This is a genomic window from Blautia faecis (assembly GCF_027662325.1).
GTDB classification, from domain to species: Bacteria; Bacillota; Clostridia; order Lachnospirales; family Lachnospiraceae; genus Blautia_A; species Blautia_A faecis.
The window spans coordinates 9,936-64,502 of record NZ_JAQDKY010000023.1 but is presented as its reverse complement, the minus strand read 5'-3'; the positions used below and the strand labels follow the sequence as shown (position 1 = coordinate 64,502).

At 43.5% G+C, this 54,567-nt stretch carries 51 protein-coding genes, 1 tRNA gene and 1 pseudogene; 42 read left to right on the top strand and 11 right to left on the bottom strand.

The features are described 5' to 3' along the window. The 5 genes and pseudogenes from PGQ38_RS11715 to PGQ38_RS11695 all read left to right on the top strand — a co-directional run. A pseudogene (locus tag PGQ38_RS11715) lies at window positions 1–729 on the top strand (hypothetical protein); the annotation flags it as partial. Then, on the top strand, window positions 680–2,836 hold the full coding sequence (locus PGQ38_RS11710) for a PcfJ domain-containing protein (protein ID WP_195700448.1): 2,157 nt from the start codon (window positions 680–682) through the stop codon (window positions 2,834–2,836). The pseudogene PGQ38_RS11715 and the gene PGQ38_RS11710, both read left to right, overlap by 50 nt. Window positions 2,837–2,871: 35 nt before the next feature. Continuing rightward, complete coding sequence (locus PGQ38_RS11705) at window positions 2,872–3,498, top strand: single-stranded DNA-binding protein (RefSeq protein WP_195992199.1); 627 nt, start codon at window positions 2,872–2,874, stop codon at window positions 3,496–3,498. Window positions 3,499–3,756: 258 nt separating this feature from the next. Then, window positions 3,757–3,936 (top strand): excisionase, encoded by a 180-nt coding sequence (locus tag PGQ38_RS11700; RefSeq protein ID WP_118581334.1) that lies wholly within the window; start codon window positions 3,757–3,759, stop codon window positions 3,934–3,936. An 82-nt stretch (window positions 3,937–4,018) separates the two neighbouring features. Continuing rightward, complete coding sequence (locus PGQ38_RS11695) at window positions 4,019–5,254, top strand: tyrosine-type recombinase/integrase (RefSeq protein ID WP_118581337.1); 1,236 nt, start codon at window positions 4,019–4,021, stop codon at window positions 5,252–5,254. 221 nt (window positions 5,255–5,475) lie between these two features. On the opposite strand, the gene PGQ38_RS20025 is transcribed toward PGQ38_RS11695, so the two are convergent. Continuing rightward, the gene (locus PGQ38_RS20025; protein WP_308768411.1) at window positions 5,476–5,577 is read right to left on the bottom strand and encodes a DUF6783 domain-containing protein; all 102 of its coding nucleotides are present in this window, start codon (window positions 5,575–5,577) and stop codon (window positions 5,476–5,478) included. Between PGQ38_RS20025 and PGQ38_RS20710 the strand changes: the two genes are divergently transcribed. From PGQ38_RS20710 to PGQ38_RS11685, 3 genes are all read left to right on the top strand, one after another. Further along, window positions 5,542–5,628: a DUF6783 domain-containing protein gene (locus PGQ38_RS20710; RefSeq protein WP_408611523.1), complete on the top strand. Its 87-nt coding sequence runs from the start codon at window positions 5,542–5,544 to the stop codon at window positions 5,626–5,628. The genes PGQ38_RS20025 and PGQ38_RS20710 overlap by 36 nt on opposite strands. A gap of 132 nt (window positions 5,629–5,760) precedes the next feature. Next, window positions 5,761–5,832: transfer RNA gene (locus PGQ38_RS11690), tRNA-Arg, on the top strand. Window positions 5,833–5,884: 52 nt separating this feature from the next. Continuing rightward, entirely contained in the window at window positions 5,885–6,811 is a 927-nt protein-coding gene (locus PGQ38_RS11685) for an SH3 domain-containing protein (RefSeq protein WP_243284085.1), read from the top strand. 203 nt (window positions 6,812–7,014) lie between these two features. On the opposite strand, the gene PGQ38_RS11680 is transcribed toward PGQ38_RS11685, so the two are convergent. After that, the gene (locus PGQ38_RS11680; RefSeq protein WP_195992196.1) at window positions 7,015–8,448 is read right to left on the bottom strand and encodes a polysaccharide deacetylase family protein; all 1,434 of its coding nucleotides are present in this window, start codon (window positions 8,446–8,448) and stop codon (window positions 7,015–7,017) included. 411 nt (window positions 8,449–8,859) lie between these two features. Between PGQ38_RS11680 and PGQ38_RS11675 the strand changes: the two genes are divergently transcribed. Further along, window positions 8,860–9,456, top strand: coding sequence for a zinc dependent phospholipase C family protein (locus PGQ38_RS11675; protein WP_118581340.1), 597 nt, complete (start codon window positions 8,860–8,862; stop codon window positions 9,454–9,456). Window positions 9,457–9,799: 343 nt separating this feature from the next. Next, a complete protein-coding gene (locus PGQ38_RS11670; RefSeq protein ID WP_270431846.1) occupies window positions 9,800–12,004 on the top strand; it encodes a C40 family peptidase in 2,205 nt (734 codons plus the stop codon). A gap of 226 nt (window positions 12,005–12,230) precedes the next feature. Here the strand turns inward: PGQ38_RS11670 and PGQ38_RS11665 are convergent, their stop codons facing one another. Beyond that, complete coding sequence (locus tag PGQ38_RS11665; RefSeq protein WP_118581346.1) at window positions 12,231–12,869, bottom strand: PduL/EutD family phosphate acyltransferase; 639 nt, start codon at window positions 12,867–12,869, stop codon at window positions 12,231–12,233. Between the two features lie 129 nt (window positions 12,870–12,998). Between PGQ38_RS11665 and PGQ38_RS11660 the strand changes: the two genes are divergently transcribed. From PGQ38_RS11660 to PGQ38_RS11640, 5 genes are all read left to right on the top strand, one after another. Beyond that, window positions 12,999–13,886 (top strand): leucine-rich repeat protein, encoded by an 888-nt coding sequence (locus PGQ38_RS11660; protein WP_173718603.1) that lies wholly within the window; start codon window positions 12,999–13,001, stop codon window positions 13,884–13,886. Further along, window positions 13,883–15,343 carry a vWA domain-containing protein gene (locus tag PGQ38_RS11655; RefSeq protein WP_173718602.1) on the top strand — a complete coding sequence of 487 codons (1,461 nt, stop codon included), beginning with the start codon at window positions 13,883–13,885 and terminating at the stop codon, window positions 15,341–15,343. Before PGQ38_RS11660 ends, PGQ38_RS11655 begins: the two co-directional genes overlap by 4 nt. Window positions 15,344–15,425: 82 nt before the next feature. Then, window positions 15,426–16,937, top strand: a complete 1,512-nt coding sequence (locus tag PGQ38_RS11650) for an AAA family ATPase (RefSeq protein WP_270431840.1) — start codon at window positions 15,426–15,428, stop codon at window positions 16,935–16,937. A 9-nt stretch (window positions 16,938–16,946) separates the two neighbouring features. Next, a complete protein-coding gene (locus PGQ38_RS11645) occupies window positions 16,947–18,191 on the top strand; it encodes a transglutaminase domain-containing protein (protein WP_270431838.1) in 1,245 nt (414 codons plus the stop codon). A gap of 21 nt (window positions 18,192–18,212) precedes the next feature. Beyond that, window positions 18,213–19,190: a TMEM198/TM7SF3 family protein gene (locus PGQ38_RS11640; RefSeq protein ID WP_270431836.1), complete on the top strand. Its 978-nt coding sequence runs from the start codon at window positions 18,213–18,215 to the stop codon at window positions 19,188–19,190. A 151-nt stretch (window positions 19,191–19,341) separates the two neighbouring features. Here PGQ38_RS11640 and rfbD read toward each other — a convergent pair whose 3' ends face one another. The 4 genes from rfbD to PGQ38_RS11620 form a co-directional block, all read right to left on the bottom strand. Then, window positions 19,342–20,283 carry a dTDP-4-dehydrorhamnose reductase gene (gene rfbD, locus PGQ38_RS11635; RefSeq protein WP_270431834.1) on the bottom strand — a complete coding sequence of 314 codons (942 nt, stop codon included), beginning with the start codon at window positions 20,281–20,283 and terminating at the stop codon, window positions 19,342–19,344. Between the two features lie 14 nt (window positions 20,284–20,297). Then, window positions 20,298–21,317, bottom strand: a complete 1,020-nt coding sequence (rfbB, locus tag PGQ38_RS11630; protein ID WP_021926781.1) for a dTDP-glucose 4,6-dehydratase — start codon at window positions 21,315–21,317, stop codon at window positions 20,298–20,300. Between the two features lie 27 nt (window positions 21,318–21,344). After that, the gene (gene rfbA / locus PGQ38_RS11625) at window positions 21,345–22,241 is read right to left on the bottom strand and encodes a glucose-1-phosphate thymidylyltransferase RfbA (RefSeq protein WP_118581363.1); all 897 of its coding nucleotides are present in this window, start codon (window positions 22,239–22,241) and stop codon (window positions 21,345–21,347) included. 195 nt (window positions 22,242–22,436) lie between these two features. Beyond that, window positions 22,437–23,633 (bottom strand): MerR family transcriptional regulator, encoded by a 1,197-nt coding sequence (locus tag PGQ38_RS11620; RefSeq protein WP_270431831.1) that lies wholly within the window; start codon window positions 23,631–23,633, stop codon window positions 22,437–22,439. A 300-nt stretch (window positions 23,634–23,933) separates the two neighbouring features. On the opposite strand from PGQ38_RS11620, the gene PGQ38_RS11615 reads away from it, so the two are divergent. From PGQ38_RS11615 to PGQ38_RS11545, 16 genes are all read left to right on the top strand, one after another. After that, complete coding sequence (locus PGQ38_RS11615) at window positions 23,934–24,674, top strand: DUF3825 domain-containing protein (protein ID WP_118581369.1); 741 nt, start codon at window positions 23,934–23,936, stop codon at window positions 24,672–24,674. 295 nt (window positions 24,675–24,969) lie between these two features. Continuing rightward, window positions 24,970–25,695 carry a hypothetical protein gene (locus tag PGQ38_RS11610; protein WP_187565593.1) on the top strand — a complete coding sequence of 242 codons (726 nt, stop codon included), beginning with the start codon at window positions 24,970–24,972 and terminating at the stop codon, window positions 25,693–25,695. Between the two features lie 330 nt (window positions 25,696–26,025). Further along, window positions 26,026–28,131 carry an NAD-dependent epimerase/dehydratase family protein gene (locus PGQ38_RS11605; RefSeq protein WP_270431829.1) on the top strand — a complete coding sequence of 702 codons (2,106 nt, stop codon included), beginning with the start codon at window positions 26,026–26,028 and terminating at the stop codon, window positions 28,129–28,131. Further along, window positions 28,128–29,033 carry a hypothetical protein gene (locus tag PGQ38_RS11600; RefSeq protein ID WP_118581381.1) on the top strand — a complete coding sequence of 302 codons (906 nt, stop codon included), beginning with the start codon at window positions 28,128–28,130 and terminating at the stop codon, window positions 29,031–29,033. Before PGQ38_RS11605 ends, PGQ38_RS11600 begins: the two co-directional genes overlap by 4 nt. Next, complete coding sequence (locus tag PGQ38_RS11595) at window positions 29,009–30,850, top strand: DUF2194 domain-containing protein (RefSeq protein ID WP_270431827.1); 1,842 nt, start codon at window positions 29,009–29,011, stop codon at window positions 30,848–30,850. The genes PGQ38_RS11600 and PGQ38_RS11595 overlap by 25 nt, the downstream gene beginning before the upstream one ends. Window positions 30,851–30,934: 84 nt before the next feature. Next, a complete protein-coding gene (pelF, locus tag PGQ38_RS11590) occupies window positions 30,935–32,359 on the top strand; it encodes a GT4 family glycosyltransferase PelF (RefSeq protein ID WP_187565590.1) in 1,425 nt (474 codons plus the stop codon). Next, on the top strand, window positions 32,340–33,809 hold the full coding sequence (gene pelG / locus PGQ38_RS11585) for an exopolysaccharide Pel transporter PelG (RefSeq protein ID WP_270431825.1): 1,470 nt from the start codon (window positions 32,340–32,342) through the stop codon (window positions 33,807–33,809). The genes pelF and pelG overlap by 20 nt, the downstream gene beginning before the upstream one ends. Next, window positions 33,796–35,601: a CotH kinase family protein gene (locus PGQ38_RS11580; RefSeq protein WP_270431823.1), complete on the top strand. Its 1,806-nt coding sequence runs from the start codon at window positions 33,796–33,798 to the stop codon at window positions 35,599–35,601. The genes pelG and PGQ38_RS11580 overlap by 14 nt, the downstream gene beginning before the upstream one ends. Further along, window positions 35,591–36,319 (top strand): polyphosphate polymerase domain-containing protein, encoded by a 729-nt coding sequence (locus PGQ38_RS11575; RefSeq protein ID WP_270431820.1) that lies wholly within the window; start codon window positions 35,591–35,593, stop codon window positions 36,317–36,319. The genes PGQ38_RS11580 and PGQ38_RS11575 overlap by 11 nt, the downstream gene beginning before the upstream one ends. A gap of 106 nt (window positions 36,320–36,425) precedes the next feature. Further along, window positions 36,426–37,097 carry a DUF4956 domain-containing protein gene (locus tag PGQ38_RS11570; protein WP_226855138.1) on the top strand — a complete coding sequence of 224 codons (672 nt, stop codon included), beginning with the start codon at window positions 36,426–36,428 and terminating at the stop codon, window positions 37,095–37,097. Further along, window positions 37,094–38,464 carry a DUF4832 domain-containing protein gene (locus tag PGQ38_RS11565; RefSeq protein WP_148462252.1) on the top strand — a complete coding sequence of 457 codons (1,371 nt, stop codon included), beginning with the start codon at window positions 37,094–37,096 and terminating at the stop codon, window positions 38,462–38,464. The genes PGQ38_RS11570 and PGQ38_RS11565 overlap by 4 nt, the downstream gene beginning before the upstream one ends. A gap of 63 nt (window positions 38,465–38,527) precedes the next feature. Further along, window positions 38,528–38,764 carry a hypothetical protein gene (locus PGQ38_RS11560; protein ID WP_118581393.1) on the top strand — a complete coding sequence of 79 codons (237 nt, stop codon included), beginning with the start codon at window positions 38,528–38,530 and terminating at the stop codon, window positions 38,762–38,764. Between the two features lie 168 nt (window positions 38,765–38,932). Next, on the top strand, window positions 38,933–39,055 hold the full coding sequence (locus PGQ38_RS11555; RefSeq protein ID WP_255610631.1) for a hypothetical protein: 123 nt from the start codon (window positions 38,933–38,935) through the stop codon (window positions 39,053–39,055). Continuing rightward, window positions 39,052–40,620 carry a recombinase family protein gene (locus PGQ38_RS11550; RefSeq protein ID WP_270431814.1) on the top strand — a complete coding sequence of 523 codons (1,569 nt, stop codon included), beginning with the start codon at window positions 39,052–39,054 and terminating at the stop codon, window positions 40,618–40,620. Before PGQ38_RS11555 ends, PGQ38_RS11550 begins: the two co-directional genes overlap by 4 nt. A gap of 54 nt (window positions 40,621–40,674) precedes the next feature. Next, entirely contained in the window at window positions 40,675–40,737 is a 63-nt protein-coding gene (locus PGQ38_RS20705; protein ID WP_368072623.1) for a DUF6783 domain-containing protein, read from the top strand. 14 nt (window positions 40,738–40,751) lie between these two features. After that, window positions 40,752–41,249: a GNAT family N-acetyltransferase gene (locus tag PGQ38_RS11545; protein ID WP_270431812.1), complete on the top strand. Its 498-nt coding sequence runs from the start codon at window positions 40,752–40,754 to the stop codon at window positions 41,247–41,249. Window positions 41,250–41,356: 107 nt separating this feature from the next. Here the strand turns inward: PGQ38_RS11545 and PGQ38_RS11540 are convergent, their stop codons facing one another. Continuing rightward, a complete protein-coding gene (locus PGQ38_RS11540) occupies window positions 41,357–42,055 on the bottom strand; it encodes an ABC transporter permease (protein WP_270431809.1) in 699 nt (232 codons plus the stop codon). Then, a complete protein-coding gene (locus PGQ38_RS11535) occupies window positions 42,048–42,815 on the bottom strand; it encodes an ABC transporter ATP-binding protein (protein ID WP_270431806.1) in 768 nt (255 codons plus the stop codon). Before PGQ38_RS11535 ends, PGQ38_RS11540 begins: the two co-directional genes overlap by 8 nt. Before the next feature lie 146 nt (window positions 42,816–42,961). On the opposite strand from PGQ38_RS11535, the gene PGQ38_RS11530 reads away from it, so the two are divergent. The 6 genes from PGQ38_RS11530 (at window position 42,962) to asd (ending at window position 49,325) form a co-directional block, all read left to right on the top strand. Next, the gene (locus PGQ38_RS11530; protein ID WP_179962534.1) at window positions 42,962–43,996 is read left to right on the top strand and encodes a lysylphosphatidylglycerol synthase transmembrane domain-containing protein; all 1,035 of its coding nucleotides are present in this window, start codon (window positions 42,962–42,964) and stop codon (window positions 43,994–43,996) included. Window positions 43,997–44,041: 45 nt separating this feature from the next. Further along, window positions 44,042–44,659 carry a CDP-alcohol phosphatidyltransferase family protein gene (locus tag PGQ38_RS11525; RefSeq protein ID WP_118581519.1) on the top strand — a complete coding sequence of 206 codons (618 nt, stop codon included), beginning with the start codon at window positions 44,042–44,044 and terminating at the stop codon, window positions 44,657–44,659. A 177-nt stretch (window positions 44,660–44,836) separates the two neighbouring features. Continuing rightward, the gene (locus tag PGQ38_RS11520; protein WP_118581411.1) at window positions 44,837–45,718 is read left to right on the top strand and encodes a phosphatidylserine decarboxylase; all 882 of its coding nucleotides are present in this window, start codon (window positions 44,837–44,839) and stop codon (window positions 45,716–45,718) included. Then, window positions 45,687–46,346, top strand: coding sequence for an epoxyqueuosine reductase QueH (locus tag PGQ38_RS11515; protein ID WP_173716235.1), 660 nt, complete (start codon window positions 45,687–45,689; stop codon window positions 46,344–46,346). The genes PGQ38_RS11520 and PGQ38_RS11515 overlap by 32 nt, the downstream gene beginning before the upstream one ends. A gap of 290 nt (window positions 46,347–46,636) precedes the next feature. Then, entirely contained in the window at window positions 46,637–48,016 is a 1,380-nt protein-coding gene (gene argH / locus PGQ38_RS11510; RefSeq protein WP_270431805.1) for an argininosuccinate lyase, read from the top strand. Between the two features lie 223 nt (window positions 48,017–48,239). Beyond that, the gene (asd, locus tag PGQ38_RS11505) at window positions 48,240–49,325 is read left to right on the top strand and encodes an aspartate-semialdehyde dehydrogenase (RefSeq protein ID WP_118581417.1); all 1,086 of its coding nucleotides are present in this window, start codon (window positions 48,240–48,242) and stop codon (window positions 49,323–49,325) included. Here asd and PGQ38_RS20020 read toward each other — a convergent pair. After that, on the bottom strand, window positions 49,228–49,503 hold the full coding sequence (locus PGQ38_RS20020) for a DUF6783 domain-containing protein (RefSeq protein WP_416386754.1): 276 nt from the start codon (window positions 49,501–49,503) through the stop codon (window positions 49,228–49,230). The two genes, asd and PGQ38_RS20020, sit on opposite strands and share 98 nt — an antisense overlap. A gap of 73 nt (window positions 49,504–49,576) precedes the next feature. Further along, complete coding sequence (locus tag PGQ38_RS20010; RefSeq protein ID WP_308768480.1) at window positions 49,577–49,720, bottom strand: DUF6783 domain-containing protein; 144 nt, start codon at window positions 49,718–49,720, stop codon at window positions 49,577–49,579. Between PGQ38_RS20010 and PGQ38_RS20005 the strand changes: the two genes are divergently transcribed. The 5 genes from PGQ38_RS20005 to PGQ38_RS11485 form a co-directional block, all read left to right on the top strand. Continuing rightward, window positions 49,670–49,780, top strand: coding sequence for a DUF6783 domain-containing protein (locus tag PGQ38_RS20005; protein ID WP_308768479.1), 111 nt, complete (start codon window positions 49,670–49,672; stop codon window positions 49,778–49,780). The genes PGQ38_RS20010 and PGQ38_RS20005 overlap by 51 nt on opposite strands. 4 nt (window positions 49,781–49,784) lie before the next feature. Continuing rightward, window positions 49,785–50,933, top strand: coding sequence for a selenide, water dikinase SelD (selD, locus tag PGQ38_RS11500; protein ID WP_243243638.1), 1,149 nt, complete (start codon window positions 49,785–49,787; stop codon window positions 50,931–50,933). A gap of 88 nt (window positions 50,934–51,021) precedes the next feature. After that, on the top strand, window positions 51,022–51,777 hold the full coding sequence (locus PGQ38_RS11495; protein ID WP_118581426.1) for a formate/nitrite transporter family protein: 756 nt from the start codon (window positions 51,022–51,024) through the stop codon (window positions 51,775–51,777). A gap of 1 nt (window position 51,778) precedes the next feature. Further along, window positions 51,779–53,839: a DNA topoisomerase gene (locus PGQ38_RS11490; protein ID WP_270431804.1), complete on the top strand. Its 2,061-nt coding sequence runs from the start codon at window positions 51,779–51,781 to the stop codon at window positions 53,837–53,839. 61 nt (window positions 53,840–53,900) lie between these two features. After that, window positions 53,901–54,567: acyltransferase (locus PGQ38_RS11485; RefSeq protein ID WP_270431802.1), on the top strand; the 667-nt coding region annotated here is incomplete at its 3' end.

The following is a 54,567-nucleotide window of genomic DNA, read 5'->3' as shown; positions in this document are numbered from 1 at the left end:
TACGAGAAGCAGGAATGGAGCCTAAACTATGATCCAATGAGGTGTAGATGTGAACCTGGCGATTACTGCACGTTGAAAGGCAGAACTCTTTCTGAAAAAAGCGGGAATATCTACTACGATATAAAGGTATCTACCATTCGAAAAGACGATACCTTTTTTGCTGGTGAACCTGTAGTGACGATCACAAGGGGAAAAAAATTTCTGCAGAGCAAGGTTTCGGTCGATATCTGTGAGGAAATTGCAAAAAGAAACCGGGAGGATATTTTTAGAAAAGAATGGTTCAATGGCTATTCTATGCAGGCGTTGTATGATCCAGATTTGAAGGTGGAAATTCTGAATGTTAGGGTCGCAGCACGCTTGATTTGCGATAAAGTACAGGATCTTCAAGATGAGAAAGCAGGAATAAATGTTAGCTATGAAGCAGACTTTGCGAAAGCGAATAAGAAGTGGAAACAGAAACGAAAAGAGAAACGCCTGGAGCAGACAAAAAGAAAGATTGTGAAAAAGGGCTGGGAGTCTCTGAATGATACAGAACAAAGATTTATGAAGAAGAGACTTTCTGTCGAACAGATTGAAGCTTTGCAACAGGAGTGGGTTACGGCAAATGCGCATAAGGATGAGGCTGAGCAGCTAACCCTAAATTTATATAATAACTTCAGAAAGGACGAATTCGAATTAAATGGAAAAACAAAAGTTAAAAAAAATGAAAATATTGGAAGCAACAGATGAAATGGTACAAGTGGCAGAAAACGATGTCCCGATTATTGGAAATATGCCCTATGAAAAAATGACATACCCGGTTGGCATGCTTATACGCGCGGAAGAGGAAGAAAACATTGTAAAGATTGGATTTTTCTTTACAGAAATTTTAGCAGCAGGTGGAAGACGCCCTTTGTATACGTTGTTCATTGATAAGAAAAAAGATTGTTTCATAGGGTACGATTATCGGCTAAAGAGCTGGACAAATAAAATGCTGGATAAAATCGAATACCCAAATGGGGTAAAGAAACATCATGCATGGTGCGACTTAAAAAGCCTGGAAATAATCCGGAAAACAGTAGAAGAAAACTGTAAGGAAAATGAAATATATGATAGTATTTGGGAATTTGAAGAGCAGGTGCGGAGAAGAACAAGAATACAAAAAAATCGGAAGATTACGCGGGAATGGGACAAGGTGATGAACTGTGTAAAAGAAACACCAAAAGACTGGGATAAATGGATGAAAAAGGTAGGGATCACAGAAAACTATATTTTTTATCAATACTCCAAAAAGAAAAAGGCAGATACTGGTTACTGTACGTGGTGTGAAAGAAATGTCCCTATAAAAGATCCGAAATATAATAAGAAGGGCATATGCCCTAACTGCAGTCATAAAATTCAATACAAACCAATTGGAAGACAGAGAACGGTGATGACGGAAACGGAAAGCGCATACCTGTTACAAACCTGTGGTGATGGCTTGATTGTGCGTGAATTCAGAGCATATGTGAAGTATGATATGATTGCTTACACAAAGCCAATATATATCTGGTGGGAGCAACGCAGATTTGTTTATGACGAGGACCTTAATGAAAAGGAGTTTTATTGGGGATACTGTCACAAGACGGAAGAGCGAAGATGGATTCAGGGAGAATTACGTACAGGCAATCTATATTATCGACAATATGAGCCACGCTATTGGGGACGTATTTATAAAAAGTCTCTTTATGGAATTCATAATGAACAATTTAAGAGAAGCGGATTTTATGAATTGGCTAAGAAAAGTGAAAAAGTAGAGCCGGTAACTTATTTTAAAAAACTAAAAGAATATCCCTATTGGGAACAGCTGGCTAAGGCAGGCCTGAATCATTTGGTAAATGAAATGATAATAACAGATCAATCTGTTTATTTTAAAGAATCCAATTCTTTAAGCCATGCGCTGGGTATTGATAAGTTTCGGTTAAATCGACTTCGAGATAATAAGGGGGGAATTGTATTCCTTCAATGGCTGGTTTTTGAAAAGGGATTGGGAAAGATGATCAGAGATGATGTGATTGCCTGGTTCTCAAAATACAAGATTGATCCAACAGAGTTATTGTTCATACTGGATCGAATGAATCCGGAGCAGATTAGAAATTATTTGAAAAAGCAGGCGAGCCAAAGTGAAAAAACGCCAAGAGATCTTCTGGGTACATGGAAGGATTATCTTGATATGGCTGAAGAACTTGACCTGAATATAAAGGATTCCATTGTATATCGGGTACGAAAGCTGGAACTGCGGCATAATGAAGTGATCCAAATGCTGAGAGATAAAGAAATGGATTTGAAAGCAGATGAGGTCGTGGAAAAGTTTCCTACAATAGAAGCGGTTTGCGAAAGTCTGAAAAAATATGAATATAAAGATCAAAAGTATCAGATTGTAGCACCGCGAAATGTAAAAGATATTTTGGCAGAGGGAAATGAACTAAAGCATTGCATTACTGGAAAGGAAACTTATTTTGACCGTATGGCAAAACAGGAATCCTATCTTTTGTTTCTACGAAAAACAGATACTCCAGAGAAACCCTATTATACATTGGAAGTGGAACCTGATGGAACAGTACGCCAGAAGCGTACTTATTTTGACCGTCAAAATCCTGACATTGAGGAAGCAAAAAAATTTTTGGTGAAGTGGCAGAAGCAGCTTACACGTAAGCTCAATAAAGAAGATAAGATTCTTTCGCTAAAGAGCCGGGATCTTCGGAAAAAAGAAATCGAAGATTTGCGGAAAAAGAAAGTAAAAGTGAATGGATTTGGATTCACTGGAAAGTTGCTTGCGGATATCCTGGAAGAGGATTTGATGGAGAACGCCGCATAAAATGGTAAACAAAAGAGAGAAAGGATAAAGATACTATGGCCTATATAATGTTTGACGACAACCAGGTTGTTATCACTGGTAAGATTGCAATGGATTTTACATTTAGTCATAAGATTTGTGGAGAATGCTTTTATAAGGCGGAGCTTCAGGTTAAGCGCCTCAGCGATTCTGTAGATACAATTCCGGTGTTGATATCGGAACAAATTGCAGATATTACGAAGAGCCGCGTTGGTGAATTTGCGGAAATTTATGGGGAATTTCATTCACATAATCTACGTGAAGAAAACCATACTCGATTAGAGCTTTATGTATTTGCCAGGGAAGTGAAATTTGTAGAGGTAAATGACTCTAAGACGGATTACACAAATCGAATTCTTCTGGAAGGTACAATCTGTAAACCTACAGTTTACCGAAAAACCCCTCTGAAAAAAGAAATTACGGATCTGCTTCTGGCTGTGAACCGGTCTTTTGGAAAATCAGATTACATACCCTGCATTTGTTGGGGGAGTACCGCCCGCTATGCGGCTGATCTTAAGGTGGGAACCCGTGTGATGGTCTGGGGCAGAATCCAAAGCCGGGAGTACAAAAAACGGATCGAGGAAAATGAAACTCAGAAGCGAATTGCATATGAGGTTTCAATAAATACGCTGGAGGTAGCGTAAATGTTGAGTTTATAACTTTTTATGATAATTAAGCGATAATAATAAAACTTTAATGCTACATATTTGAAACTGTGATGAAATTGACACATAGTTTCATGGATGATATTATAAAAATGGTATTTGGCAGCAGACGCTGCATAAACTCTTATTCCGATTTGGTTCGGGATGGATGGAAATAACGGTAGTGTGTGCAATTGCACCCAAAAATCACGAAAACGTTGATTTTTGGGTGCTTTTTTGATTTGGGAGGTGATTATTATGTCTGAGAAATATTTGTTGACGATTGATGAGGCTGCTGAATATTTCAACATTGGTAAAAACAAACTGCGCGATATGATAAAAGAACCTTGCTGCAATTTTGTGCTTTTCAATGGTAAGAAAGCGCTTATCAAAAAAAACAGACTGGAATCATATTTAGATGAAACTGTTTATTTATGATTGCAGGAAACGGAGGTGTGTGATAAGATTAGTGCTATAAAAAATAACATTTACGCACCTCTAGTTAATAAGAGGTGAAAGAATGGGAAAAAATTTAAAAGGAAAGGAATTGGGAAAAGGCATTACACAAAGAAAAAACGGGGTGTATCATGGAAGGTATGTAGACCGTTTCGGCGACAGAAGATCCGTCTATGGTACAACGGTGAAAGAAGTAAAAGCTAAGCTGGCAGAGGCGGAACTAAACGAACAAAAGCTGTCAAATATTGTTGATGAAAAAATAACATTGGATGAGTGGTACGAAAAATGGATGCGGGTTTATAAAGAACCTGTTGTCCGTCTCAGCACAAAAACTACATACAATTCAATGTATAAAAGGTTGATTTCACCAGTTCTTGGAAAAACTCGTTTAGTAAATATCACCAAATTGATGATTACAGATTTGGTGAATAATATGTCAAAAAAAGGATATCAGTATGAGTCTTTGAACAAAGTAAAGGTTCTTCTTATTGATATGCTTAATAGAGCAATGGAAGATCAGTTCCTTATCCGTAATCCAGCAAAAGGTGTAAGATTGCCAAAGAATAAGCCACAGAATGAGATTAAGGCGCTCAGCAAAGAGGATCAGACAGACTTTTTTGAATGTGCCGCCGGTACATTCTATAATAATATGTTTGTAGTTGCTGTAAATACTGGTTTACGTCCAGGAGAATTGTATGCGCTTACGGAAGATGATATTGATTGGAAAAATAATGTTATTCATGTGAAGCGTACGTTGTTGTATCAGAAACTGGAGGGTGATGAGTGTAAGACGTTCCATCTGGGACCACCAAAGACAGAAACAAGTATAAGGACAGTTCCAATTAATTCATATTGCCGTAAAGCATTAGAAAAACAGATTATTCAGCATAAAATTGTAATGGCGAAAACTTGTAGGAAGAATTTGGAATTTCCTGATTTCCTGTTTACTACGAAGCTCGGGACTCCATTAAATGCACAATTATATTGCGATGCAATTGAAAGAATCGTGCAGGAAGTGAATCTGATGAGGGATCCGTTGGATTTGATGGAAACTTTTTCAGGACACTGCTTCAGACATACATTTGCTACTAGATGTTTTGAAGCTGGAATTGTACCAAAAACAGTGCAAGCCTATCTTGGCCATGCTTCTCTTCAGATGACAATGGATTTATATACTGCGGTTATGGAGCATAAAAAAGTGAATGATATGCAACTTCTTGAAGATTCAATTGATCTCCCGGATCCGGCAGCTGAGATAAATTTAGCTAGTAATGAAAAAGTTATTAAATTTTGTGGGTGATACCGTGGGGTAAAAATGGGGTAGTACAGAAAAATGATATGGCGTAGAGCCTTGGAATCCCTTGATTTTACTGGATTTATTGTAACCAGATGGGTGCAAATAAATGTAATTATTACGTATATCAGAGCACCCCATACGACCTCTACGGAACACCTGATTTTTCCAGTATTTCCAAGGGTTGAGAGAGTGGTGTATTTCACGTAAATTATTATAATTTCAAGCTATTTATTACGAAAATGGAGTAAAAATGGAGTACTAGAGCGTGTTTGAAAAAGGCTTTCTGCAAGATGTGCGTCACAATTTGTGGGAGATTTTGCCCGGATGAGGGCGGGGCTGTCTATTTCCCGACAGCCCCTTTTTCAAAACTGACATAACTATTCCGTCAAAAGAAAAAACTTTACATCCAGTCGATATTGTGCTATAATTTTTTAGTCGAAGTGGTTGTATATGAGGTTGCTGTTTAAATGTTAGACAGTAACTAATGATAATGCAGCTTTCGAATTTATGCACCTGTAGCTCAGTGGATAGAGCAGTGGTTTCCGGTACCATGTGCGGGGGTTCGATTCCCTTCAGGTGTATTGCCTGGAACGATCGGGCGTTCCGGTGCGTTGTATTAAGGAGGACAAGAACTTGGATAATTTCAGAGAATGGTTATCAGATAACCTTCGCTATTTTATGCTTGGCGGAGCGATTCTGTTAATCGTGGTTGTCCTGTTTTTCGGTATCCGTGCATTTATGGGAAGCGGGAAGGGCGATTCCAGCAAGGATACAACCGATGAGCAGGTAACAGCAGACAACGACCAGGGAAATGTTCCTTCTTCTCCGGCAAATGATGGGGAGACTGACGGGAAGAAAGACGCCAATCCCATGGAAAAAGCTAATGAAGAGATTACTTCATTGATCAAGAGCTATTACACAGCTCTGGGGGATAAAGATATTACCACATTGCGTACTTTGGTAGATAATCTTGCACCGGCAGACGAGTCTAAGATTACCAATGCCAAGTACATTGAAGGGTATGAAGCTGGTGATATCTACACGAAAAAGGGGCTTGATGACGATTCCTATGTAGTATATTCCTGTTTTTACTACATCTGTCAGGGGATTGATACAAAGGTACCTGCGCTTGCTGAGTTCTATGTGGTAAAGGACACAGACGGGAACTGGAAGATTGACGGCGCTGCTCACGATGACAGCGACGAGATAACGAAATATGAAGTTTCTTTGCGTCAGGATGACGACGTGAAGGAGCTGAAGGCCAAGGTACAGAAGCAGTATGAGGATGCACAGACTGCAGATCCTGCACTTGCTGCTTTCCTTGATGGTCTTGGTGAGGATGTCACAGGATCTGCAGAGACAGCCGATGGAACTACGCTGGTAGTGACAGAGGATTGTAATGTCCGTGCAGCAGCCAGCAGTGATGCAGAAGTGATTGGTGGATTGTCCGCTGGGACAGAAGTAGTCAAGAAAGGTGAGAGCGGAGACTGGATCCAGATTGACTATGAAGGCTCTGAGGCGTATGTTCACAGCAGCCTTCTGGAAGAGAAAACTGAATAAGTATAAAAGAGGAATTGTCATGATGGCAGTTCCTTTTTTTGCGTGTTTGAAAAAATATATAGAAAAAACCAGAGTATAGTTGCTGATTTCCTGAAAACGATACTCTGGTTTTTATGTAGTGCTATATTATGATACCAGTGTCAAAAGGTCAAAAAGCCGTTCGTGCTTGCACGATAAGGCGTTTGAACTTGGGACACGCCAAATCAAAACGATCCATAAGCGGTTCCGTTTTCCAATGTAATTCCCTTTGCAGCAGCCAGCTCGCTTACTGTTACCAGCTGATAGCCCTCCTGCAGCAGCTGCGGAATAAAAATTTCAGCAGCATCCACAGATTCTTTGAAAATATCATGCATTAAAATAATCTGTCCATCACTGGCGTTGTCCATTACATTCTGTACTGTGGAATCTGCATTCTGTGTTTCCCAGTCCAGAGTATCCACAGACCACAAAATCAGAGGCCTTGCTGCAGTCTCTGCTACGGTGTCATTGTAAGAACCATAAGGGGGGCGCACAACAGTGGCAATGTGCCCTGTGAGATCCTGGATCAGCTGATCTGTGCGGGAAAGCTGACTTGCAGCATTATCGGCGGAAAGCGTGGTGAGATCCGGGTGATCATAAGAGTGGTTTCCAATCTCGCATCCAAGCTCCTCCATACGCTTTACAGGTTCCTGAAAATATTCCACTTCCTGACCTGCCAGGAAAAAAGTAGCTTTTACATTGTTTGCTTCCAGACAATCCAAAAGACGGTCTGTAAAATCACTGGGTCCATCATCAAAGGTGAGGGCAATCATCCCCTTTGGCTCCGGAGAGACAGTCGGTTCCGAAGTAACGGAGGCTTCCGGTACAGGGGAGACTTCTGATGCTGCAGAAGAGGCTTCAGAAGTCTCATCGACTTCGGAAGAAGCTTTCCTGGAATCTTCATTTCGATCAGAAGAAATATCAGCTTCTGCAGCCGGTGTGGAAGCACCTGTCGCAGAAGCTGTGAGATTGTCAGCATTCGAAGAATCTGATGTAGTATTCATGTAGAATACAAGATCCTGATTGGAACTATCATCTGGCGTCGTCGGTTCACCCTGTTGTGCACCGTCAGCGCCAAAGTGATAAATTTCGCCGTCTATTGTCACGTCACCAGTCTGAAGAACTCCATCTGCATTGAGGTAGTAGCGCTTGCCATCAAGCTCAAGCCATCCGGTCTGCATAACGCCTTTGTCATTGAAGTAATAGCGGTGTCCGTCTGTATCTGTGAGCCAGCCTTTATAACCTTCTCCGTTTACCAGAAAATACCAGTTGCTGTCAACTGGTGTCCACGCCCCTTGGGAAGCTTCCGGAGAGACCTCAAAAGAAGTGTCTGAACCTGAAAGGGTATCAGGTGCCGGGGTATCTGCAGCAGGCGCTTCGGTGGGAATGACATCCTCCGGTGTGTTCTCCTCTCCTGCATCGGTATTTTCAGCTGCCGCACCATCAGATTGAATCTGGGAATCATCTGTATTTCCAGCTACGAACATGTCTGGGGTCTGGGTATCTGTAATGGGTGAGTGCGAAGCGGAAGACTGGGTAAAAGAAACTCCGCATGCAAGACACATAAGAACAGCAGCTATAGCCAGCCCTTTATTCGTCCGTGGTTTATGGCCAGGCATATAATTCCTCCTTTATGTAACGATTTCATGATGCCAGTGTATTTCATTACTGTTCGCTGGCAGCATTTCATTTTTTGGATCATGTTACGGTTCACTTTGTGACCAGCAACACACTTTGCAATGTACAGAAATCATGGGTCTGCATGATTTTCAGCTGTACAGTAACCTAATAATACAATATATGACGAAAAAAAACAAGACCGGCTTACACGCAGGATATAATTGTGCAATTTAACGATATATTGGAAAATATTTTACAGAAAATCAGAAAATGTTTATTTGAAATTTGACAGAGATTCTGCTATATTAAGTTGTGATAACGATGATTTGAAAAGCAGATACAAAAGCTTTTTACAGTTTATTGTTTTTTATCTGTTACAATGGATAAGAACAGGAAAGAAGAGGAAGCGGTTGCGTAAAAAATCCCATATACTGGTAGCCAGATATCTGGCAGACCAGATGCCTGCCACTAAGAGTCTGCAGTCCCACAGAAAGGCGTTCTGCCTTGGAAGCATTCTTCCGGATATTAAGCCATCTTTTCTTACAAAGAAGCATGAATATTTCGGCACCTTCGAAGAAATCCAGGGTAAGATGAAAGCTCTTATTGACAATGATCCCAAAGAAAGCAAGGAGCGCGTTTACTGGCGCAGGTTTGGCGAAGTGATGCATTATATGGCAGATTATTTTACTTTTCCCCATAATAAGAACTTTACCGGGAATCTGTACGAGCATAATAAATACGAGAAGCATCTTAAGAACCATCTGAAGCGCTACATAGAGAGTGGGGCAGCAGATCGTATGGTCATTCTTCCAGTGAATTTCGGAAGCTTCAGGGAACTGGTGGAGTATATTGGAAATGCCCATGAAAGATATCTTCTTAAGGAGCGTAATATTGCAGAGGATGTTCAGTATATTCTCAGAATCTGTTCACAGGTTATTCATGGAATCCTGCAGCTGGCTGCGAAGCAGTTTGGCAGAGAGGATATTCTGATTCCGGCTGCATGCTGATAATGGGAAGAGCCAGTGCCGGGAGATCACAGCAGCTTGTCTGTGAGTACCGGGACTGGTATTTTTTTGTACAGCAGAAAAAATGAATTATTCGCTGCTGCGATAAAAACGGTATTTAGCAAGTGGGAAACGCTTTCACTTAAATCTGTACAGAAATTGTGAAGAAAAATGAAAAATCACGAAAATACGTCTGTATATTTTGAGGATAGTTGATTTAGAAGGGTTAGTATGCTACAATAATGCATGTTAATACTTAATGCGAACTGTCTTTAAGGTAAGAATGCATACCTTTATATAGGGGAGTAAAGGGATGTTCATGAATAGAAGGGAGCATCTTTTGAATATGAAAAATAAATATCTGACAAAATGTTTATGTATTACTATGGCAGCTGCGATATCCTTTACAGGAACGGCCAGTGTTTTTGCCTCAGAAGAGACAGCCTTGTCAGAAACAGAAACAGCTGCCCGGGAAGCGGCAGCAGAGCCGATTTCATCAGAGCAGGCATCGGCAGAGACGCCTTCCGCACCTCCGGAGACAACGTCAGAGCCGGCACAGGTACCAGCAGAGTCTGTACAGACGCCATCAGAGCCCACAGAAACACCAGCTGAGCCTACACAGATCCCATCAGAGCCTACTACACCAGATCATATACCTACAGAGACACCGGCTCCAAGTGAAACACCAGATCATACACCTACAGTGACACCGGCTCCAAGTGTGACGCCAGATCATACACCTGAGTTGACACCAGAACCAAGTGCGACACCAGAACCAAGCGTGACACCAGAAGCTAGTGCAACGCCGGACGATACCCCCACAGTGACACCAGAGCCTAGTGCTGCACCTGAGGTGACCCCCACTGTGACTCCTGGACTTTCAGCAGAGAGCCAGCAGAAGGTAAGTGCCCTGATCAAAGACATTGATAAAACCTTCAAGCAGGAATTAGATAAGAAAAAGAAGAAAAAAGTCAAAGCCCTGAGAAAGACCTATAACAGCTTTTCAGACCAGGAGAAGGCTGCTGTTACTAATTACAAGCTTCTTATCGATATGGAGAAGACGATCAGCCAGCTGTCCGGGGCAGCAGACGATAAAGATGCAGATAAGATTGACAGCACCACAACGCAGGCACTTAATGGAACCCCAGTCTACTATGCATCTAATCTTCATGCAGGCAAGGAATTTTATCTGAACAGCCTGCAGGAGAACTATCAGCTGTCATTTTCTGATGATTTTGCAGATGTTATGGAGCAGATTGAGACAGAGTATAAAGCTGCCAATCAACTGACAGATGTATCTGATTCCGAAGGTGGTGTTACCACATCCGCAGATACCCTTCTTGTACGCAACTGGCAGGATATACTTGCCATATATGTCTATGAGAAGAGCCTTGATGGTGCCACTTCTTTTACGCTGGATTCTTCCTGTAAGGATGATCTGGCAGCTATTTTTGCCAGGATGAATCCTGTTGTGAAGGACGAAAGTAATTCTAACAGAGTTACATATGGAAATTACCATATTAACCATTACATTAAAGAGAATAAGATCCCCAAGGATGAGAGGGGGATTTTGAAGAAATATCTTGAAACAGACTGCAAGCTTCTTTGTGCAACCGTTACAGCAGCCAAGGGCTTTGTAAGACAGAGTGTTGGCGATGACGTTTCAGAAGAGCGTGTAAACGTAATTGCAGCTGCTTATTCACTGGTTGGTAAGGTAGGGTATTTCTGGGGCGGCAAGTCTACTGTGATCGGAATGGATCCAAGCTGGGGCGCAGTACAGCAGGTAAGCGCAGAGGGAAGTCAGAGTACCGGTACTTTACGTGCTTATGGCCTTGACTGCAGCGGTTTTGTTACCTGGGCAGTGATCAATGGCTATGAGAATCAGGCTATGATCGCAGCTGTAGGAAGCGGTACCTCAGACCAGTGGGGCAGAGCGAACGTGGTAAGTGAGGCGGATGCCCAGCCAGGTGACCTGGTTTTTCAGAGAGGACCAGAAGCAGGAAGTGCCAACCATGTTGGTATTATCTGTGGAAAAACTGACGCAGGAGACTGGATCGTCGTACATTGTTCTTCCAGCAAGAATGGTGTTACAGTAGGAGAGGCTTATAGTGCAAGCTTTCGTTACATCCGTCAGCCATCCTTCTATCCGAACGCACAGCAGGTAGAGGAAATGAGACAGAGTGGTAAAACTATAGCCAATACCCAGTATATCACAGGAATTGACGTATCCAATAACCTTCAGGATCTGATCAAGGCGAACCTTGTTACAACAGGAGATATGGATACGGTTACCATAGATGCTTCCGGAGACGGAACTGTTTCACCGGGAAGCCTCTATGTCGCAAACAGCCTTCAGGAACTGTTTGATGCAGGACAGCATGTAAGTGTATTTAGTCAGGTGACATACGGAGATGCCGCAGAGATGGAAGCTGGCAGTAATGAGGCAGCAGGTACTGCGGGAGTTAATAAAGCCCAGACAGTAGATTTTTCCAGAATTATGGTTACCAATTCTCTTCAGGAGCTGTTGGCGGCGACAATTGGAATTCAGTGACGCAAAAGTGCTTCCACACCCGGATTCGGGCAGGAAGCACTTTTCATTTGTATAGACTGAGTGAACAGATTACAGAATTGATTTTCAGACAGGCTCCGGGAGGCTGTGACTGGCATATGCTGCTGCAAGAAAATGGAATTACTGTTCACTCTGTTCACAAAAAACACCTTGCGGAATGTCACCAGTGAACAATAATAAAATGGAGTCACAGAGTATGCCCTGACATTTAGCGGTTAATACCGGACAATACGTCTTCAATCCATTTATCTGTATTATAGTTATCATCAAAGAATTTTACGATTACCCCATAAGGCTCTTTTTCATTGGAAAAAGCATTGGCCTCATCGGTATCTACGTGCATGGCAAGGCGGTAACTCCAGTCTACACGTACTACCACATCTGCATAAATAAGAGCGCGGCCGAAGCTTTTGGTCAGGACAAAAACTTCGTCATTATCTTTGACCTTCAAAGTAACAGCATCTGCCGGAGTCATGTGAATGTGACGTTTGGCAACAATGACACCGTGAGCAAGGATAAGTTCGCCCTTGGGTCCGATGAGAGTGCAGCCAGGGGAGCCGACAGTATCACCAGACTGGCGGATAAGACCGGGAAGACCGATCTTGCGGGTATCTGTAAGGGAAAGCTCAATCTGGGTTTCTTTACGAAAAGGACCTAGAATGGCCATATTCTGATACTCACCTTTAGGCCCCTTTACGGTAAGACGTTCCTGGCAGAGATACTGTCCAGGCTGGCTTAATTCCTTTATGTAATGAAGCTGGGCATCCTCTCCAAACAGGAGTTGGAAATCCTCCTGGGAAACATGAATATGCCGTGCTGAGGTTTCAATCGGTATTTTAATGCTCATGGAAATTCCTCCGATATTATATAGAGTGTGAACATCAGTACTGTTTTAACACTGCAATAGATTAAGTTTAATATTAATGAGAAAAAATAGCAAGCCTTTTTTACAGGCACATATACAGGAGTGTATGAAATGAAAAAGCATACAGACAGCGGTTTTACCTTTGATATTAAGGAAGATCATGCTGCAGTAATGGAAATTGATGGGGATCCCCAGATTGTGGAAATTCCGGAACAGATCGACGGAGTACCGGTCACAGAACTGGCTGAATATCTTTTTTCCGGGAAAAGCTGTCAGGTCATACGGATTCCCTTGGGAGTTCAGAAAATAGGCCGTTACGGTTTTTATAACTGTCGGAATCTGGAAGAGCTATGGTTTTCCAGTGATTTTACTGATCTTGGAAGTGGAGCTTTTACAGGGTGCCACAGGATCCGAAGAATGGAAGTTTTGATGAATGATGAACAATCCGGGCTGAAAGAGATCCTTTCAGAAGTTGGGGAGGAGCTGCGGGTACATTTATATGGAAAAGTGGAAGCCATGCTTTGGTTTCCGGAATATTATGAGGAAGGTGTGGAAAATACTCCTGCCAGGATATTGATGACTGAGGTGCATGGAAGCGGTCTGTATTACAGAAACTGCTTTCAGGGAAAAGTATTTCATTTTCTGGAGTATGACAAGCGTTTTGAGATGGCGAGAGCCCAGGAATCATCAGATTTCCTGAGAGAAATGGTATATGGCAGACTGAACTGGCCGACAGGGCTGACAGAACAGGCGAAAATACAGTACGAGCAGTACCTGAAGGAGCATATAGAACAGATTGCTTCTGATTTTATCCGTCAGAAAAGAGGAGAAGAGCTGGAATGGCTTCTTCACACGTATCCCCTGGAACCTGGGCAGAAAGAACTGTTTACAGGTCTGGTAAATCTGGCAGACAAAGTGAAATCTCCGGAGATTTTAAGTATGCTTATGGAGTACCAGAGACTGCATTTTCCATCGAAAAGGAGAAGTTTTGAACTATGAGTGGTTCAGAAGAGAAAAAATTGAATTCATTACATGAGGAAGATTCGTTATATAAAGCGCAGGGGGGAAAAGCTGCTTACCAGATAAGTCCGACATATGGGCAAAATACTTTGTACAAGGTAAATCCGGTACATGACGCCTGGGATCGTGCGTTGGCGGCAGAAAGCATCTGCCAGGATATTTTGTCCAGTGCCAGAAACCAGTTGTACCTGAATATGCGCTTTATGGACTGCGCATTGTCAGCACTTTTCTTTCAGGGAGATATGGGCGTTCATCCTGTTGGAACGGATGGAACTGTCCTGTACTATCAGCCGGAAGAACTGATGGAACAGTTCAGGAGAAGCCAGGAAAAGGTGAATCGAATCTATCTTCACAGCCTTTTACACTGCATTTTTCTCCACTGTTTTCCAGAGAAGGATGAAGAAGGAAATCCTGCTGTGGATGTCCAGTACTGGAATCTTGCATGTGACATTACAGTGGAAAATATCATTGACGGGCTTTATCTGAAATGTGTGCATCAGCCGGCATCTATGGTGAAGAGGCAGGCGTTGAAGCTGATACTGGAAGAGGGAAAGGTAATGACGGCTCAGAGAATTTACCGAAGGCTTCAGACTCTTCATTTGCCGGAAAATAAAATGCAGGAGCTGCGCCGTGAGTTTACTCAGGATGACCATGGTAAGTGGTATGAAAACCATCCAAACAGTCCTCAGATGTCCCAGCGGAAAAAGAACTGGGACGACATCCGCAACCGCATGCAGACAGAGATGGAAACTTTTTCAAAAGAAGCGGGAGAAGGCGGAGAAACTCTGGTAGACCAGCTGCGTGCCCAGAATCAAAATCGCTATGATTATAAAGAATTTCTGCGGAAATTTTCTGTTTTGAAAGAAGAAATGAAAGTTGATATGGACACTTTCGATTATATATTTTACAATTATGGAATGAATCTGTATGGCAATATGCCGCTGATCGAGCCCTTAGAAACGAAAGAAGAGCGGAAGGTGGAAGATTTTGTGATCGTTATTGACACTTCCATGTCCTGTAAAGGAGAGCTTGTCCGGAAGTTTCTGGAGGAAACCTACAGTGTGCTCAGTGAATCTGAGAGCTTTTTCAGGCGGATTCACGTACACATTCTTCAGTGTGACGAGAAAATCCAGTCTGATGTGGTGATTGAAAATGCCATGCAGTTGAAGGAATATATGTCCCATTTCACAGTGAAAGGAGGGGGCGGCACAGATTTTCGCCCTGCTTTTGCCTATGTGGAACAGCTTATGAGAGCGAAGAAGTTTACAAAACTTCGGGGACTGATTTATTTTACAGATGGTTATGGAATTTATCCGGCAAAAATGCCTCCTTATGAGACTGCTTTTGTATTTATGAAGGAGGATTACCAGGACATTGATGTGCCGCCATGGGCGATCAGGCTGATCCTTGATGAAGAGGACCTGGAGTCTGTTTAAAAAGTCTTTCTGTGTCAGATCTCATGTAAAGCAGGATATGTAGATTAGAGCCAATCTGTAAAGACGAGGAGAATATAATATTATGAACATCAAGCGAGCGAAGGAAGAAATACGCAATACAATAGAAGCTTACCTTTTGAAAAATGAATACGGGGAGTATGAAATCCCGGTTATGGCCCAGCGCCCTGTTTTTCTTATTGGCGCCCCTGGAATCGGCAAGACACAGATCATGGAGCAGATTTCCCGGGAATGTAAGGTGGGACTGGTTTCTTACACCATTACCCACCATACCAGACAGAGTGCAATCGGACTTCCTTTTATTTCCAGAAAGAATTTTGACGGAAAAGAGATGGCAGTTACAGAATATACCATGAGCGAGATCGTAGCATCTATCTATGAGAAAATCCAGGAATCCGGCCTTCGAGAGGGGATTTTGTTTATTGATGAGATCAATTGTGTTTCCGAGACACTGGCACCTGCCATGCTGCAGTTTCTTCAGTGTAAAACCTTTGGAAGCCACAAGATTCCGGAAGGCTGGCTGATCGTAGCTGCCGGGAATCCGCCGGAGTACAATAAATCGGTCCGTGAATTTGATGTGGTGACTATGGACCGTGTGAAGAAAATCCAGGTGGAGCCGGATTTTGACGCATGGAGAGAGTATGCTTACGCAAAAGGCGTTCATCCTGCAGTGATTTCCTATCTGAATACAAGACCGGCTAATTTTTACAAGATGGAGAGCACTGTGGATGGCAGAAATTTTGCTACACCAAGAGGATGGGAAGATTTGTCCAAATTGATACAGGTATATGAAAAACTGGAGAAAACCGTGGATAAGGACGTGGTAGTCCAGTATATCCAGCATCCGCAGATTGCAAGAGATTTCGCCAGCTATCTGGAACTTTTCTACAAGTACCGTACGGATTATCAGATCGATGAGGTTTTAAGCGGCCATATTGATGATATTCTGGTAAAAAAGGCGGCACATGCTTCCTTTGATGAAAAGCTGAGTGTCACCGGACTTCTTCTTTCCAGACTGAACAAAGTCTTTGGAAAGGTGCAGGAAGAAGAAGAGAAGCTTGCCAGCATTTTTGGTGTTCTAAAAGAGGCGAAAGAGCCTCTTATGGGAGCGCAGAAGGAGCAGCCGTTGGTTTATCTGGAGGATGTAAAGAACCGCTTCCAGTCAGACTCATTGGCAAAGAAGAAAGCAGGGCTTTTGTCCAGGGAGGACCTCCATCATGACCAGCAGGTTCTGGATACCCTGGAAAAATATGTGATGGATCTGAAGAAAGAGAATGTACAGGATGGCGAGTCTGCTTTTTCCCTTCTCAGAGGCTGGTTTAATGCGGAAAAAGAAGGATATGACAATGATTTTGACAAGGCATCAAGGCAGCTTGAATATGCTTTTGATTTTATGGAGAGTGCTTTTGCGGGCGGACAGGAACTGGTGGTATTTATTACAGAACTGAATACCAGCAGTCCTGCAGTGGCTTTTCTTCAGGAATATTCCTGTGAAAGATATTACCGCTACAATAAGGAGCTTTTATTCCGGGAAAACACCAGAGATATTCTGGAACGGATCCGGCAGCTTGGATAAGGAGGCTGAATGAGAAAAAGAAAACCATGGAAATTTATTTTTATTCTTCTGTTTGCAGCGGCAATTTCCCTGGGAATCTATGTTTATCAACAGCAGTATGAGCCGGACGATTTGTTTGTGAAGGTAGGAGAGGAAATTCTGGATAACGCTCCGGAGATTTTTTCCGGAGAGCCGAAAGAAGTCCGGGAACTGCGGAAACAGGAGGTGGAAGATACCGACACACAGGGACTGCGCCAGGAATACTATTTTGGTCAGCTGAATGAAGAAGAACAGCGGGGCTATCGGGAAATAATAGAAGGAATCCGGGCAAAAGAGAAAGAATTTTACCTTACGATCTATGAGGATGACACTGTAAATAGGGTTTACCATGCGGTGCTTATGGATCATCCGGAGCTGTTCTGGGTGCATAACCGGAAGCAGGTATATAAAACAACCTTCTCAAATGCCAATTATTGTATGTTTTCTCCTGGTTACAGTTATACGGATGAGGAAATCCAGGAGATACAGGCAGCTGCTGACAATGCCTGTCAGGAGGTAAGTGCATTGGTCTCAGAGGGGGCGGATGATTATGAAAAGGCGAAAGCAGTTTATACTTATCTGATCGATACTGCCGAATATCAGGAATCTGAGGACGACCAGAGCATGGCAGGAATCTTTTGGAGGAGGCAGGCAGTGTGTGCCGGATATGCAGGGGCTGCCCAGTATCTGCTGGAATATCTTGGAGTGCCCTGTATTTACGTGGAAGGCAGTACTGCCGGAAGTACAGAGGGACATGCCTGGAACATTATCACTTTGAACGGAAATGATTACTATTTTGATGCGACCAACGGTGACCAGCCGGAATTTCTGGAGGGCGATGCAGTCCAGCTTGCAGAACATAAGACAATCCTGTATGATTATCTGTGTCCGTTCCCGGAGGAGTATGAGACGACATATACACCCTCTGCTGAATTTACGGTTCCGGCGTGTTCTGCAACAGATATGAATTTTTATGTGCTGAACCAGGGCTGCTTTGACAGTTATGACTATCAGGAGATCCTGGCATACTGCCAGATGAGGCTGAATAACGGGGCTGCAGTAGTAAGGTTTAAATTTTCATCGCAGGAAGCTTTTGAACAGGCCAGAGCAGACTGGATCAACGGAGATGCCATTCAGGAGGCTGCAAGATATTATATGACTATATATGGAATGAGTCAGGTAGAGTATCATTATGGAATTCTGGAAAATATGAAAACTATCTATTATATGTTTTAAAAGGAAGAGGTATAAACAGATATGGTTGATATTTTAAAAAATATTATGAATATTGCATACAGAGTTCGGGATATGCAGATCGCAGGTACTTTGTCCATGGTTTTATTTGGAGTAGTGCTTGTGTTTGGAATTATGAACTGTGTACTCGGATACCGTCTTTTAAGATTTTGGATGATGATCTTTGGATTTCTCATTGGAGCAGGAATCGGATTATTTGCCATTCATCAGATCGGATTCGGAGAAAAAGTGTATTATGCAGTGGGAATGATCGGGGTAGGACTGGTACTTGCCATTCTTTCCTTTGCAGTGTTTAAGGCCGGTATTTTTATTATGGGAGCAGGAATCGGGCTAACGCTTACTGTGTATATAATCCATCCGACTACTTCTTTCAGCTTTTTCATCTGTCTTCTGGCGGGAGTAGGTCTCGGAATGCTGGCGCTTCGCTATGAAAGAGAAGTGATCATTGTGGGAACCAGTATTCTGGGTGGTATCTTAAGTGGCTTTTCTGCTGCCAAGCTGGCAAAAATGGAGGAAATTCCTTTTGGAATTATTTTTTCCATTGGGTTCGCCCTTGTGGGAATGTTGATCCAGTTTGCCATTAATAAGCCGAAATATGACGATGATTACGATGACGAGGAAGATGAGGATCAGGGGAAAGTACCAGAAAGACGACAGAAATGGGATGAAGCTGACTGGGAGGAGGCTGAAAGCGAGACAAAGCGCAGAGGGAAAAAAGAGCGTGATGATAAAAAGAATCCTTCCAGGGAGCAGTACAGAAAGTGCCCGGAAGAGTATGAAGATGATTTAGATGATGATTTGTCTGATGCGGATGATAAAGAGATTGATGAGATTCTGGATGAGTATGGCGTGGACGAGGAAGATGTGATTGAGGAATATCTGGAAGATTATTATGGTGAGAACAAGAGGACACCGCAGAAAAGACGTAAAAACAAGAGCAAGCGAAAAAACAGCGCCAGCCCTTATCAGAAGAACAGATAGGTGAAATCCATTTCTGAGACATCAGAGAGGGATGCTGAAGAAAACAAATAAAAACTATGAAATCCTGGAGCAAATAATGCTCCGGGATTTTTGACGTATAAAGAAAACGCAGTCAATTGATTTTGAAATTGACTGCGCTTTGTTTTGTAAATTAGAATTCAATTTCCTTTAAATATCTTGTCAGAGCATCCTGCCAGGTTGGAAGAGGGGTGAATCCGTTTTCTACCAGCTTCTTTTTGTCCAGGCGGCTGTTAAATGGGCGTGCTGCCTTGGAAACTCCGTATTCAGCGGTGGTAACAGGAAGAACTGTTACTTTATCCTCAGCATACTCGGTATGTCCAAGCTCAACAGCCTGACGGAAGATTTCCTTAGTGAAATCATACCAGCTGATATAGCCACCCTCATTGGTTGCGTGATAGTAACCGTATTTGTCAGTGAGAATCATGTCGATCATCAGGCGGGCAAGGTCATAGGTGTAGGTTGGAGTACCGATCTGGTCGTTGACAACCTTTAAGGTATCATGCGTTTTGGCAACGTTTAACATGGTCTTGATAAAGTTCTTGCCATTTTTACCAAATACCCATGCAATACGGATAATAAAAAATTTGTCAACATTGTTATAAACTGCAAGCTCTCCGTCAAGTTTCGTCTGACCGTAAACATTCAGAGGCTTGTAGGCTTTACAGTCTGGCTCCCATGGAGTGGTGCCCTGACCGTCGAATACATAGTCTGTGGAAAGATACATCATTTTGATGCCCAGCTTTTTGCAGACTTTTGCAATATTTTCAGTACCAAGAACATTTACTTTGCGGACGATTTCCTGTTTGTCCTCATCTTCAGCTGCATCTACAGCTGTCCAGGCTGCACAGTGTACCACGCCGTCCACGCCTGCTTCTGTAATGGCTTTTTCCACAGCGGAAGCATCTGTAATGTCTACAGAAATATAAGGCATTGTGGTGACAGCAGTACTATCCTGAATTCCGCTATACTCCGGGGCAAGGTCAGAGCCTACCCCTTCGTATCCGCGTTTGTTAAGTTCGTTCATTACATCATGACCAAGCTGACCGGCCACACCTGTTACAAACAGTTTCATAAAAACAGCCCTCCTTAGCGGTTGCCGTACATTTTTTCGTAGTAATTCTGATACTCTCCGGAAATAATGGTCTCCCACCATTCCTTGTTGTCAAGATACCACTGGATGGTCTTTTTGATACCGTCTGCAAATTTGGTTTCTGGCAGCCAGCCAAGTTCGTTGTGGATCTTGGTTGGATCAATAGCATAACGCATGTCATGACCCTTGCGGTCTGTTACGTATGTGATCAGGCTCTCTGGTTTTCCAAGCTCTTTGCAGATGATCTTAACGATGTCGATGTTTTTCATTTCGTTGTGTCCGCCTACATTATAAACCTCACCAACACGTCCTTTGTGAATGATCAGGTCGATGGCGCGGCAGTGATCCTCAACATACAGCCAGTCACGAACATTCTCACCTTTTCCATAAACAGGAAGTGGTTTGTCATTTAATGCGTTGGCGATCATAAGCGGAATCAGTTTTTCCGGGAAATGATATGGGCCGTAGTTGTTGGAGCAGCGGCTGATGGATACAGGAAGTCCATAGGTTCTGTGGTAAGCAAGTACCAGAAGGTCAGCAGACGCCTTGGAAGAACTGTATGGGCTACTTGTGTGGATCGGAGTTTCCTCTGTGAAGAACAGGTCCGGTCTGTCAAGTGGCAGATCACCGTAAACCTCGTCAGTGGAAACCTGATGATAACGTTTGATTCCGTATTTGCGGCAGGCATCCATAAGAACAGCAGTACCGATGATGTTTGTGTTCAGGAAAACCTCAGGGTTCTCGATGGAACGGTCAACGTGGCTCTCAGCCGCGAAGTTTACAACCATGTCCGGATGTTCTTCCTCAAAAAGCTTGTAAACTGCTTCACGGTCTGTGATGCTCTCTTTTACAAAACGGAAGTTTGGGTTATCCATAACCGGTGCCAGAGTAGAAAGATTACCTGCATAGGTAAGACAGTCCAGACAGATGATACGGTAGTCCGGGTATTTTTTTAACATGTGGAAAATAAAGTTGCTTCCGATAAATCCGGCACCGCCGGTAACGATAATATTCATGATATAATTCTCCTTTGATTTTTATAATTAGTGAAGTACGTCCATATATTTGCCATCCAGTACGTCCTTCAGATACTGACCATACTGATTCTTCTTCAGCACGTTGTAAACTTCCATAACTTCTTCTCTGGAAATCCAGCCGTTTAAGTAAGCAATTTCCTCAAGGCATGCAATCTTACGGTGCTGATGGGTTTCTACTGTTTTTACAAAATTAGTTGCGTCTACAAGGCTCTCATGTGTACCTGTGTCAAGCCATGTGAAGCCCTGGCCAAGAAGCTCTACATTTAACTGACCTTTTTCCAGGTAAATACGGTTCAGGTCTGTGATCTCCAGCTCACCGCGGGCGCTGGGTTTCAGGTTCTTTGCATATTCAACAACTTTGTTATCATAGAAGTAAAGACCTGTTACACAATAGTTGCTCTTCGGATGCTCTGGTTTTTCTTCGATGGAAATGGCTTTGCCTTCCTGATCGAATTCAACGATACCGAATCGTTCCGGATCGTCTACATAGTAGCCGAATACAGTAGCACCTTTTCCTGAGCTTGCATTCTCAACAGCGGCTTTCAGACGCTTCTTAAGACCGTGTCCTGCGAAAATGTTGTCTCCAAGAACCATGGCAACCGTATCATTTCCAATAAACTCTTCGCCGATGATAAAGGCCTGTGCAAGCCCGTCCGGGCTTGGCTGTACAGCGTAAGTAAGAGATACGCCGAACTGATGGCCGTCACCAAGAAGCTCCTTGAAACGTGGGGTATCCTGTGGAGTGGAAATGATCAGAATATCACGGATCCCTGCGTTCATAAGAACGGACATTGGATAGTAAATCATTGGTTTATCATAAATTGGAAGCAGCTGCTTGGAGGTGACCATAGTCAATGGGTAAAGTCTGGTACCGGATCCACCGGCTAAAATAATTCCCTTCATAATTTCGTTCTCCTTTGTTGGATTTGCTATATTGTTCCTATTGCGAACAATATCTGATTTATGCTGTCAGGTGCATAATTTCGTAGTCGTTCATGAATGCTGCCGGATTTTGGGCAGCATTTGTTTGCCCTGACCTAAGTCTGTAGCTACATTATAAAAGGTGACCTTACGTTACCTTCAAGACCTTTTTTACAATTATTTCAAGTTTGTTACTTTTTCACAAAGAAATACCCCTGCATCCTTGGTGATATGGAACCCATTTTCTGTTTTTTTCTTAACAAGGGCGCGAAAATCCTTGTAACGGTCTGGCAGATACTGGTTCTGATTGCCGTGGCAGGAGAGAATATAGGAAATTAAAGGCTCCGCATCGGTAACGATCAGTTCGTCTTCATAGGATTTCCAGGTAATCTTCTGAAAATAAGGGGAAAGGATATCCGTCCCATTTTCCCTGCCAAAGCGTTCGTACAGTTTATCCGCGGAGAGGGCAATCCTTTCATCGAAGGACTGGACCAGAAGGCTGACCTCCCGCATATGTCTGGAACCGTAGGTACTGCAAAGAAAACGTCCGCCTGGCTTCAGGATTTTTGTTACATTTTTGCACACCTTTCCAATGTCGTCACAGTAAAAAAGTACATGATTGGCAATGACCAGATCAAAGGTGCCAATCCTTGGAGGAATGTTGTGACAGTCAAAAGCTTTGAAAGAAAAACGGGGATCTTCTCCGCCAATGGCACGCCTGGCGTCACGGAGCATACCCTCGGAAATATCAGAAAGGGTAATGTGTATGTTCCCTGGTAGTTTTGATAAGTTCTGGGTCCAGAGAGCTCCGTCACCGCATCCAAGCTCCAGAATATTCATTCCCTCATGAATCTGGCACTGCTGGCAGACCCAGGGAAACCAGCCTTCCTGATTTACAGAATAAAGACTGTGCAGGTTGATCCTGGAAGAAATGTTGGAAGCATTCTGGTACTGATTTTTCAGACTTTTTTCCATGACAGTCAGATGGATCAGGTCCAGCATACGGCTCCAGTCCACGGTATGCTCCTCAGAAATGGCCTGGGCAGTATCTTTCAGTGTTTTTTCCACAAGCTGCATCTGTTCAATCCGGTCCTGTACAAGCTTCAGCTGTACATTCAGGGCATTGAGCATAAAATGGCTGTCCGGGTCTTCGATAGTCATCTCCCGGATATCCTCCAGGGAAAATCCAAGATATTTCAGCAGCAGGATCTGCTGCAGCCTTGCAAAGTCCGTGTCAGTATAAAATCTTGCGCCGGACTCGGATACAAGAGAAGGTTTCAGAATATCGTGCTGGTCGTAATAGCGGATGGTCCGCAGTGTTACTCCAGCCATCCGGGCAAACTGACCGGAAGAGTAGTAGCCATCTTTTTTCAAAAAAACACCTCCTGGACTGCCAAATATTATATTTTATTATAGGAAAAATTTATCCGGGGTGCAATGGGAAATTTGAGGCAGGTTACGGTTTGTTATACTTACAAAAGAACAGCTCGCGGAATATTACTGGCAGATCCTGTCGCAAAGAGGCGAACGCTTTTCCTTGTGCTTTTTTTATCTGTGTGCTACCCTTTAATCAAGGTCAGCGGGGCCGAAGATGAATCTTAAAACTGGCAGTTCTGTCAGTCTTTTTCCACAATAAAATGTAAGGAAGAGAAGAAAAAAGGACAGGAGGTTAACATGAACCTATTCGATTTTACCTACTGCGGTAATTATAACCGGCAGATTCAGAACTTGGCCAGGATATCCCCTGAGAAGTGGAGTTTTGGGCAGTCCGGGGATAACGGGATCCTGAAAGGTTATCTGGAAAATACATTCCGCAGACTGTATGAGGAAGGAAAAGTACGGGAAGAGAAAGAATATGCCCTTTTTCATACAGGACTCTTTAATCAATATTATCAGCCAATTTATGCTTATTTTGTTCCAAATGTAGTACCGGACAGACAGAAATGGTATCTGGAAGGATTTTATACAGACTACTCGCTTTTAAAAATAAAAATTACGGATCTGCCGCCCAGGGCTGCTTATGTGGAAAATCCTTCCGATCTGGTGTTTGATACCAAGCTGCCGGTGGTGCCTCAGTATGAGCATATTTTTGATGATGAGGAAAATGTGCAGCGGCTTCCTTCCGCAGTGAGGGAGAGCGGCATGCGGGTACAGCTTTTTGATGGAGCCTTACAGCAGACCAGACGGATACTGGAGTCAGACTACAAGGCTGCCATTCCTCAGTATTATAACCATTCCATTCAGCTTTTAATCCCAATCTGCCTTCAGAATCCGGGAATTCCGGATCTGGCACTGGCCTGTATGAAAACTCCGGATGGGACCAAATATCTGGGACGAACCTGTCTGACTCTCCGGATGGCCTATCACAATGCCAGACTACTTGCAAGGCTGGACGGGAGCTGGCTGAGGGCGTGAAGAAGTTAGAGAAAATGAAATACCTTCAAAGAGGATATTGGAACAGCAATCGGAAAGCTGCAGTTTCCTGGCAATGTCCTGCTGTTATGGGGCAGATTGTGAACAGGGATAAAGAGTGTGAAAGAACTGTGACTTTCTTTCGGAAAAACTGTTCAAAATATATAAAACGTGTTACAATATAAAACTATCACAGAGAGAAAATCAGAGGTAAGGACTACATAAGACAGCAAGTCCTGGATTGATCAGAGAGGCAGGAATCAGACCTTGGATTTTCTTATGGAACACAGGAGAATGTATGAGAATCGAATTAAAAGACGAAAATCAGGAAGAACCGCAGAAAATTGATGAGAACGACATCCGTTACAAACACGAGACCGATCTGACGAAGAAAGAGAAGCGTGAACTTGAGAAAATGAAGCTTGCCAGTATGGGCTGGAAGGGAAAGCTTCAGTATATCTGGGCCTATTATAAGCCACAGATGGCAGCCATTGTGGCGGTGATCGCCATAGCCTTTTTTGTAAAAGATCTTTACGAAAATTCCAGGATCCATACAGCACTTACGGTTATGGTAATTGACTCCTACGGAACGAAGCAGGAGGAAGCCGAAGAAAAGGTACAGAAAGCGCTGGGAATCCAGGATGATCCATATGAAATCGTCACAGTAGACGAAAGCCTGCGCACCGGTGAAGACGGAGTTGCATTGGAATCCTACAGCCAGATGGCCTTTACCACCAAAGTATCTGCCAGGGCAGTGGATGTGCTTATTGGTTCCGAAGATTATATGGACGGTTTTGAGTTCAAAGATGAGTATTTTATGGATCTGACAGAGCTTTTGCCAGAGGATGTTTACCAGGTATTTGGGGAGCAGAATGACAAATACAGCATTACCATTGATTCTGATGAACTGGCAGAGGAACTTGAGGTGACCTATGAGCCTGTTAGGATCGGAGTTCTCGCTAATTCAGAGAATGTGGAGAATGCAGTGAAATGGCTGACGAAACTGGCAGAAGAATTATCGTAAATAATGAAGGGAGACGTGTGAAAGCTGCCACGTCCCCCTTCCTTTTTCTGTAAAAATATGCCGGATTTTCTGAGTGCATTTCACATCAAAGCTTTTTCAGATAGTGTTTTTCAATAAAAGAGAGAACTCCATATAGCCCCATGGCAATCAGACACAAAACCACAATGGACATCAGCACCCAGGTAAGCTTGAAGAAGTGTGTCTGCAATCTGAAAGAAAACTATATAAAATTCAGAAAAAATTTTGTAAAAATGTCAATAGGATATTTGACCGAAATAAGGTATCCTAAACAGACAGAAGAGATTCTAAAGGATAACAGGAGAGAAGAATATGAAGGTTTTGCTGGCCGGGAATACCGGCTATGTGACAGAAGAATTTGTAGAAGAAGCATTTCCAGAATGTCAGGTAATGGTACTTGGAAATAAAATGATAAAGACAGTCCGGAGAAGGGAACTTATTTCCAGACCATTTCCCAGGACGGAACTGGAACTTGGAGATATTTTCAGAACATACGAATTTGAAGCTGTGGTATACTTTTCTAATTATCTGACCTTACATGGAGAACTGGAAGGGGAAGCAGAGAATCTGCGCAAGATCCTGCAATACTGCAGGAAAGGGGTTCAAAGCCATTTCCTTTACGTGACAGGACCAGAGGGAATGTATGATGTACCAACAGGCAAGACTCTGCTGGTGCAAAATGCAGAGGATGTGTGCAGACGCTATGCGGGACTGTACGGTCTGAAGGTAAAAATACTGCGGGTACCCTATTTATATTCCGGAACCTATAAAAAAGATTTCTTTTACAGAATTTTCCAAGCTTCGAAAGAGAGCCAGAAGCTGTTTTTCCAGGAAGCTCCGGAGCAGAAAGCCTGTTTTTTATATTCTATGGATCTGGCAGAACTGGTGTACAAGCTTTTTGACAACTGGAATGATGATGAAGAGGTGTTGAATGTTCCAGATGTATTTGACATCTGTTTTCAGGATGTGACCGAAGAACTGAAAAAGGTTTTATCCCCGGTTTCCATTATCTATAAAAGTAGTGCCGTTGTAGAAAAAATAAAAAAAGACGACAGACAGATCCGAACAAACTATAACTGGTTTCCAAAGATTTCAGTATTAGATCATATTTCGGAAATGTATAAAGAATACACAAAAAACAATGGAGAAAAAGCAAGCTGGTTTACTAGGCTTTTCAATCAGAACCAAAGATGGCTGCGGGTATGTGAGTTTGTGGTCTGCTTTCTGGCGTTTGAATTTTTGCAGCGTCTTCTGGGAAATCAGGCTCAGTTTAAGATGATTGATCTGCGTCTTGTGTTTATTGTCTTGTTTGGAAGTCTTTACGGTCTGGGATATGGGATTGCCGGAGCAGCAGCCCAGGCAGTATCCTTGCTTCTGGCATATGAAAGCCAGGGAACAAAGTGGTATACTCTTTTTTACGAACCGGCTAACTGGATACCATTTATCTTTTATTTTGCTGCAGGTGCTGTATGTGGCTATGTGCGAATGAAAAACAGGGAAAATCTGGAATTTATATCAGAGAAGAATCAGCTGATCCAGGAAAAATTTCTCTTTATGCGTGATCTGTACCAGGAGACCCTTCAGGACAAAAAAAGATACAAAAAACAAATCCTGGGCAGTAAGGACAGCTTCGGAAAGATTTTTGACATTACCAGAAAGCTGGATATTGTACAGCCAGAGGAACTGTTTATTGAAACTATGCACATTATGGAAGAAGTTCTGGAGAATGAAACTTTTGCGTTTTATTCCATCAGTCAGAAAAATGGATACGGCAGATTGGAAGCGGCATCCCCTAAGTCTCAGGGAATGTACTCTGCTTCTATCAGATTAAGCGAGTATACGTTTGCCATGGAAACCCTGGAAAAAGGGCAGGTATGGGCAAATCGGGATTTCGTAAAAGGTTATCCCATGTATATGGCTGGTATCAGGAAAGAAGGCAGTCTGGTGATGCTGATCTGTATTCAGGAGGTAAGAAACGGGCAGCTGACTTTATATTATATGAATCTGTTTCAGATTTTATGTGGTCTTGTAGAAACATCTCTTTTACGTGCTCTTGAATATCAGGAAGCCACGGAATACAAGAAATATGTAGAGAATACGAGGATCCTGAAGCCGGAATACTTTGAAAAAAGTCTGGAGCTTCAGCATTCTATGCGTGAGCAGAAGATGGCATCCTATATCCTTCTGAAACTGAAGTATGGGAATATGACCATTGAGGATGCGGATGAGGCACTGGACCGCTGTATCAGAGAAAACGATATCCGTGGTATTTCTCCGGAAGGGGAGTTGTATCTGATCCTGACCCAGGCAGATGACAAGGCATTGCCAGTCATCCTTGAACGTCTGAAAAGAAATGGATTTGAGGGAAAGGTGCTTGATGTTCCGGTAGGAAAAGAGACAGCAGGAGTGGAATCATGACAAAAACAGCAATTGGAATCACGGCACTGGCGATTCATCTGATCATCTGCATACTGATCTGGTCAGGAATACGCACAGGATTTCTGAAAGCAAAGATGTACATGCTGTCTCTTGCCGTATTTGTACCAGTCTGGGGACCGGTGTGTGTCCTGCTCATACATTTTCAGCTTTTTTCCGGTACGGATCAGGTGAAAACAGTGGGAGTTGAAAAGCTCAGGGTTAACGAGGAAATTTATAAGAACATGTTTCCGGCCATGGAGGAAAATGACAGGGATGTGGTTCCTCTGGAGGAGGCCCTTCTTCTGAATGATCCTTCCAGGCGCCGGGAACTGATCATGAACGTTCTGAATGATAACCCGGGGGAATATGTGGAATTATTAAAGCAGGCAAGAATGAATGAGGATGTGGAGGTAGTCCATTATGCGATTACAGCCATGGTGGAACTGTCCAAAGAATATGATTACAGATTACAAAAGATTGAGAAAAAATATACGAATGATCCAGATGATCCTGTTATTCTGGAGGAGTACTGTGATTTCCTGAAAGAATATCTGAGTCAGGGCTTTATGGAGAAGCAGATGGAACAGATTTACAGAAACCAGTATACCCAGCTTTTGTTAAAACAGCTGGAACAAAAGGTGAATCTCCATACCTGTGTCTGCCTGATGGAAAATCTTATGGTGCAAAGGGATTTTTTTCTGGCAGAAAAAATATTGAAAATCATGGATCAGAACTGGCACAGAGGTGAAGAATACTGGATCTGGAAAATTCGGTATCTGGCAGAACGGAAAATGGGGAAAGAACTGAAACAGAGCTTACAGGCATTGAAGGAAGAGCATATCTATCTTTCTTCCAGAGGAAAGGAGGCACTGGGATTTTGGCTGGATGGATCAAAAAAGTGAAAGCTTTTCAATTTAAGGGAATTCTGGTGATCCTGGGCTGTTTTCTGCTTATAGGAGCCATTCTGTTTGCAGAACGATCCGGTCTGTCCTACTGGGAAAAGGCAAAGAAACTGACTTATCTGGATGCAGATAAAGTGGTTACGGAAGAAACTGCGATAAAGACACTAAAGCCAACCTGCCTTGTTCTTACAGACAGCAGTCAGGCGAACAGCACCATGGCGTGGATCCAGTTCGAGCAGATCTTTAAGGATATGAAGGTGGGTACTGATCTGGTTGATGTAAATCATGAAAGTATACCGGATGATCTGTCTGATTATGAGACTGTGGTCGTTCTTTTAAGCGATTTAAGTCCGCTGAAAGAAAATGTGCTGAAGATCAGCGACTGGGTAAAAGAAGGCGGAAGTGCCATGTTCGCCCTTACTCTTCAAAAGGATACTTATGTATCCCTTATTGAGCAGAAGCTTGGAATTGTATCCTCAGGTTACACAGATGCCATGGTAAACAGCATTTATTTCGACAGTGAGTTTCTCGTCGGAGGCGGAAAAGCATACAAAGTCACAGACGGCTACGAATCGGCCTGGGCAGTGGAGCTGAGTCAGCGTGCAAGGGTATACGCCTGGGCAGATGATACGTCAGGCGTTCCTTTGATTTGGGAAGCTGATTATGGAAACGGAAAGTTTGTAGTAGATAATTTTGGGTTTTATGAAAAAGCTTTCAGAGGCTTTTTTGCTGCATCCTATAGTCTTCTTACAGATGTGGGGGTATATCCGGTGATCAACGGATCCGTCTTTTATCTGGATGATTTTCCCTCCCCAGTTCCAAATGGAGATGGAACTTATATAAAAAGGGATTATGGCACCAGTATTGCGGATTTCTATACCAATATCTGGTGGCCGGATATGATCGCCCTTGCTACGACTCACAATGTGCAATATACAGGAGTTATAATAGAAAATTATGAGGATGAAACAGACGGAGAGACGGAACGCCAGGATGATGTACAGCGGTTCCAGTATTTTGGAAATATGATCCTTCATCAGGGCGGGGAACTGGGTTATCACGGTTATAATCATCAGCCGCTCAGCCTGTCAGACACGGATTATGGAGATGCACTTCCCTATAAGACCTGGACAAGCTTTTCTGCCATGGAAAAAGCAATGAAAGAGCTGATGGATTTTGGAAAGGAAATGTTTCCGGAGACTACCATGTCTGTTTATGTTCCTCCTTCTAATGTTTTGTCAGAAGCGGGAAGGAAACTGCTGGGTTCCCTGTATCCCAAGATCCGTACTATTGCCAGCAATTATTTTTCCGGCGACTATGCTTATGTGCAGGAGTTTGAAGTGGCTGAAGATGGAATCGTAGAACAGCCGCGTATTATTTCCGGTGCGATCATTGACGATTATATGCAGATGGCTGCTTTGTCTGAGTTGAATATGCATTTTGTAAATACACATTTTATGCATCCGGATGACCTTCTGGATGAGGACAGAGGCGCTGCCCTTGGCTGGGAAAAGCTGAAAAAACGTCTGGATGAATACATGACCTGGCTGAATGAAGCAGCACCGGCACTTCGAAATCTTACAGGCTCCCAGCTATCCGGTGCCATTGAAAGATATGGTGCCCTGACCGTGGAGAAATACATTACAGACAAGAAAGTGCATCTTCATCTGGGAAATTTTTACGATCAGGCGTATCTGATGGTGAGAATGAATAAAGGAACTCCGGTGCGTGTGACTGGTGGAGACTTGACTCAGGCTGCTGGGAATCTGTATCTGCTGAGCGCAGAACAGGAAGATGTGTACATTGAGTTCGAATAAATATAATGACAGCAGTGTCAAAAGGTCTTTTACTATTGGTAACATAAACATATGTATTGAAAATGCAGATAAAAGGAGAAAACAGTGAGAATCTGTCTGGTTTTGGAAGGGTGTTATCCTTATGTGTTCGGCGGTGTTTCCACATGGATGCACCAGTATATCAATCAGATGCAGGAGCATGAATTTGTGCTCTGGGTTATTGGGGCAAATGCAGAAAAAAGAGGAAAATTTGTCTATGAACTTCCAGAGAATGTTGTGGAGGTTCATGAGGTTTTTCTGGATGATGCGCTCCAGGTGAAAGAAAAGGGGAAAATGTCCCATATTTTTTCCGAAAAAGAACTAGAAAGTCTGAGCGAGCTGATGCAGATGAGGAGACCGGACTGGGAGACGTTGTTTTCCCTGTATCATGATAAACATTTAAACCCTATGGCTTTTTTGAAAAGTGAGACTTTCCTTGATCTCCTTATAAAAATCTGTAAAGAACAGTATCCGTATATTGCTTTTGCAGATGCCTTTCACACCATGCGTTCCATGCTTCTTCCTGTTCTGTATCTTATGGGAAGTGAAGTGCCAGAGGCGGATGTGTATCATGCCATATGTACCGGGTACGGCGGACTTCTGGCCTGTCTGGGCGGTTATGTGCACAAAAAGGATGTTCTTCTTACAGAACATGGAATTTATACACGGGAAAGAGAGGAGGAGATCATCCGTGCCAAGTGGGTGGTTCCATCCTTTAAGAAACAGTGGATCGCTTTCTTTTATATGCTGTCAGATATGATCTATCAGAGGGCATTTCGTGTGACCTGTCTTTTTACAAATGCAATGCGCACTCAGATTCAGATGGGTTGTGCACCTGGGAAGTGCCGGGTTATCGAAAATGGGATCGACTATGACAGGTTGTCTGGAATCCCCCTGAAAGAAGAGGATGGCTGGGTGGATATTGGAGCAGTAGTAAGGCTTGCTCCTATCAAAGATATCAAGACCATGATCTACGCTTTTTTTGAACTGTCTGCACATGTAAAAAATGTACGCCTTCACATTATGGGAGGAGTCGATGATGAAGAATATGCACAGGAGTGTTACGAGCTGGTGAAACAGCTGAAGCTGGAAAACATTATATTTACAGGGCGTGTGGACATTGTAAAATATATGGAGAAACTGGATTTTACCATCCTTACCAGCATTTCAGAAGGACAACCCCTGTCTGTGCTGGAATCCTTTGCTGCAAGACGTCCCTGTGTTACCACAGATGTCGGCTGCTGTCGGGAACTTCTGGAAGGAAAGGAAGAGGATGTATATGGAAAGGCAGGCTATTATGTGGCACCTATGTACCGTGACGGACTGGCTCTTGCCATGGAGAAAATGTGTGAATCCAGAAGAAGGCGGCTTCGTATGGGAAAAAATGGACAGGAACGGGTAAAGGCTTATTACAGACAGGAACGCATGATCCGTCTGTACAGGGAGCTTTATGAGGAGGTGATACAAAAGAATGGCCGGAATCGGATTTGAACTAAAAAAACTGTTTAACAGCCGGGGACTGTTTGCTTCCTTCAGAGCTTACGGATATGCGGGAGTCGTATGTACCGGTCCAATGCTTCTTGGAATTGTATTGCTTCTTGGTGTTATGTATCTTTGTGATAAAACAGGAGGCAGCAGACACAGCCGGGAACTTCTGGTGTGTATGATCACGTATACCCTTTTGTTTTCCCTGACAGTTACCAGTTTTTTGTCTATGGTAGTTACCAGGTTTATTGCGGATATGCTGTACGAAGAAAAATATGATATGGTATTGCCTTCTTTCTGGGGCTCTACAGGGATCATGCTGGTGGTCGGCGGGATTCTGTATGGAATTTTTCTTATCTTTTCCGGAGCAGGACTTATGGACAGCTTGCTGTGTCTGTGGCTTTTTGGAGAGCTGACCGTCACCTGGAATGCAATGAGTTATCTCACTGCAATCAAAGATTACAGAGGAATCATGCTGTCATTTACAGCTGCTATTGTGATCACATTTATATCCGGCTGGGTATTGCTGATGCTGGGGATTCCCCATGTGGAAGCTCTTCTGATTGCAGTGGCTGTGGGATACGGAGTGATGCTTTTGTGGGATGTGATCCTTTTGTATCAGTATTTTCCCCAAGGGGAAAAGGGTGCCTTCCTTTTCCTAAGATGGGTGGATCAGTTTCTGCCTCTGGCATTTACCGGGCTTTTTATCAATATTGGACTGTTTGCCCATTTGGTGATCATGTGGGTCGGACCGCTTCAGGTACAGGTGCAGGGACTGTTTGTTGGTGCACCCTACCATGATGTGCCAGCTCTTGTGGCATTTCTTACAATTTTGGTAACAACAGTAAACTTTGTGGTTTCTGTGGAGGTGAATTTTTATCCGAAATATAAAAACTACTACAGTTTATTTAATGATAAAGGTGCTGTAGGAGATATTACCCAGGCAGGTGAGGAAATGTTAAAGGTATTGAATGTGGAATTGAAATACACGGCCTTGAAGCAGCTCCTTGCTACAGCACTTGCTATTTCTCTTGGCGGACTGCTCCTGGAGTATGTGCCGCTTGGATTTAACGATCTTATGGAAGGGTATTTCAGAACCCTCTGTGTGGGATATGGCATTTATGCGGTGGCAAATACCATGCTTCTGCTGCTTTTATATTTTACAGATTACAAAGGAGCGCTGGCGGCCTCCGGATGTTTTGCAGGAGGAACTGTGCTGTTTACAGTAATATCCCTGTTTTTTCCAAGAGTATATTATGGTTTCGGGTTTCTCACAGGCAGCGCAGTGTTTTTTCTGATTGCAGCCTTTCGTCTGGACTATTACACAAAGAGGCTGCCCTATTATATTTTGAGTGTACAGCCTGTGGTGGCCAGGGAAAAAAGAGGAAAGTTTTCCAGACTTGGTTTTTTCCTCAGCAAAAAACTGGAAAGGAGTCAGAACAGTGAAAAAATATAGAAAACTTGCATGTATTCTTGCCGGAAGTATGACCATGTCTTTATTCGCAGGCTGTATAGGAAATGGAGATGTAGTGCCGGAAGAAAAAAATGAGAGCACAGATACAGAAGAACCGACAGCATCCGAAACGTCACAGGAGATAAAAAAAGCAGAATCCCGGGATATTGACCAGGTTCATTTAAGAGATAAGGACAGTCTTTATGAAAACGATGACGATACCAGCGTGGTTACCATGTACCTCACTGTTTCAAAGGGGAATTCTTCAGAAAATACAGATCATACATGGGAAGAAATCAATAGTTATTCTGTCTATGATTATGAAGAGATGGGAGTAGAAAGATATCAGGCGGCTGCACTTTTACAGATAGGGAATGAGAATGGTCCGACAGAGGGAATGGTAGGATATGGGGAGAATATTCCCAATGCCACGGTACAGATCCGTGGGCAGACTTCAAGCCGGAATGCCCAGAAAAACTATAAGATTGAACTGAAGAAAAATAAAGGAACCTGGCGCGGGCAGAGAACCATTAATCTGAACAAGCATATGACAGAAGGAATGCGGTTTCGGAACAAGCTCGCCTATGACCTGCTGAAGGGCATTCCCCAGCTGATCAGTCTGAGAACACAGTTCGTCCATCTGTATGTAAAAGATACCACAGATGGTTCTGCTGACGCGAAATTTGAGGACTATGGCTTGTATACCCAGGTAGAGCAGCTGAATAAGACTGGATTGAAGAATCATGGACTGGATTCCAATGGACAGCTTTATAAAATTAATTCTTTTGAATTTTACAGATATGAAGATGTGATAAAACTCCAGGATGATCCATCCTACGACAGTGCTGCTTTTGAAAAATTGCTGGAGATAAAGGGAAGTACCGATCATAGGAAACTGATTCAGATGCTTGAAGCAGTAAATGACTACAGTATACCAATTGACACGGTTCTGGAAGAATACTTTGATGAGGAAAATATTACATATTGGATGGGATTTCAGATTTTGATGGGAAATGTGGATACCCAGAGCCGAAACGTGTATTTATATAGTCCATTAAACTCAGATACCTGGTATTTTATTCCCTGGGATAATGATGGCAGTCTGATGAGACCTGAATATAAGATAACCGGTTTTAGTGATCAGAAAAGCTGGGAATCCGGCGTTAGTAACTATTGGGGAAATGTACTGTTCCAGAGATGTCTGAAATCAGAGCGTTTCCGGGAAAAGCTGGATGAGGCCATTCTGGATCTGAAAGAATATCTCAGTGAAGAGAGACTGGGCACTATGATTGAAAAATACAAGACTGTGGTGAAGCCGTATCTTTATGAGATGCCGGATGTGTTTTATGCACCTCTTACCAGTGAACAATATGATGAGCTTGCTGCAGCACTTCCGGAAGAAATAGAAAAAAATTATCAGCTCTATGTAGAAAGTCTTAGTAAGCCCATGCCGTTTTACATTGGTGTTCCTGCCGCAGTGGGAAATAAAATGAAAATAAACTGGGATAATTCCTATTCCTTTGACGCGGAGGATATTACTTATTCTGTAGAGATCGCAAAAGATTATCTTTTTCAGGATGTGATCTATACACAGGATGGCCTTCTGATCCCGGAAACGGAGCTGGAGCTTCCGGAAGCTGGACAGTATTTTATCCGTGTGCGTGCAGCCAACGAAGAAGGAAATACGCAGGATGCTTTTGATTATTATGTTACAGATGAAGGAAAGCAGTATGGCATGAAGTGCATCTATGTAACAGAAGATGGTCAGATCGAGGAAGATATTTATGAGGAATAAAAGCAGGGAAGCATTTCGAAATGAATGGAAGTATCTGATCAGTACCAGTGAAAAAGAAATGCTTATGCTCAGGCTGAAGCCATTTCTACAGCCGGATCCCCATGCCGGGGAAGGGGGATATTACATCCGCAGTCTGTATTTTGACGATTACTGGAGCAGTGCATACGCGGAAAAGGAAGCCGGGGTACTGATGCGAAAAAAATACAGGATCCGGATTTATAACAATAATGACAAATTTATCAAACTGGAGCGGAAAAAGAAGTTTGGAAGTTATATTTACAAAGAGAGTGCACCGCTTACAAGAGGAGAGGTGGAGAAAATCCTGAAGGGGGATTATGCGTTCCTTTTGCGCAGCCCCCACTCTCTATGCCGGGAATTTTATATAGAATGTACCTGCAATATGATGCGGCCAAGGACCATTGTGGATTACGAACGGATTCCCTGGATCCTGGATGCCGGAACGGTAAGGATCACCTTTGATTCGGATGTGAGAGCGGCTATTGGCAGTTATGATATTTTTGATCCTGGATTGCCTGCGGTGTCTGTGCTGGAACCTGGAAAACTGATTCTGGAAGTGAAGTTTACAGAAATGCTTCCCCAGCTTTTACGCGATGTTCTGCCACCATCAGCAGCGGAATTTACAGCAGTTTCCAAATATGTACTCTGTTATGAGAAAACCAGGTATATGAATGGATTCGAGTACTGGTATGAGACATAAAAAGAAAACGTATAACTGTGAACTATGTTCACAAAAAATATCTCGCAAAATACTGCCTTCTGAATAATTACAAAAAAGTACAAAGAGATAAGTGGAGGAATTTTTTATGAGTGTAAAGGACATGATCAAAAAATCAGTTCTGGAATCCGGAGCGTTTACCAATTATGATGTTCCGGGGATTCTCACAGCTCTTGCGGCGGCTCTGCTGTTAGGGGCGCTGATCTATCTGGTATACCGGAAGTTTTATGCAGGAGTTGTTTTTTCAAGAACATTTGCTGTTACTCTGGTTGGAATGACAGTGCTTACCTGTATGGTAACCTTGGCTATCAGTACCAATGTGGTAATTTCACTTGGTATGGTAGGAGCGTTGTCCATTGTCCGTTTTCGTACAGCAATTAAGGATCCTATGGATCTTTTGTATCTGTTCTGGGCAATCACCACAGGAATTACGGCTGGAGCGGGAATGTATGTCCTGGCGCTTCTGGCGGCTGCGATTATGATCCTGATGATCGTATTGTTTTATCACAAACAGCAGAGAGGAAAAATCTATATTGCAGTGATCCACTATACAGGAGACCAGGCAGGGGATGAAATAATCCGCTGCTTTGGAAAAAGAAAGTATTTTGTCAAATCCAAGACCATGCGCAAAGAAAAAACAGAGATGGCAGTGGAATTGTACTGCCGACAAAATGATATGGATTTTATGGAAAAAATCCGCAGCATTGAAGATGTAGAAGATGTCACTCTGATTCAGTATAATGGGGAATATCACGGATGAAAAAGATTCTGGCAGCAATGTTGCTGATTCTGATAGTCATTCTGGCAGCTGGCGCAGGTTATCAATGGTGGTCTTCCGGAAATGGAAACAAAAAGCAGTTTCAGAAATCCCAGGAGATTTTTGGAAATCCGCTTATGGGATATGCACCAAGTGCCTGGTATGAGAATGTGTCAGAGGATATTTCGCTTTTGTATATGGACATTACCTGGGCAGAATTAGAGCCGGAAGAAGGGGTGTATGCCTGGGATTCCATAGAAGAGGAAAACCAGATAAACAGGTGGAAAAAAGAAGGAAAGCATCTGATCCTTCGTTTTGTCTGTGACATTCCAGGTGATGAGAAACATATGGATATCCCCCGGTGGCTGTATGAGAAGACGGGGGAAGACGGAACCTGGTATGACGGTGAATATGGAAAAGGATATTCACCGGATTACAACAATAAGGTTTTTATAGAAGAGCATGAGAAGGCAATCAAAGCCCTTGGAGAGCATTTTGGAAAAGACGGGCTGATCAGTTATATTGAGCTGGGAAGTCTTGGACATTGGGGAGAGTGGCATGTAAATTACAGCGATGGGATTACGAGAATCCCTGAGGAAGCTGTAAGAAACCAGTATATTATGCCCTGGCTGGAAGCTTTTCCCGGCGTAAACATGCTTATGAGAAGACCTTTTCATATTGCAGAAGCTTATGGAATGGGGCTTTATAATGATATGACCGGGCATAAAGAGTCCACAGAAGAATGGCTGACCTGGATTCAGGAAGGTGGAGATTATGGACAGGCAGAGGAGAAAGATGCGCTTGGCAGTATGCCAGACTTCTGGAAGACAGCTCCATCGGGCGGTGAATTTACCAGCTCTGTTTCCATGGAACAGATGCTGGTGACAGATCTGGAACAGACTGTAGAATTGGTCCGGAAGTCTCACACTACATTTTTAGGTCCGAAATATGCAGACAGTCAGTATAAAGATGGCTATGACAAAGTGCTTTTGAATATGGGGTACCGCCTGTGGATCTCAGAAGCTGCCTGGAAAAGGGAGGGGCAGGAAGATTGCCTGTGCCTGACCTGGAATAATGACGGCGTTGCTCCGCTTTACAAAAAATGGCCGGTATATCTGTATCTGGAGGATCCCTCTGGAAATACAGTGGAGAAGACTGAAATCAATATGCTTCTTTCTTCTGTTTTACCAGATACACAGCTTATTACCCGGACTGTATTTGAAACCCGGGATATTCCGGCACTTTTGAAGGAGGGATATGCTCTGTCTGTGGGAATTGAAGATCCCATGACAGAAAAGCCTGGCGTAAGGCTGGCAATGGAATGTGCTTATCAGAATGGCAGAAATATACTATGGCAGAAGGAAAAATAGAGTGGCTTTCGGTCCCTTTGCTTTCGGAAGAACCGGTAATAAAAAGTTGGAAGAGGTAGAGAAATGTCAGAAAAAATAGTGAAATACGAGTATGAATATGGCCTGTGTAAACGGATGCACTACCGTGGATTATGGTGCGTGCGTTATGAAGGTGTGCCAGGGCATTTTGAGAAAGCGGGTATGGCCTGTTCCTGTGCAGTGGATGGCTGTGATAAGGATTGTGCAGTTATGGAAAGTGCGGATGCCGTTATTGATCCGGAGTGGGAGTGGCATATGCTGGACAATCCGCCTGGAAGATAGAAAAAATTACGGCAGAGACAGGAAGAACTGCATATTATACCATAAGGCATGAAAACCGGAGTTGATAGTATGAGTCTGGCGGAATCCTTAAATTGGGAGCAAGAAGAGCAGTGCACATCCGTTTTTCCACGGTCTGTTACCAACCGGAAAAATCAGGAAAATTTAAAATTGTCAGAGAAAAAGGAATTATTAAAGAAAATCGCAGATATTCTTGCAGAGGAAAAATGGATTACCTCAGCTGAATTGTTGGTTTTGAAGGAAAAAATAGAAAAATACGGTGGCACTTTATGACCAGGGCGGTGATCTACTGCCGGTGCAGTACAGAAGAGGAGTGCCAGAAGGATGCGCTTATAAGACAGGCGGCGGAGGCAAGAGAATGCGTCCGCCGCCTGAACTGGTCCTTAGAGGATGAATATATAGAAAGCAGGTCCGGCACCAGCACCCGGGGACGGGAACAGTACCAGCGGCTTTTTTCTGACCTTCTTAGAGATAAATTTGAGATTGTGGTGATAAAATCCCAGGACAGACTGATGCGAAACACAAAGGACTGGTATGTTTTTGTGGACCGTCTCGTGACTTGTGGCAAACGGCTGTATCTCTATCTGGAAAACCGTTTTTACAGTGCAGATGACAGTCTGATCACTGGAATCAAGGCAATTCTGGCAGAGGAATACAGCCGGGAATTAAGCCGTAAGATCAATAACGCCCACCGGAACCGGCAAAAGACTGGAAGTGCCCTGATGCTTACTTCCAATACTTATGGCTACCGGAAGCTGCCAGATAAAAGCCTGGCGATCATAGAGGAAGAGGCACAGGTGAAAAGAAAAATGTATGAGCTTTGTGCAGGAGGTCTTGGCAGCAGATGTATCGCCCGGATCCTGCGGGAGGATGGTGTGCAGAAACGAAATGGAAGCTTTTTTACCGATTCTGATATCCGCCGCATGATCCGAAATCCTGTCAATAAAGGTACTGTGGTCATGAACCGGAAACATTATGATTTTGATACCAGGCAGGTGGTAAAAAATCCACAGGAACAGTTTTATATTTATGAAAACCGGATTCCGGCAATTGTGTCAGAAGAACTGTGGAAGGCTGCCAATGAAGAAATCGACAAAAGAAAGAAACCTGTCGGAAACCAGGAGAGAACGGCCAGGTGCTTTGGAGTAAATCCGGGAAAGCATGTGTTTAGCGGAAAATTGGTCTGTGGTTTGTGCGGGGCCCCTTTTTACCGGACAACAAGAAAGAGAAAAAACTATAAAATCCATGAATGGAAATGCAAAATTTATCTGGAACAGGGGAGAAAAAAGGAGGAAAAGCCAGGCGGCTGTGCCAATATCCATCTGGAAGAGGAAAAGTTGTTTCTTCTTCTGGAAAGGTCCGGAGGAAAAGAAATCCTGCCAGATCAGGAATGGGAGATTACGGATTTTTTTATGCAGCTTTTGAAGGAAAGTCTGGAAGAAAACCAAAAGAAGGATTTGGAAAAGTACGAACAGCTGGAAAAAAAGATTAAATACCAGCAACAGCTTTTGCTGGACAAATATCTGGAAGGCCTGGTGGAAGAATCTCTTTACCAGATCAAGGAAAGGGAACTGCAAAATAAATTAAAGAACAACACCGGCAGCAGAACGTGCAGGCAGAAGAACAGGGATTTTCTGGCAGAGGAACAGGAAGAAGTGGAAAAAAGGCTTCGGGAGACAGAGCAGTTTTTAAAAGAACATCATGTGGTTCTAAAGGCCCACGTATTATGTGAGTTAAAAATGGTGGAGAAAATCCTGATTTATCCGGATCATCTGAAAGTGGTAAAGAAACAGGGAAAATGCATTATTGCGGCAGAGACCTTTGATATGCTATACTGAAAAAATCGTAACTGCCCGTCATGTCTGCAGTTATAGACATTACTTAGAGCCTGTTTGAAAAATCATTCTCGCAATCTGCACGCCTTGCTGTGCGGTATATTTTGTCCGAACAGGTAGAAAGGAACAGGATTATGAATATCAGAAAATCTACACTTCAGGATCTGCCACAGATACTGAACTTATATAAAATTGCCCGGGAATTTATGAAAAACAATGGTAATCCAAACCAGTGGGAGGACCGCTACCCGGAAGTTTCAACGGTAGAAAATGATATAAAAACAGGAATTTCCTATGTATGCGTGGAAAATGGGGGAATTGTGGGAACATTTGTATTTTTTACAGGAGAGGATCCTACTTACCGTGTGATCGAAAATGGTGAATGGCACAGCGACAGGGAGCCCTACGGCGTGATTCACAGAGTCGCTTCCAATGGAGTAACAAAGGGTGTGACCAGGGCTGCTTTTTCTTATGGATTGGAGAGAAGCGGATATGTGCGCATTGATACCCATGAGGATAACAAGCCCATGCAGGTCGCTTTGAAGAAATTTGGTTTCAGGGAATGCGGTGTGATCCATCTTGAAAGAGGAGCGGAGAGGATTGCCTTTGACTGTCGGAAAGAGTGGCTTTGAAAAATAAAATTAAATTTCTTTTTTGAAGAAATACGGGACTGCACTTCGTTATAGAAAATTGGAAAGAGAAGAGGACAGCATTTTGTGGAAACTGTCAGAATGCGTACTCACTGGAATGTCTGACTGCCATATATGATCAGGTAGCCAAGCCCCTGTCTTGCACCGATGAATTCGCCTATGATCACCCCTACCAGGCAAAGACCGATATTTACTTTCATATTTGCAAGAATAAGGGGCACGGAGGAGGGTAAAACAATTTTTAAAAGTTCTTCTTTTTTACCGCCTCCAAGTGTGCGGATCAGCTTCAATTTTTCCTGGCTGATCTCCCCGAAGCCTGTATACAGGTTCAGAATTGATCCAAAGATTGCCACAGACATACCTGCAACAATGATGGTCCGCTGACGGGCACCCAGCCATACAATGAGAAGGGGTGCCAGGGCAGACTTGGGAAGGCTGTTCAGCACTACCAGATAAGGCTCCAGTACTTTTGCAAGTCTGGGGCATCCCCACAGCATAATGGAAATGCCAAGACCCAGGACTACTACGAAGAGGAAACTAAGAAGAGTTTCCTTCAGGGTGGCTCCAATGTGGATGAACAGCGAGTGGTTTTTGGCCATCTCCACAAATGTATTGAAGATCATAGAGGGGCTGCTGAAGATGAAAGAGTCGATCCAGCCAGCCCTTGCCAGGACTTCCCATTGTGCCAGAAAAATAAGAAAGACCAGAAGCCTTGCGCTTACAACAAGGCGACGGTCCCTTTTCTGACGGGCAAGATATGCTTTTTGAGCGGGGGAAGGTTCATGCATTCTGATTCAACTCCTTCCAGATCAGATTAAAGTAGGATTTGAAAGCCGGGGCATTTCTCGAAGAAAGGGGCGTACGGTCTTTCATATCCAGATCAATGGGAACGATCTTTATTACAGTGGCAGGACGCTTTGAAAGAATCAGTACCCGGTCTGCCATGCTGATGGCTTCGGAAATATCATGAGTGACAAGAATAGCCGGTTTTCGTTGTTTTTTCAGGATTTTTCCAATGTCATCACTTACGTTCAGCCGTGTCTGGTAATCAAGTGCGGAGAATGGTTCGTCGAGAAGCAGAAGATCCGGTTTTAATACAAGCGTGCGGATCAGTGCCGCCCGCTGCCGCATGCCGCCGGAGAGCTGGCTTGGACGACTGTCACGGAATTTGTCCAGCTCATAAATCTTTAACAGTTCATCTACATAGGAAAGATTGTCTTTTGTGAGTTCGCCTTGTATTTCCAGTCCAAGGAGAACATTGCGGTAGATGCTGCGCCATTCCAGAAGGTGGTCTTTTTGAAGCATATAGCCAATACGGGCGCTGTCCTTGTTCAGTGGCTTTCCATTTATAAGAATGGTTCCACTTTCCGCATGTAAAAGCCCGCAGATCAGATTCAGCAAAGTGGACTTTCCACAACCAGAAGGACCCACGACAGCCAGGAACTCTTCTGGCATAAGATGAAAAGATATATGAGAAAGGGCAGCCGTTTCCCCGGATAAGCTATGGTAAGAAAGGCACACATCCTTTACTTCCAGAAGCGGATTCATAATCAAACCTCCATTTTCGTATAATTTATGATATGCTTTTGGGGTGGGGTGTGTTATAATGAAGTGATTTATCTATGTGCAGAGTGTAGCGAAGAGGAGTTCGCGGTTCCTGTACCGACAATTTTTTTTAGAAAGAAAATAATATTATGAGTAAAAAGCAAACGGTTTTCAACCTGTTATTTCTGGTGATCGTTTTCGGTCTTACCATGTACCTGGTTTTTCGCGGCAAGGACATCGGAGATATTATCAGTACTGCCAGGGATGCTGATGGGAGATATCTGCTTCTGAGTCTTGTGTGCGTGGTATTTTTTATTCTTGGCGAATCGGTTATCATTTTTTATATGATGAAAACACTTGGAGCCAGTGTGAAAATGACTCATTGTGCATTGTACTCCTTTGTAGGATTTTTTTTCAGCTGTATTACTCCGTCTGCATCAGGCGGACAGCCCATGCAGATCTTTTACATGAAAAAAGATAAACTGCCTATTCCGGTAACTACTCTGGTCCTGATGATCGTTACCATCACCTACAAGGCAGTTCTTGTAGTGATCGGTGTTCTGATCTGTTTTCTGGGCGGTGATTTCCTGAGAGGCTATCTTGGGGACTATATGTGGGTGTTTTATCTAGGCGTGGGTCTGAATGTGTTCTGTGTTACCTTTATGATGATACTGGTATTTGCTCCCGGTCTTGCGAAATGGATCATGGTAAAGGGTCTGAAGATCATTGAGCATGTCCGGATTCTGAAGCCCAAAAAGGCAAGGCTTGAGAGGCTGGAGGCTTCCATGGACCAGTATCACGCAACGGCAGCCTTCTGGGCCAGCCATAAGCGGATCATACTGAATGTATTTATCATTACATTTGTGCAGAGGTGTATTCTGTTCACGGTCACTTACTGGGTGTACCGCGCCCTGGGACTCCATGAGTATGGAATCCTGACCGTTACTATTTTACAGGCGGTGATTTCCGTATCTGTGGATATGCTTCCTCTTCCGGGAGGCATGGGAATCAGCGAGACATTATATATGGTGATGTTTGTGCCCGTATTTGGACCGCTTTTGCTGCCATCTATGCTGCTCAGCCGTGGGATTTCCTATTACGGACAGATGCTGATCAGTGCACTTATGACCTGTGTGGCACATCTTACCATTGGAAGGAAAAACGAAGAGATACAAAGGATGTAATTAACTGCAATGAAGGAAGAACGTTTGAAAAAGGAGAAACAGGATATGCTTGGATTTTATGATTATACGGTGGTGCTTACATACATCAGTCTCGCTGTTTCCGTATTTGGAATGACAAGAGCACTGGAGGGAGACTTCAAAGTTGCAATTTTGTGTCTGGCACTGTCCGGACTTTGTGATATGTTTGACGGGAAAATCGCCCGTACAAAGAAGAACCGTACAGAGGATGAGAAGAAATTTGGAATTCAGATCGATTCCCTGTGTGATGTGGTATGTTTTGGTGTGTTTCCGGCAATGATCTGTTATTGTCTGGGAATGAACCATATCCCAGGAGTGATCATTCTCTGCCTGTATTGTGTAGCTTCTGTAATCCGTCTGGGTTACTTTAACGTAATGGAAGAGAAGAGACAGAACGAGACCTCCGAGCTTCGTCACTATTACCAAGGTCTGCCAATCACTTCGATGGCGATCATCCTTCCGTTCCTTTATCTGCTGAGAAGAGGATGCGGGAAAAATTTCCTTCTGGTGATCCATGTGGCAGTGGTAGTAGTCGGAGTGCTGTTTATCAGTGATTTTAAGGTGAAAAAACCTCAGAATCCAATGGTGATCCTTCTGGTTGCCCTTGTGGCACTGGCGCTTTCCATGATGTTTCATCTGTTATAAAACGGATATTCACCATATATGAAAGTCAGCTGTCTGGCGCCTGTTGCGCTCCTGCAGCTGCCGGCTGCATTCGTAATCCGGGCTGTCGCCAGACGATATCCATGAATTCGCTTATGCAGGCATGGCTCATTTGTGGATGCCATCGGGAACTTTTATAGCAAATGCAGGGGAGGTATTATGAAATATATAGACAGAAAAGGCAACATCACAATAGAGGAGAACAGACAGGATAAATTTTTGCGCCATCTGTATAATGACTGGGGCGGACGTCTTTGCCTGAAGATCATAATACAGCCTTTTGTTACCAGACTGGGCGGCTGGTTTTTGAATACCAGGCTTTCTGCGAGGATGATTCCTGGATTTGTGGAGCGCAATCACATTGATCTTTCCAGCTGCACCAGACAGGAGTTTGCTTCCTATAACGACTTTTTTACCCGCAGGCTTAAAGAGGGGCAGCGGCCTGTAGCAGCGGATGACAGCGTACTGGTCAGTCCTTGTGACGGAAAGGTTACCGTGAGCCGTATTGGCAGTGATTCCAGATTTTATATAAAAGATACTCTGTATACTCTGGAACGCCTGCTGAAGAATAAAAAGCTGGCAAAGCGGTATCTTGGCGGTTATGCAGTGATCCTCAGGCTGACAGTCGATGATTATCACCATTACTGCTATGTGGCAGATGGAGAGAAATCTCCGGATGTAAAGATCCCCGGTGTTTTTCATACGGTAAATCCTGCTGCTAATGACGTATGCCAGATTTATCATGAGAATACCAGAGAGTATTGCCTGTTAAAAACAGAGCAGTTTGGAACCATTGCTATGATGGAAGTCGGAGCTATGATGGTGGGGAAAATTACCAATCTGAAACCTGGTGCCTGTGAAGTGAAAAAGGGTGAAGAAAAAGGTTATTTTGAATTCGGAGGTTCTACTATTGTCCTGCTTCTTCAGCATGGAAAGGTAAGGCTGGATTCTGATTTGATAGAGAATTCTGAAAATGGATATGAAACGATTGTAAGAATGGGTGAGAGAATTGGCAAATGTAAATTACCAAAAAGAGCTTGAAAAATTAATCGAACAGCATGAGAAAGAAGGAAAGGTTCCCAGACTTTTTCTTCATGCATGCTGTGCGCCCTGCAGCAGTTATGTCCTGGAATATCTTTCCAGGTTTTTTTCTGTTACAGTATTTTTTTATAATCCCAATATTTCTCCCAAGGAGGAATATGAGAAGCGGGTGGCAGAAATCCGCAGGCTGATCAGCGAGATGGAGTTTCTTCATCCAGTCGATCTGGTGGAAGGCGCGTATAGACCAGAGGATTTTTATGCCATGGCAAAAGGGCTGGAGGATGTACCGGAGGGAGGAGAACGGTGTTTCAAATGTTATCGGCTTCGAATGGAGGCAGCAGCAAAGCTGGCTCAGGAGGGCGGATATGATTATTTTACCACCACACTTTCCATCAGTCCTTTAAAAAATGCAGGAAAGATCAATGAGATAGGCCAGGAACTTGCACAAATCTATAAAGTGGAGCATCTTCCGTCTGATTTCAAGAAAAAGAACGGATATAAGCGGTCTATAGAACTTTCCCATGAATATGGGCTGTATCGGCAGAATTATTGCGGGTGTGTGTTTTCTAAGCGGGAGAGCATGGAGCGGGAAAAGCAGAAACAACAGAGCTGCATGGACTGTCAGTGAAACCATCTGATATTTTGCAAACAATAGTGCAGAGTCATGCACTTGCATGAATTTTGTGCATTGCAAAACGGTTTGATGCAGTAATGTATAGCGAAAATCATAATGAAAGACTCTTTGCAATTAGCAGAAAGTGTGATAAACTAGCACTTGATTGTAGTAAAGTTAGAAAGAATTTGTAAGGTTCCTATAATACTTCAAAGTGTATTTCTGTAAAATTCTTAAGCATCTTGCTTTTGGAATAAAAATATTGAAAAATTCGTGGAACTTTGCAGGAAATGAGGGAAAATATTATGGCACAGCTTTGGGGCGGACGCTTCACTAAGGAAACCGATAAACTGGTTTATAATTTTAATGCATCCATTTCATTTGACCAGAAATTTTATGAACAGGACATCCGTGGCAGCAAGGCACATGTAAAGATGCTTGCAAAACAGGGGATTCTGACAGAGAAAGAGAGAGATCAGATATTAGAAGGACTGGAGGGAATCCTGGCAGATGTGAAAGCAGGCAGACTTGCAATCACATCAGAATATGAGGATATCCACAGTTTTGTAGAGGCAAACCTGATCGACCGTATTGGTGATCCGGGTAAGAAGCTTCACACGGGAAGAAGCCGTAATGACCAGGTTGCACTGGACATGAAACTTTATGTGCGTGATGAGATCGATGAGATTGACCAGGAAGTAAAATCACTGCTTGAGGCTCTTCAGAAGATCATGGAAGAGAATGTGCATACGTATATGCCCGGCTTTACCCATCTCCAGAAAGCCCAGCCAGTTACGCTGGCGCATCATGTGGGAGCATATTTTGAAATGTTCCGCCGTGACAGAGGACGTCTGTTTGATATCCGCAAGAGAATGAACTCCTGTCCTCTTGGCGCGGGAGCTCTTGCAGGAACTACCTATCCGCTGGACAGAGAATACACCGCACAGCTTCTGGACTTTGATGAGCCAACCAGAAACAGCATGGACTCTGTATCTGACAGAGATTATGTGATTGAACTGTTGTCCGCACTTTCTACGGTTATGATGCATCTCAGCCGTTTTTCCGAGGAGATTATTCTCTGGAATTCCAATGAGTACCGTTTTGTGGAAATCGATGATGCATACAGTACCGGAAGCAGTATTATGCCTCAGAAGAAGAACCCGGATATTGCTGAGCTGGTAAGAGGAAAAACAGGACGTGTTTATGGAGCACTGACATCAATTCTTACTACCATGAAGGGAATTCCGCTGGCATACAATAAGGATATGCAGGAGGATAAGGAACTTACATTTGATGCTATTGATACTGTGAAAGGTTGTCTGGCTCTTTTTACCGGCATGATATCCACCATGCAGTTTAACAAGGCGAACATGGAAGCAAGCGCAAAGAATGGCTTTACCAATGCTACTGATGCGGCAGATTACCTGGTAAATCATGGCGTGCCTTTCCGTGATGCGCATGGAATCGTTGGGCAGTTGGTTCTAAAATGTATTGAAAAGGGAATTTCCCTGGATGAACTGTCCCTTGAAGAGTATAAAGAAATCAGTCCTGTGTTTGAACAGGATATTTATGAGGCTATCAGCATGAAGACCTGTGTGGAGAAACGTATGACTCTTGGAGCTCCCGGTCCGGATGTGATGGAGCAGGTAATTGCAGGAAATAAAAAGTATCTGGAAGCGAACTGAAAAAAGGACACATCCTGCAGAAAGCCTTTTTCAAACATGCTCTGGGCAGTTCGGTGGAAAGTAACGAAAGAATCTTGTTTTACAGGATTTTTTTGGTAAATCAGATAAATTTATTGCTTTAATATGATAAAATTTAAGAAAGTACTTGCATTTTCTCAGAACATGGTATAGTATGTCATAGAAATACACATGTACGCAGAGGAAAGAATGAGGAGAGAATATTATGAGTGAAAAGCTTAGAGTTGGTATTTTAGGTGCTACCGGAATGGTGGGTCAGAGATTTATTTCCCTGTTAGAGAATCATCCATGGTTTGAAGTTGTAACTGTTGCAGCAAGCCCGAGAAGTGCTGGAAAGACTTACGAGGACGCTGTAGGAGGCAGATGGAAAATGGATACTCCAATGCCGGAAGCAGTGAAAAAGCTTGTTGTTATGAATGTAAATGAGGTAGAGAAGGTTGCGTCAACTGTTGACTTTGTATTCTCTGCTGTAGATATGTCCAAGGACGAGATTAAAGCCATCGAGGAAGCATATGCCAAGACTGAGACACCAGTTGTTTCCAACAACAGCGCTCACAGATGGACACCTGATGTGCCGATGGTAATTCCGGAAATCAATCCAGAGCATTTCGAAGTTATCAAACATCAGAAAGAGCGTCTGGGAACAAAGAGAGGTTTCATCGCTGTTAAGCCAAACTGTTCTATTCAGAGCTATGCACCTGCACTTACTGCATGGAAAGAATTTGAGCCATATGAAGTAGTTGCTACTACATATCAGGCAATTTCCGGAGCTGGAAAAACATTTAAGGACTGGCCGGAAATGGAGCATAACATCATTCCATATATTGGTGGCGAGGAAGAAAAGAGCGAGAAAGAGCCACTTCGTATCTGGGGTAAAGTTGAGGACGGCGTGATTGTTCCGGCGAAAGAGCCTGTTATCACATGTCAGTGCGTTCGTGTGCCGATCCTGAATGGCCACACTGCAGCTGCATTTGTAAAATTCAGAAAGAAACCTACGAAAGAGCAGCTTGTAAAAGCACTTGTAGAGTTCAAGGGAGTTCCTCAGGAACTGAATCTTCCAAGCGCACCGAAGCAGTTCATTCAGTATCTTGAGGAGGATAATCGTCCACAGGTTACAGAGGATGTGAACTTCGAGAACGGAATGGGTGTATCAATCGGAAGACTTCGCGAGGATACTGTTTACGATTGGAAGTTCATTGGACTTTCCCACAACACTGTAAGAGGTGCTGCAGGTGGTGCTGTTCTTTGCGCAGAGACATTGAAGGCGCAGGGATATATCCAGGCGAAATAAATTGAAGAGTGAATAAATGCAGGGAGAATGCTGCCGGATGTGGTGGCATTCTCCCTTTTTGGGGATAGTCGGCAATCAGCACGCCCCACTTTGTGGTGGATTTCACTCGAATTCGTCTGCCGTAGCCCGTTACGGCGCATTCATCCAGGCAAAATCTCCCGCAAATTGTGACGTACATCTTGCACCTTTTTCAAGAATAGTAACAGATAAACAACTAAAATAAAAAACTGACCGTTTACGATAGGGGAGATTCATGTTAAAATAGATAGCACGTTAGAGCCTGTTTGAAAAATCATTCCCGCAATATGTACGCCCCACTTTGCGGGAGATTTCACCCGAATTCGATTGCCGTAGCCCGCTACGGCGCCCTCATCCGGGCAAAATCTCCCACAAATTGTGACGCACATCTTGCAGAAAGCCTTTTTCAAACACGCTCTAGAACTGACAGGAGGTGAGTCCATGAGCGACAGAGAGCGAATCCGCCTTACCCAGTATTCTCATACATCTGGCTGAGCGGCGAAAGTAGGTCCGGGGACCCTTGCCCAGGTTCTGGGTAAGCTGCCGAAGTTTTATGATTCGAATTTACTGGTCGGAACGGAATCTTCCGACGATGCTGCTGTATATCGTATATCTGATGATCTGGCCATGATCCAGACCGTGGATTTTTTTACACCGATCGTGGACGATCCTTATACTTTCGGACAGATCGCAGCGGCAAATGCGTTAAGTGATGTGTATGCTATGGGTGGAGAGCCTAAGCTGGCATTGAATATTGCAGCCTTTCCTAATTGTCTTGATCCGGAGATTCTGGGCGAGATTCTGCGGGGAGGTGCAGACAAGGTAATGGAGGCTGGTGCTTCTCTTGCGGGAGGACACACGATTCAGGACGATGAGCCGAAATATGGCTTGTGCGTTACCGGATTTGTAAATCCTGCCTCAATGTGGAAAAATATTGGAGCAGAGACCGGAGATGTTCTGATCCTTACCAAGCCTCTTGGAACCGGAATTCTTTCTACTGCAGTGAAAGGAGAGATGGCATCTGAGGAAGAGACTGCCTATGCAGCTTCTGTGATGGCGACTTTGAACAGGTATGCCAGAGATAAAGTGGCAGATCTGCAGATTCATGCCTGCACGGATGTAACAGGTTTTGGTCTTGCCGGACATGCCCTGGAAATGGCGAAGGGAAGTGGGAAGACCCTTTGTATTTCTCTTGGTTCCCTGCCGATTATGAAAGGAGCACTTGACTATGCTTCTATGGGATTTATTCCTGCAGGTGCATACCGCAATCGGGAATTTGCAGGGGGAGAGTGCGAGTTTTCATGGAAGAATCACAGTGGGGAAAGCAGTGAGAATTTCTGGCTGGAAAAGACCAGGTGTGAAGCTGTGGAAAATGAAACAGGCAGAAGTGAAACCATCATAAATGAAGCAGAGCTTGCTGCCCGTGAGGATATAGTATTTGACCCGCAGACTTCCGGAGGGCTTCTCCTGAGTATAGATTCTCAGGATGCGGGCAAGGCAATTAGCCGACTGTCTTCTCTGTCGCTTCCCTGTGCTGTGATTGGACGGGTAATTAATTTACAAAAGAAACATCTTGTTTTTGTGAAATAGTTCCTAATTGATAAAAAATTATCAACTTCTATTGTGAAAAATACATCAAAGTGTTATAATTGTAAAAAACAATACGGAGGTGTTTTTTATGAACTATGAAGATGTGCAAAAACTTTCAAACGCAGCCAAAAACAAAATCGGGCTGCTGAACGGCAATTTCCTGAAGTACTTTCTTCGGGCTGTAATGGCTGGTTTCTTTATTGATGTGGCAGTTATTTACAGCAATGTTATAGGAAGTGTATTTTCAGGATCAGATCCTGCCTGGGGCAAGTTTCTTGGAGCTGTAGTGTTCTCCATTGCTGTTCTTCTGATCAGCCTGGTTGGCGGCGAGCTGTTTACCGGTAATAACATGGTAATGGCATTCGGCGCCTTCGACAAGAGTGTATCCTGGGGGGATGCAGGCAAGGTATGGCTGGTAAGCTACCTTGGCAATTTCGTTGGATGTGCAATTATGGCACTTCTTTTTGTAGGAGCAGGTGCATCCGGCTCAGCAGATTATTTCGCAGGCTTTATTAACAACAAGCTGACGATCCCTATGGGACAGATGTTCATGCGTGCAATTTTGTGTAACTTCTTCGTATGTCTTGGTGTACTCTGCGGAATTAAGCTGAAAAGTGAAACCGGTAAATTCCTTATGATCGTAATGTGTATCTCTGCATTCGTTTTCAGCGGATTTGAGCACTGCATTGCAAACATGGGAATTTTTGTAGTAAGCCTTGGTCTGGTAGATGGCCTTTCCGTTGGTCTCATGCTGAAGAGTATGCTGATCGTAACCATAGGAAATATGGTGGGAGGTGCTCTTTTACTGGCATGGCCATTAAGAAAGATGAGCGCAGATAAATAATATGTCAAAAGCTTTATACATAGCAGAGAAGCCCAGCGTGGCTCAGGAATTTGCGAAAGCTTTAAAATCTGGCGGACAAAGACGGGATGGCTATATCGAGTCTGATACCTGCGTGGTGACCTGGTGTGTGGGACATCTGGTCACCATGAGCTATCCTGAGAAATATGATATGAAATATAAAAGGTGGAGTTTAGATACCCTGCCTTTTTTGCCGCATGATTTTAAATACGAAGTGATACCTGGCGTGGAAAAACAGTTCCAGATCGTGAAAGGGCTTTTAAACAGACCTGATATTGATACCATTTATGTGTGTACCGACTCCGGGCGTGAAGGTGAATATATTTACCGCCTGGTAGCACAGATGGCGGGAGTGAAAGACAAGACGCAGAAGCGTGTGTGGATCGACTCCCAGACTGAAGAAGAGATTCTTCGGGGAATCCGTGAGGCAAAGGACATCTCAGAATATGATAACCTTGCCGCAGCCGCCTATCTTCGGGCAAAAGAAGATTATCTGATGGGAATTAATTTCTCACGTGTACTGACTTTGCGTTATGGAAACAGCGTAACCAATTATCTTGGAGGCAAATACCAGGCAATTTCCGTTGGACGGGTTATGACCTGTGTCCTTGGGATGGTAGTTCGCCGCGAGCGGGAAATCCGCGCATTTGTGAAAACACCTTTTTACAGAGTTGTGAGCAGCATTGCTCTTGAAGGAGAAAGCTTTGAAGGAGAGTGGAGAGCTGTAGAAGGCAGCCGCTATTTCCAGTCCCCTGTTTTATATAAAGAAAATGGTTTTAAGAAAAAAGAAAATGCCCAGAAGCTGATCTTTGAATTAAGTACACAGCAGCCTCTTATATGTACGGTGGAGAAGATTGAGCGAAAGAAGGAAAATAAGAATCCGCCTCTTCTGTTTAATCTGGCAGAGCTTCAGAATGTCTGTTCCAAACTGTTCAAGATCAGTCCGGATGAGACTCTTTCCATTGTGCAGGATCTTTATGAAAAGAAACTGGTCACATATCCCAGAACAGATGCCAGAGTTTTATCGACAGCTGTGGCAAAGGAGATTTATAAGAATATTTCCGGGCTTCGGAATTATCCTCAGGCCGGGGAAGCTGCGCAAGGTGCGTTAGAGCTTGGCGCATACAAAAATATCGCGAAGACACGTTACACCAATGACAAACAGATTACAGACCATTATGCTATTATTCCTACTGGCCAGGGACTTGGCGCACTAAAGGGACTTTCTCTGACAGCACAGCGGGTGTATGAGACGATTGTGAGACGATTTTTAAGCATTTTTTATCCACCGGCTGTTTATCAGAAGGTAAGCCTTGTGACGAAAATGGAGAATGAATCTTTCTTTTCTTCTTTTAAAGTTTTGCTTAGTGAAGGGTATCTGAAGATTGCTGCAAATTCTTTTGCAAAAAAGAGTATGGCAGAAGCTTCCGGAAAAACTCCCGAAAGTGAAGGAGAAGGTGAGATTTCCTGCGACGAAGCTTTGTTAGCTGCATTGCAGAAACTGAAAAAGGGTGATATACTAAACATAAATGGTCTTGGTATCAAGGAAGGAGAGACATCTCCACCGAAACGATACAATTCCGGTTCTATGATCCTGGCAATGGAGAATGCAGGCCAGCTGATCGAGGATGAGGATCTTCGTTCACAGATCAAGGGAAGCGGAATTGGTACCAGCGCCACCAGAGCAGAGATTTTGAAGAAGCTGTTTAATATCAGATATCTGTCTCTGAATAAGAAAACCCAGGTGATCACACCTACCCTTCAGGGGGAAATGATTTATGATGTGGTAAACTGTTCTATCCGTCAGCTTCTGAACCCGGAACTGACTGCCAGCTGGGAGAAGGGACTTACCTATGTAGCAGAGGGATCTATTACAGAGCAGGAATATATGGATAAGCTGGAGCACTTTGTAAGGATTCGTACCAAACAGGTGGAGGACAGTCATTTTCAGTATGCGCTGAGGCAGTTTTTTGATGCAGCTGCGCAGTTTTATAAGAAGCCGGAGCGGGAAACTGCTATGAAAAAAAGGCAGAACACGCTCTGATACAGATTGGGGAATAAAGGAAATCATTCATTAAATTAGATTTATATGAGGAGGATGTATTATGTTAAAAGATTTTACCATCGCAAACATGCTGGATATGACCCAGACCATCGCAGGAGAGCTTTTCCAGGGGAAAACCTATCCGTGGGAAGTTCTTCCGGAGATTGGTGATTTCATTGTGAAATTGGGAAAAACATTGGATCCAGAGGAATATGACTATCTGGAGGGGGATATCTGGATTGCGAAATCTGCCAAGGTTGCACCTACCGCCTGCATTAACGGACCAGCCATCATCGGCAAGAATACAGAAGTGCGCCACTGTGCATTTATCCGCGGCAAAGCTCTTGTAGGAGAGGGCTGTGTAGTGGGAAACTCCACAGAGCTTAAGAATGTAGTCCTTTTTAACAATGTGCAGGTTCCCCATTACAATTATGTAGGAGACGCTGTACTGGGTTACAAATCCCATATGGGTGCAGGTTCCATCTGCTCCAATGTAAAGTCAGACAAGAAACTGGTTGTTGTAAAAGACGGCGAGGAGAAGATTGAGACAGGACTTAAGAAGTTTGGTGCCATGCTGGCAGATCATGTAGAAGTTGGCTGTGGTTCGGTTCTGAATCCGGGAACTGTGATTGGAAGAAACACTAACATTTATCCGCTTTCTCCAGTACGTGGATGCGTTCCGGCAAACAGCATTTATAAGAATAAAGACGAGATTGTAACAAAGAATT

Bases quoted from the DNA above. Each gene is read 5' to 3' on its own strand.
- PGQ38_RS11495 (WP_118581426.1), top strand. From the start codon at position 51,022: ATGAACTATGAAGATGTGCAAAAACTTTCAAACGCAGCCAAAAACAAA.
- PGQ38_RS11705 (WP_195992199.1), top strand. From the start codon at position 2,872: ATGGCCTATATAATGTTTGACGACAACCAGGTTGTTATCACTGGTAAG.
- PGQ38_RS11610 (WP_187565593.1), top strand. From the start codon at position 24,970: ATGAGAATCGAATTAAAAGACGAAAATCAGGAAGAACCGCAGAAAATT.
- PGQ38_RS11490 (WP_270431804.1), top strand. From the start codon at position 51,779: ATGTCAAAAGCTTTATACATAGCAGAGAAGCCCAGCGTGGCTCAGGAA.
- pelG (WP_270431825.1), top strand. From the start codon at position 32,340: ATGGCCGGAATCGGATTTGAACTAAAAAAACTGTTTAACAGCCGGGGA.
- PGQ38_RS11655 (WP_173718602.1), top strand. From the start codon at position 13,883: ATGAGTGGTTCAGAAGAGAAAAAATTGAATTCATTACATGAGGAAGAT.
- PGQ38_RS11680 (WP_195992196.1), bottom strand. From the start codon at position 8,448: ATGCCTGGCCATAAACCACGGACGAATAAAGGGCTGGCTATAGCTGCT.
- argH (WP_270431805.1), top strand. From the start codon at position 46,637: ATGGCACAGCTTTGGGGCGGACGCTTCACTAAGGAAACCGATAAACTG.
- PGQ38_RS11650 (WP_270431840.1), top strand. From the start codon at position 15,426: ATGAACATCAAGCGAGCGAAGGAAGAAATACGCAATACAATAGAAGCT.
- PGQ38_RS20020 (WP_416386754.1), bottom strand. From the start codon at position 49,503: ATGTACGTCACAATTTGCGGGAGATTTTGCCTGGATGAATGCGCCGTA.
- PGQ38_RS11535 (WP_270431806.1), bottom strand. From the start codon at position 42,815: ATGAATCCGCTTCTGGAAGTAAAGGATGTGTGCCTTTCTTACCATAGC.
- rfbA (WP_118581363.1), bottom strand. From the start codon at position 22,241: ATGAAGGGAATTATTTTAGCCGGTGGATCCGGTACCAGACTTTACCCA.
- PGQ38_RS11525 (WP_118581519.1), top strand. From the start codon at position 44,042: ATGCTTGGATTTTATGATTATACGGTGGTGCTTACATACATCAGTCTC.
- PGQ38_RS11695 (WP_118581337.1), top strand. From the start codon at position 4,019: ATGGGAAAAAATTTAAAAGGAAAGGAATTGGGAAAAGGCATTACACAA.
- PGQ38_RS11545 (WP_270431812.1), top strand. From the start codon at position 40,752: ATGAATATCAGAAAATCTACACTTCAGGATCTGCCACAGATACTGAAC.
- PGQ38_RS11700 (WP_118581334.1), top strand. From the start codon at position 3,757: ATGTCTGAGAAATATTTGTTGACGATTGATGAGGCTGCTGAATATTTC.
- PGQ38_RS11530 (WP_179962534.1), top strand. From the start codon at position 42,962: ATGAGTAAAAAGCAAACGGTTTTCAACCTGTTATTTCTGGTGATCGTT.
- rfbB (WP_021926781.1), bottom strand. From the start codon at position 21,317: ATGAATATTATCGTTACCGGCGGTGCCGGATTTATCGGAAGCAACTTT.
- PGQ38_RS11560 (WP_118581393.1), top strand. From the start codon at position 38,528: ATGTCAGAAAAAATAGTGAAATACGAGTATGAATATGGCCTGTGTAAA.
- PGQ38_RS11550 (WP_270431814.1), top strand. From the start codon at position 39,052: ATGACCAGGGCGGTGATCTACTGCCGGTGCAGTACAGAAGAGGAGTGC.
- PGQ38_RS11710 (WP_195700448.1), top strand. From the start codon at position 680: ATGGAAAAACAAAAGTTAAAAAAAATGAAAATATTGGAAGCAACAGAT.
- rfbD (WP_270431834.1), bottom strand. From the start codon at position 20,283: ATGAAACTGTTTGTAACAGGTGTGGCCGGTCAGCTTGGTCATGATGTA.
- PGQ38_RS20710 (WP_408611523.1), top strand. From the start codon at position 5,542: ATGTGCGTCACAATTTGTGGGAGATTTTGCCCGGATGAGGGCGGGGCT.
- PGQ38_RS11660 (WP_173718603.1), top strand. From the start codon at position 12,999: ATGAAAAAGCATACAGACAGCGGTTTTACCTTTGATATTAAGGAAGAT.
- PGQ38_RS11575 (WP_270431820.1), top strand. From the start codon at position 35,591: ATGAGGAATAAAAGCAGGGAAGCATTTCGAAATGAATGGAAGTATCTG.
- PGQ38_RS11565 (WP_148462252.1), top strand. From the start codon at position 37,094: ATGAAAAAGATTCTGGCAGCAATGTTGCTGATTCTGATAGTCATTCTG.
- PGQ38_RS11640 (WP_270431836.1), top strand. From the start codon at position 18,213: ATGGTTGATATTTTAAAAAATATTATGAATATTGCATACAGAGTTCGG.
- PGQ38_RS11615 (WP_118581369.1), top strand. From the start codon at position 23,934: ATGAACCTATTCGATTTTACCTACTGCGGTAATTATAACCGGCAGATT.
- asd (WP_118581417.1), top strand. From the start codon at position 48,240: ATGAGTGAAAAGCTTAGAGTTGGTATTTTAGGTGCTACCGGAATGGTG.
- PGQ38_RS11670 (WP_270431846.1), top strand. From the start codon at position 9,800: ATGAAAAATAAATATCTGACAAAATGTTTATGTATTACTATGGCAGCT.
- PGQ38_RS11570 (WP_226855138.1), top strand. From the start codon at position 36,426: ATGAGTGTAAAGGACATGATCAAAAAATCAGTTCTGGAATCCGGAGCG.
- PGQ38_RS11665 (WP_118581346.1), bottom strand. From the start codon at position 12,869: ATGAGCATTAAAATACCGATTGAAACCTCAGCACGGCATATTCATGTT.
- PGQ38_RS11540 (WP_270431809.1), bottom strand. From the start codon at position 42,055: ATGCATGAACCTTCCCCCGCTCAAAAAGCATATCTTGCCCGTCAGAAA.
- PGQ38_RS11645 (WP_270431838.1), top strand. From the start codon at position 16,947: ATGAGAAAAAGAAAACCATGGAAATTTATTTTTATTCTTCTGTTTGCA.
- PGQ38_RS11605 (WP_270431829.1), top strand. From the start codon at position 26,026: ATGAAGGTTTTGCTGGCCGGGAATACCGGCTATGTGACAGAAGAATTT.
- PGQ38_RS11600 (WP_118581381.1), top strand. From the start codon at position 28,128: ATGACAAAAACAGCAATTGGAATCACGGCACTGGCGATTCATCTGATC.
- PGQ38_RS11520 (WP_118581411.1), top strand. From the start codon at position 44,837: ATGAAATATATAGACAGAAAAGGCAACATCACAATAGAGGAGAACAGA.